At 47.4% G+C, this 57,671-nt stretch carries 58 protein-coding genes and 1 other annotated feature (3 of these 59 only partly in view); of the genes, 19 read left to right on the top strand and 39 right to left on the bottom strand.

Translation table 11 applies throughout. The features are described 5' to 3' along the window. A protein-coding gene (locus KNQ04_RS05955) for a cytochrome c biogenesis CcdA family protein (RefSeq protein ID WP_214848036.1) crosses the window boundary here: on the bottom strand, positions 1–511 show its 5' portion. Its footprint begins 188 nt before the window's first position; 511 of the gene's 699 nt are visible here — the first part of the coding sequence; the start codon lies at positions 509–511; its stop codon lies beyond the left edge, outside the window. Positions 512–722: 211 nt separating this feature from the next. Between KNQ04_RS05955 and KNQ04_RS05950 the strand changes: the two genes are divergently transcribed. Both KNQ04_RS05950 and KNQ04_RS05945 read left to right on the top strand, forming a co-directional pair. After that, positions 723–917 (top strand): aspartyl-phosphate phosphatase Spo0E family protein, encoded by a 195-nt coding sequence (locus tag KNQ04_RS05950; protein ID WP_214848035.1) that lies wholly within the window; start codon positions 723–725, stop codon positions 915–917. A gap of 320 nt (positions 918–1,237) precedes the next feature. After that, positions 1,238–2,137, top strand: a complete 900-nt coding sequence (locus KNQ04_RS05945) for an SH3 domain-containing protein (RefSeq protein WP_214848034.1) — start codon at positions 1,238–1,240, stop codon at positions 2,135–2,137. Positions 2,138–2,198: 61 nt separating this feature from the next. Here the strand turns inward: KNQ04_RS05945 and KNQ04_RS05940 are convergent, their stop codons facing one another. From KNQ04_RS05940 to KNQ04_RS05910, 7 genes are all read right to left on the bottom strand, one after another. Then, on the bottom strand, positions 2,199–3,965 hold the full coding sequence (locus tag KNQ04_RS05940; RefSeq protein ID WP_214848033.1) for an ABC transporter ATP-binding protein: 1,767 nt from the start codon (positions 3,963–3,965) through the stop codon (positions 2,199–2,201). Beyond that, complete coding sequence (locus KNQ04_RS05935) at positions 3,955–5,712, bottom strand: ABC transporter transmembrane domain-containing protein (RefSeq protein ID WP_214848032.1); 1,758 nt, start codon at positions 5,710–5,712, stop codon at positions 3,955–3,957. The genes KNQ04_RS05940 and KNQ04_RS05935 overlap by 11 nt, the downstream gene beginning before the upstream one ends. Positions 5,713–5,834: 122 nt before the next feature. After that, positions 5,835–6,065 (bottom strand): YneF family protein, encoded by a 231-nt coding sequence (locus tag KNQ04_RS05930; RefSeq protein ID WP_012370001.1) that lies wholly within the window; start codon positions 6,063–6,065, stop codon positions 5,835–5,837. A gap of 108 nt (positions 6,066–6,173) precedes the next feature. Beyond that, a complete protein-coding gene (gene tkt / locus KNQ04_RS05925; protein WP_214848030.1) occupies positions 6,174–8,162 on the bottom strand; it encodes a transketolase in 1,989 nt (662 codons plus the stop codon). 207 nt (positions 8,163–8,369) lie between these two features. Further along, on the bottom strand, positions 8,370–8,606 hold the full coding sequence (locus KNQ04_RS05920; protein WP_214848028.1) for a DUF896 domain-containing protein: 237 nt from the start codon (positions 8,604–8,606) through the stop codon (positions 8,370–8,372). A gap of 113 nt (positions 8,607–8,719) precedes the next feature. Continuing rightward, positions 8,720–9,373, bottom strand: coding sequence for a YneB family resolvase-like protein (locus KNQ04_RS05915; protein ID WP_214848026.1), 654 nt, complete (start codon positions 9,371–9,373; stop codon positions 8,720–8,722). 46 nt (positions 9,374–9,419) lie between these two features. Further along, positions 9,420–9,707, bottom strand: coding sequence for a hypothetical protein (locus KNQ04_RS05910; protein ID WP_214848024.1), 288 nt, complete (start codon positions 9,705–9,707; stop codon positions 9,420–9,422). Positions 9,708–9,913: 206 nt separating this feature from the next. Here KNQ04_RS05910 and lexA point away from each other — a divergent pair, with 206 nt between their 5' ends. The 4 genes from lexA to glpK all read left to right on the top strand — a co-directional run bounded on the left by lexA (position 9,914) and on the right by glpK (position 13,895). Beyond that, a complete protein-coding gene (gene lexA / locus KNQ04_RS05905; RefSeq protein WP_214848022.1) occupies positions 9,914–10,528 on the top strand; it encodes a transcriptional repressor LexA in 615 nt (204 codons plus the stop codon). 30 nt (positions 10,529–10,558) lie between these two features. Beyond that, positions 10,559–11,032 carry a metal-binding protein gene (locus KNQ04_RS05900; RefSeq protein ID WP_214848020.1) on the top strand — a complete coding sequence of 158 codons (474 nt, stop codon included), beginning with the start codon at positions 10,559–10,561 and terminating at the stop codon, positions 11,030–11,032. 610 nt (positions 11,033–11,642) lie between these two features. Then, the gene (locus tag KNQ04_RS05895; protein ID WP_214848018.1) at positions 11,643–12,344 is read left to right on the top strand and encodes an MIP/aquaporin family protein; all 702 of its coding nucleotides are present in this window, start codon (positions 11,643–11,645) and stop codon (positions 12,342–12,344) included. 27 nt (positions 12,345–12,371) lie between these two features. Further along, positions 12,372–13,895 carry a glycerol kinase GlpK gene (gene glpK / locus KNQ04_RS05890; protein ID WP_214848017.1) on the top strand — a complete coding sequence of 508 codons (1,524 nt, stop codon included), beginning with the start codon at positions 12,372–12,374 and terminating at the stop codon, positions 13,893–13,895. 211 nt (positions 13,896–14,106) lie between these two features. Here the strand turns inward: glpK and dhaM are convergent, their stop codons facing one another. Genes dhaM through dhaK form a run of 3 tightly spaced genes read right to left on the bottom strand, consistent with a single transcriptional unit; the run spans position 14,107 to position 16,054 of the window. Continuing rightward, complete coding sequence (gene dhaM / locus KNQ04_RS05885) at positions 14,107–14,472, bottom strand: dihydroxyacetone kinase phosphoryl donor subunit DhaM (RefSeq protein ID WP_214848016.1); 366 nt, start codon at positions 14,470–14,472, stop codon at positions 14,107–14,109. Next, a complete protein-coding gene (gene dhaL, locus KNQ04_RS05880; RefSeq protein WP_214848015.1) occupies positions 14,465–15,067 on the bottom strand; it encodes a dihydroxyacetone kinase subunit DhaL in 603 nt (200 codons plus the stop codon). The genes dhaM and dhaL overlap by 8 nt, the downstream gene beginning before the upstream one ends. Positions 15,068–15,085: 18 nt before the next feature. Next, entirely contained in the window at positions 15,086–16,054 is a 969-nt protein-coding gene (gene dhaK, locus KNQ04_RS05875) for a dihydroxyacetone kinase subunit DhaK (protein WP_214848014.1), read from the bottom strand. A gap of 166 nt (positions 16,055–16,220) precedes the next feature. On the opposite strand from dhaK, the gene KNQ04_RS05870 reads away from it, so the two are divergent. The 3 genes from KNQ04_RS05870 to KNQ04_RS05860 all read left to right on the top strand — a co-directional run bounded on the left by KNQ04_RS05870 (position 16,221) and on the right by KNQ04_RS05860 (position 17,491). Continuing rightward, positions 16,221–16,922 carry an AzlC family ABC transporter permease gene (locus KNQ04_RS05870; protein WP_214848013.1) on the top strand — a complete coding sequence of 234 codons (702 nt, stop codon included), beginning with the start codon at positions 16,221–16,223 and terminating at the stop codon, positions 16,920–16,922. After that, a complete protein-coding gene (locus tag KNQ04_RS05865; protein WP_214848011.1) occupies positions 16,901–17,227 on the top strand; it encodes an AzlD domain-containing protein in 327 nt (108 codons plus the stop codon). Before KNQ04_RS05870 ends, KNQ04_RS05865 begins: the two co-directional genes overlap by 22 nt. 87 nt (positions 17,228–17,314) lie before the next feature. Next, entirely contained in the window at positions 17,315–17,491 is a 177-nt protein-coding gene (locus tag KNQ04_RS05860; RefSeq protein WP_214848009.1) for a hypothetical protein, read from the top strand. Positions 17,492–17,540: 49 nt separating this feature from the next. Here KNQ04_RS05860 and KNQ04_RS05855 read toward each other — a convergent pair whose 3' ends face one another. From KNQ04_RS05855 to hflX, 7 genes are all read right to left on the bottom strand, one after another. Beyond that, on the bottom strand, positions 17,541–17,816 hold the full coding sequence (locus tag KNQ04_RS05855) for a GNAT family N-acetyltransferase (protein ID WP_214848007.1): 276 nt from the start codon (positions 17,814–17,816) through the stop codon (positions 17,541–17,543). Further along, complete coding sequence (locus KNQ04_RS05850; RefSeq protein ID WP_214848004.1) at positions 17,791–18,027, bottom strand: (4Fe-4S)-binding protein; 237 nt, start codon at positions 18,025–18,027, stop codon at positions 17,791–17,793. The genes KNQ04_RS05855 and KNQ04_RS05850 overlap by 26 nt, the downstream gene beginning before the upstream one ends. A 99-nt stretch (positions 18,028–18,126) precedes the next feature. Continuing rightward, entirely contained in the window at positions 18,127–18,936 is an 810-nt protein-coding gene (locus KNQ04_RS05845; RefSeq protein WP_214848002.1) for a DUF7225 domain-containing protein, read from the bottom strand. A 99-nt stretch (positions 18,937–19,035) separates the two neighbouring features. After that, on the bottom strand, positions 19,036–20,379 hold the full coding sequence (gene glnA / locus KNQ04_RS05840; protein ID WP_214848000.1) for a type I glutamate--ammonia ligase: 1,344 nt from the start codon (positions 20,377–20,379) through the stop codon (positions 19,036–19,038). Positions 20,380–20,428: 49 nt separating this feature from the next. Continuing rightward, positions 20,429–20,827 (bottom strand): MerR family transcriptional regulator, encoded by a 399-nt coding sequence (locus KNQ04_RS05835; RefSeq protein WP_214847999.1) that lies wholly within the window; start codon positions 20,825–20,827, stop codon positions 20,429–20,431. 140 nt (positions 20,828–20,967) lie between these two features. Then, positions 20,968–22,245 (bottom strand): methionine gamma-lyase family protein, encoded by a 1,278-nt coding sequence (locus tag KNQ04_RS05830; protein WP_214847997.1) that lies wholly within the window; start codon positions 22,243–22,245, stop codon positions 20,968–20,970. A gap of 2 nt (positions 22,246–22,247) precedes the next feature. Further along, the gene (hflX, locus tag KNQ04_RS05825) at positions 22,248–23,489 is read right to left on the bottom strand and encodes a GTPase HflX (RefSeq protein WP_214847995.1); all 1,242 of its coding nucleotides are present in this window, start codon (positions 23,487–23,489) and stop codon (positions 22,248–22,250) included. Positions 23,490–23,623: 134 nt separating this feature from the next. Here hflX and KNQ04_RS05820 point away from each other — a divergent pair, with 134 nt between their 5' ends. Beyond that, on the top strand, positions 23,624–24,598 hold the full coding sequence (locus tag KNQ04_RS05820) for a tyrosine-type recombinase/integrase (RefSeq protein ID WP_214847993.1): 975 nt from the start codon (positions 23,624–23,626) through the stop codon (positions 24,596–24,598). 94 nt (positions 24,599–24,692) lie between these two features. Here the strand turns inward: KNQ04_RS05820 and hfq are convergent, their stop codons facing one another. The 4 genes from hfq to KNQ04_RS05800 all read right to left on the bottom strand — a co-directional run bounded on the left by hfq (position 24,693) and on the right by KNQ04_RS05800 (position 28,300). Next, on the bottom strand, positions 24,693–24,941 hold the full coding sequence (hfq, locus tag KNQ04_RS05815; RefSeq protein ID WP_029333264.1) for an RNA chaperone Hfq: 249 nt from the start codon (positions 24,939–24,941) through the stop codon (positions 24,693–24,695). 22 nt (positions 24,942–24,963) lie between these two features. Then, entirely contained in the window at positions 24,964–25,914 is a 951-nt protein-coding gene (gene miaA / locus KNQ04_RS05810; protein ID WP_214847991.1) for a tRNA (adenosine(37)-N6)-dimethylallyltransferase MiaA, read from the bottom strand. A 474-nt stretch (positions 25,915–26,388) separates the two neighbouring features. Next, on the bottom strand, positions 26,389–27,387 hold the full coding sequence (locus tag KNQ04_RS05805; RefSeq protein ID WP_214847989.1) for an ABC transporter permease: 999 nt from the start codon (positions 27,385–27,387) through the stop codon (positions 26,389–26,391). Continuing rightward, on the bottom strand, positions 27,380–28,300 hold the full coding sequence (locus tag KNQ04_RS05800) for an ABC transporter ATP-binding protein (protein ID WP_214847987.1): 921 nt from the start codon (positions 28,298–28,300) through the stop codon (positions 27,380–27,382). The genes KNQ04_RS05805 and KNQ04_RS05800 overlap by 8 nt, the downstream gene beginning before the upstream one ends. A gap of 126 nt (positions 28,301–28,426) precedes the next feature. Here KNQ04_RS05800 and KNQ04_RS05795 point away from each other — a divergent pair, with 126 nt between their 5' ends. After that, entirely contained in the window at positions 28,427–29,191 is a 765-nt protein-coding gene (locus tag KNQ04_RS05795) for an SGNH/GDSL hydrolase family protein (protein WP_214847985.1), read from the top strand. Between the two features lie 43 nt (positions 29,192–29,234). On the opposite strand, the gene KNQ04_RS05790 is transcribed toward KNQ04_RS05795, so the two are convergent. Further along, entirely contained in the window at positions 29,235–29,591 is a 357-nt protein-coding gene (locus KNQ04_RS05790) for a DoxX family protein (protein WP_214847983.1), read from the bottom strand. Positions 29,592–29,785: 194 nt separating this feature from the next. Here KNQ04_RS05790 and KNQ04_RS05785 point away from each other — a divergent pair, with 194 nt between their 5' ends. Both KNQ04_RS05785 and KNQ04_RS05780 read left to right on the top strand, forming a co-directional pair. Further along, a complete protein-coding gene (locus KNQ04_RS05785) occupies positions 29,786–30,916 on the top strand; it encodes a S1C family serine protease (protein ID WP_214847981.1) in 1,131 nt (376 codons plus the stop codon). Positions 30,917–30,993: 77 nt separating this feature from the next. Continuing rightward, positions 30,994–32,241: a lysine N(6)-hydroxylase/L-ornithine N(5)-oxygenase family protein gene (locus tag KNQ04_RS05780; RefSeq protein ID WP_214847980.1), complete on the top strand. Its 1,248-nt coding sequence runs from the start codon at positions 30,994–30,996 to the stop codon at positions 32,239–32,241. Between the two features lie 730 nt (positions 32,242–32,971). Here the strand turns inward: KNQ04_RS05780 and KNQ04_RS05775 are convergent. Further along, complete coding sequence (locus tag KNQ04_RS05775) at positions 32,972–33,832, bottom strand: DUF4003 family protein (protein WP_214847979.1); 861 nt, start codon at positions 33,830–33,832, stop codon at positions 32,972–32,974. A 156-nt stretch (positions 33,833–33,988) separates the two neighbouring features. Further along, positions 33,989–35,701 (bottom strand): ABC transporter ATP-binding protein, encoded by a 1,713-nt coding sequence (locus KNQ04_RS05770; protein WP_214847978.1) that lies wholly within the window; start codon positions 35,699–35,701, stop codon positions 33,989–33,991. A 205-nt stretch (positions 35,702–35,906) separates the two neighbouring features. Between KNQ04_RS05770 and KNQ04_RS05765 the strand changes: the two genes are divergently transcribed. After that, positions 35,907–37,340 (top strand): C40 family peptidase, encoded by a 1,434-nt coding sequence (locus KNQ04_RS05765; RefSeq protein ID WP_214847977.1) that lies wholly within the window; start codon positions 35,907–35,909, stop codon positions 37,338–37,340. A 202-nt stretch (positions 37,341–37,542) separates the two neighbouring features. Here the strand turns inward: KNQ04_RS05765 and KNQ04_RS05760 are convergent, their stop codons facing one another. Continuing rightward, the gene (locus tag KNQ04_RS05760) at positions 37,543–38,730 is read right to left on the bottom strand and encodes a helix-turn-helix domain-containing protein (protein WP_214847976.1); all 1,188 of its coding nucleotides are present in this window, start codon (positions 38,728–38,730) and stop codon (positions 37,543–37,545) included. A 121-nt stretch (positions 38,731–38,851) separates the two neighbouring features. Between KNQ04_RS05760 and KNQ04_RS05755 the strand changes: the two genes are divergently transcribed. Then, positions 38,852–40,123, top strand: coding sequence for an MFS transporter (locus tag KNQ04_RS05755; RefSeq protein ID WP_214847975.1), 1,272 nt, complete (start codon positions 38,852–38,854; stop codon positions 40,121–40,123). Positions 40,124–40,142: 19 nt separating this feature from the next. Here the strand turns inward: KNQ04_RS05755 and KNQ04_RS05750 are convergent, their stop codons facing one another. Continuing rightward, positions 40,143–41,153, bottom strand: coding sequence for an LLM class flavin-dependent oxidoreductase (locus tag KNQ04_RS05750; protein ID WP_214847974.1), 1,011 nt, complete (start codon positions 41,151–41,153; stop codon positions 40,143–40,145). A gap of 168 nt (positions 41,154–41,321) precedes the next feature. Here KNQ04_RS05750 and KNQ04_RS05745 point away from each other — a divergent pair, with 168 nt between their 5' ends. The 3 genes from KNQ04_RS05745 (at position 41,322) to KNQ04_RS05735 (ending at position 43,166) form a co-directional block, all read left to right on the top strand. Beyond that, positions 41,322–41,798, top strand: a complete 477-nt coding sequence (locus KNQ04_RS05745; RefSeq protein WP_214847973.1) for a pyridoxamine 5'-phosphate oxidase family protein — start codon at positions 41,322–41,324, stop codon at positions 41,796–41,798. A gap of 115 nt (positions 41,799–41,913) precedes the next feature. Further along, positions 41,914–42,885, top strand: coding sequence for a cation diffusion facilitator family transporter (locus KNQ04_RS05740; RefSeq protein WP_214847971.1), 972 nt, complete (start codon positions 41,914–41,916; stop codon positions 42,883–42,885). After that, positions 42,882–43,166, top strand: a complete 285-nt coding sequence (locus tag KNQ04_RS05735) for an MGMT family protein (protein ID WP_214847970.1) — start codon at positions 42,882–42,884, stop codon at positions 43,164–43,166. The genes KNQ04_RS05740 and KNQ04_RS05735 overlap by 4 nt, the downstream gene beginning before the upstream one ends. Positions 43,167–43,599: 433 nt before the next feature. On the opposite strand, the gene KNQ04_RS05730 is transcribed toward KNQ04_RS05735, so the two are convergent. From KNQ04_RS05730 to KNQ04_RS05685, 10 genes are all read right to left on the bottom strand, one after another. Beyond that, positions 43,600–44,112, bottom strand: coding sequence for a pyrophosphohydrolase domain-containing protein (locus KNQ04_RS05730; RefSeq protein WP_353048375.1), 513 nt, complete (start codon positions 44,110–44,112; stop codon positions 43,600–43,602). A gap of 83 nt (positions 44,113–44,195) precedes the next feature. After that, entirely contained in the window at positions 44,196–45,845 is a 1,650-nt protein-coding gene (locus tag KNQ04_RS05725) for an aromatic amino acid hydroxylase (RefSeq protein WP_214847969.1), read from the bottom strand. Between the two features lie 55 nt (positions 45,846–45,900). Further along, positions 45,901–46,104, bottom strand: a binding site (T-box leader). Positions 46,105–46,167: 63 nt separating this feature from the next. Further along, positions 46,168–47,313, bottom strand: a complete 1,146-nt coding sequence (locus KNQ04_RS05720; RefSeq protein ID WP_214847968.1) for an FUSC family protein — start codon at positions 47,311–47,313, stop codon at positions 46,168–46,170. 195 nt (positions 47,314–47,508) lie between these two features. After that, positions 47,509–47,832 (bottom strand): hypothetical protein, encoded by a 324-nt coding sequence (locus KNQ04_RS05715; RefSeq protein ID WP_214847967.1) that lies wholly within the window; start codon positions 47,830–47,832, stop codon positions 47,509–47,511. A 447-nt stretch (positions 47,833–48,279) separates the two neighbouring features. Then, on the bottom strand, positions 48,280–50,214 hold the full coding sequence (locus KNQ04_RS05710) for a PTS fructose transporter subunit IIABC (RefSeq protein ID WP_214847966.1): 1,935 nt from the start codon (positions 50,212–50,214) through the stop codon (positions 48,280–48,282). Positions 50,215–50,230: 16 nt separating this feature from the next. Beyond that, on the bottom strand, positions 50,231–51,151 hold the full coding sequence (gene pfkB, locus KNQ04_RS05705) for a 1-phosphofructokinase (RefSeq protein ID WP_214847965.1): 921 nt from the start codon (positions 51,149–51,151) through the stop codon (positions 50,231–50,233). After that, positions 51,148–51,894, bottom strand: a complete 747-nt coding sequence (locus tag KNQ04_RS05700) for a DeoR/GlpR family DNA-binding transcription regulator (RefSeq protein WP_214847963.1) — start codon at positions 51,892–51,894, stop codon at positions 51,148–51,150. Before KNQ04_RS05700 ends, pfkB begins: the two co-directional genes overlap by 4 nt. Positions 51,895–52,141: 247 nt before the next feature. After that, complete coding sequence (locus KNQ04_RS05695; protein WP_214847961.1) at positions 52,142–52,969, bottom strand: fumarylacetoacetate hydrolase family protein; 828 nt, start codon at positions 52,967–52,969, stop codon at positions 52,142–52,144. A gap of 87 nt (positions 52,970–53,056) precedes the next feature. Next, a complete protein-coding gene (locus KNQ04_RS05690; RefSeq protein WP_214847960.1) occupies positions 53,057–54,502 on the bottom strand; it encodes a SulP family inorganic anion transporter in 1,446 nt (481 codons plus the stop codon). Between the two features lie 66 nt (positions 54,503–54,568). Then, complete coding sequence (locus KNQ04_RS05685) at positions 54,569–55,477, bottom strand: TetR/AcrR family transcriptional regulator (RefSeq protein WP_214847958.1); 909 nt, start codon at positions 55,475–55,477, stop codon at positions 54,569–54,571. 173 nt (positions 55,478–55,650) lie between these two features. Between KNQ04_RS05685 and KNQ04_RS05680 the strand changes: the two genes are divergently transcribed. After that, entirely contained in the window at positions 55,651–57,123 is a 1,473-nt protein-coding gene (locus KNQ04_RS05680) for a DHA2 family efflux MFS transporter permease subunit (RefSeq protein WP_214847956.1), read from the top strand. A gap of 93 nt (positions 57,124–57,216) precedes the next feature. Here the strand turns inward: KNQ04_RS05680 and nrdG are convergent, their stop codons facing one another. After that, positions 57,217–57,671, bottom strand: the 3' portion of a protein-coding gene (gene nrdG, locus KNQ04_RS05675) for an anaerobic ribonucleoside-triphosphate reductase activating protein (RefSeq protein ID WP_214847954.1). 16 nt of this gene lie beyond the right edge of the window; only the last 455 of its 471 coding nucleotides appear in the window; its start codon lies beyond the right edge, outside the window; its stop codon occupies positions 57,217–57,219. After that, on the bottom strand, positions 57,659–57,671 hold the 3' end of the coding sequence (locus tag KNQ04_RS05670) for an anaerobic ribonucleoside triphosphate reductase (protein ID WP_214847952.1). It continues 1,823 nt past the right edge of the window; 13 of the gene's 1,836 nt are visible here — the last part of the coding sequence; its start codon lies off the right edge, out of view — the gene reads right to left on this strand; it ends in the stop codon at positions 57,659–57,661. Before KNQ04_RS05670 ends, nrdG begins: the two co-directional genes overlap by 29 nt.

Raw genomic sequence — 57,671 nt, 5'->3', positions numbered from 1 at the left:
CAAGGACATAAAATAACATGTAGAGCATTCCCTGACTTGGATTCGTTGCTGCAAGACCAATGACCCCAGCAAGAATCGGACCCGTACATGGTGTCCATCCGGCTGCAAATCCGATACCGACGAGGACCGTACCGATGTACCCGCCCTTACGTTCACCAAGATCGAGTTTCTTTTCACGCATTAAGAATGTCGGTTGCCATAAGCCGACCAACACGATGCCGAAGACGAAAATGACGAGCGCCCCGACCATTCGTAATGTATCGCGATACGTGATGAAGACATCTGCGAAGAGTGACGTCGACAAACCCAGTACCGCGAAGACGAGTGCGAACCCGACTAAAAAAGCGAGCGTGTGAAACAACGAACGCCTTTCCCGGACACCCTTTTCTTTTAAATCCGTTACAGATACACCGGTAATGTACGAAAGAAATACCGGATACAACGGCAGCGTACAGGGAGACACGAATGACAGTAACCCTGCCCCAAATGCTAACCACAACGAGAGCTCCATTTCAGCAGCTCCTTTCTATAAGAAGAAGTTCTTCTCTATTTTGCCAAACTCCGCATCATTTAGCACCTATTATCTCACAAAAGATAAGAAAGATTCGTGACTTCTTAAATTACAAAAAAATTACATTTACTTTATCTCACTAAAATATCGTTGCACTCCCCATATCCACTTGCTAGAATATGGATACGACACCAATGTAAGGGAGAATGCTATGACAAGCCAACAATTACTGACGTTAGCAATTGAAGCCAAGCGAAGTGAACTGTATCATCAAGCAGATCGGTCTAGTTTCACCTCCCCACGTGTTTTAAAGCTTAGTCATGAACTGGACCTTCTATTAGTAGAATATACACGTTCCGTTCAAAACTATTCCGCTCCGCATACAAATGAACCATTATTATCTTAATGCGTTTCATGATTTTTCATAGATTAACGCCGCTCTCTAAAAATGAGGAGAGCGGCTTTTTTTAGTTTTTTTCTAAAAAAAGCATGACTTTTGGACAGATAATCCTTAAAACGCATATTCCATATATAGGTATAAAGACTTAAATGACGAAAAAACGTGTGCTTTATGACCTATCAATGACAGAAAGACGCTTTTTGCAATCTGTTTGTCACACTGACCTCTTTTGTAACTTTAATGACACTGACCTGTAAACGCACTACCCCGTTTCGCCGTGTAGAGTAGGAACAGTAAACACAGCACATGTCAGGAGGACATCAATAATGAAAAAAGCAGTTTTCGCTGCAGGACTTGCAGCAACGGCTCTATCAGTAGGATTCGCCCAAGAGACAGAGGCTGCCTCAGAGACGGTAACAGTAAACACAGCAGTATTAAATGTACGCACAGCACCTACAACGGCATCAGCAGACGTAGGTAACGTATATAAAGGTCAAAAATTAAATGTCGAAGGACGTTCTGGTGCTTGGATTAAAACAAGCATCAATGGTCAAAAACGTTATGTTCACGGCGCTTATACAACAGCCGGTTCTTCATTCGACTTTAAAAAAGCTACAGTTACTACGGCAGTACTAAACGTTCGGACGCAACCAACAACTAACTCTAAAGATGTTGGTAACCTTTATAAAGGTCAAACTGTTAACGTGGAAAACAAAGTCGGTCCTTGGATCAAAACAACAATCGATGGTAAAACACGTTACGTTCACAGTGCCTATACAACATTAGCAGGCTCTACTGCAAAAGCAGCTCCAGCAGCAAAAGCACCAGTTGCGAAGCCAGCTCCTAAAGCAGCAGCTAAACCAGCGTCTCAACCAGCAGCAGCTACAAAACAAACGACTTCAGCGAAGTCTGGTACAAAAGTGACGATGAACGTCAGTGCTTACACGACTGACCCATCAAGCAACGGTAGCCAACTTTACAACGGTCGTGCATTAACTGCTAGCGGTTATGACGTAACGAACACGATCACGTACAACGGTATGCGTATCGTAGCAGCTTCTTCACAATACCCGATCGGCACACGGATGCACATCTCTGGTATTGGCGAAGCAATCGTTCTTGACCGTGGTGGCGCAATTCAAGGTAACAAACTTGACCTTCTCGTTGGTTCACAACAAGAAGCAATCAACTGGGGACGCCAAAACGTCACAGTAACTGTCTACTAATTAAAAAAGTAACAGCAAAACCTGCCGGGCGAGATCGCCTGGCAGGCCTTTTTGTGTGCTTTCATGAAATCGAAGTCACGTGACCCGACTGTAATTGATACATTTTTTTATAGAGTCCGTCTTTCGCGATCAACGTTTGATGATTTCCTTGTTCAACAACTTCCCCTTGATGGAGCACAAGAATCAAGTCCGCATCCTGAATCGTCGATAGTCGGTGGGCAATCGCAATCGTCGTCCGCCCTTCCCGCATCCGTTTCAGCGCCGTCTGCACCTTCTCTTCCGTTTCTGTATCGATTGAACTTGTTGCTTCATCCAAAATTAAGATTTTTGGATCACGTGCCATCGTCCGCGCGAACGAAATCAGTTGCCGTTCGCCGGCTGAGAACGTCGCTCCTCGCTCAGCGACGGGACTATCATAGCCATCATCGAGTTGGTGGATGAAACTATCTGCCTGAACAAAACGAGCTGCTTCTTCGACCGTCCGGAACGGAATACTGTCGTCAAACAACCGAATGTTATCGGCGACACTTCCCGTAAACAGGAACGAGTCCTGCAAGACAAGTCCGACGTGACGCCGTAGTTCGTCTTCCGGAAGCTGTTCGAGCGGCTTTCCGTCAATCAGGATTCGTCCCGACTGATAGGCATAAAATCGCATCAAGATGTTGATAATCGAACTTTTCCCACTCCCGGTCTGACCGACGAGCGCGATCGTCTGTCCTTTTTTCGCTTCGAACGAAATTCCTTTTAAGACGTCCGTTTCGCCATCATAACTGAACCGGACATCCTCAAAGACGATATGTCCATCCGTTACGTTTGCTGTACCTGGAAGACCTTTTGTCGGTTCCGGCTCATCCGTATCGAGGACCTTAAAGACACGGTCCGCTGAGACGATTGCCTGTTGAAACTCAGACAGTCGTTGCATGATTTGCTGGACCGGCTGAAAAATCCGTTCAAGATAACTGATGAAGGCATACACAACACCGACCTGAACCGTCTCTGTAAAGGACAGGAGACCAAAGTACGTCACGAGTGTCGCAATCGAAATCGCTAACAACAGTTCGATGATCGGACGAAGTAACCAGCTATCGAGCTTTAAGTTTTTATACCGTCCATTTTGGTGGGCGACGTTTGTCTCTTCGAACTCTGCCATCAATCGTTTTTCTTGGCGGAATTGTTGAATGATTGCCATCCCGTTGATTGATTCATTTAACTGGGCATTGATTTTTGATAACAGGTCGCGGACTTCCGCATAATACTTCGTCGAATACCGGCGATAAATCCAGATAACGAAATAAAAGACCGGGAGTAACGCAAGGGCAATCGTCGCAAGCGTCGGGTCCAAGAAGTAAAGGAAAATATAGGTTCCGATCAATTGGACACCACTCTGGACGAACGTTGAGAGGACACCGATGTAGAGTTCCTTAATCGCCTCCGTATCATTCGTGATGCGCGAGACTAACACCCCAGCTGGCGTTCGGTCGAAATAGGCAAGACGTAAGTGCATCACGTGACGAAATACATCAATCCGAAGACGTTGGATGACTTTTAAGGCGATTTTTTGGAATTCAAAGGCTTGCAAGTAATCCACTAAAATGCCCGTCGTATGCAAGATTAAGTAGACACTAAACAATAAGGCGACTTCCCGGACCGGGTAGTTCCCTGTCGTGACATAGTTATCGATGAAGATTTTAACTAAATAAGGACCACCGAGCTTCGCTCCCGTCGTGACCAATAAGAGAAGGAACGCTACAAACACTTGTTTCTTAAAGGGACCGACAAATCGAAGCAGACGTTTCAAGACGTCCTTTTCATTGATATCATGATTCAAACGGTCCACCCCCTTGTTCGACTAATGATTCGAGTTGTTGATGGTCATACGTTTCTTTATACCACCCATTACGTGTTAACAGCTGTTCATGTGTCCCCCGTTCGATGATCCGCCCGGCATCGAGAACGATGATTTCATCTGTATGCGATACGGCAGACAAGCGATGCGCGACAATGATTTGCGACTGTTCGTTATCCGCCGTCCGGAAATGATTGATGATGGCCTCTTCTGTCTTCGCATCGACGGCAGATAACGCGTCATCTAACACTAAGATCGGACAATCGGCAAGCAAGGCACGGGCGATTGAAATCCGTTGTTTTTGTCCCCCGGATAACGTCACCCCACGTTCTCCAACCATCGTCGCATAACCTTCTTTAAAACCAAGAATATCGTCATGGACGGCAGCAATTCGGGCTGCTTCCATAATTTGCTCCATTGAAGCCTCTGGTTTCGCGAAAGCAATATTGTCAGCAATCGTCGCCGAGAACAAGAAATGATCTTGCGGGACGACGGCAATCTGTTGACGGACCGTATCACGAAGAAGCTGTTTAATATCTTGCCCGCCCATCCGGATGGCACCTTGTTTAACATCATATTCGCGGGTCAATAACCGGACGAACGTCGACTTCCCTGCACCCGTTCGCCCGACAATCCCGAGTGTTTTCCCGGGCTCGAGCGTGACATTAATCTGTTCGAGAACCGGTTGTGTCTCGTAGATGAAACGATCAATCGCGATATCGAGACGTGGTGAATCGACTGTCGTCACGGCCTCTTTTGCGTCTTTAATTTCTGGTTCAACCGCAAGCATCCGTTCAATCCGGTCATACGAAGCACGGCCTCGTTCGACGATGTTGAATAACCAACCGAATGCGAGCATCGGCCACGTCAAGAGACCTAAGTATGTAGTGAAGGCGACGATATCCCCGATTCGGATTTCCCCTTGTTGCAATAGATAGGCCCCGTACCCGACGGCGATGATATACGATAGACCAACGAGTCCGAAAATCGTCGGATCGAACAAAGCGTCAATTTTTGCGACACGGCGGTTTTTTTGGACGACATCGTCGGATAACGATGTAAAGGTCGTCACGTCCGACTCGACCTCGCCCGTTGCTTTCAGGACACGGACACCGCTGACACTTTCAGCGACTTTATCATTTAAGTCGGAAAATGCTTCTTGTGCATCATGAAAACGTGAGTGCAACATCTTGCCGTAACGCGACGTCAAGTAGACCATCAACGGCATCGGCAAAAGTGAAACGAGTGTCAGCTTCCAACTGATTGTCGTCACCATCGTGATGATGACAAAACTTCCCATCGTCACGGAATCGACAAGCGTCAAAATCCCCGCTCCTGCCGTCATCGAAACTGCTTGGACATCATTCGTCGCATGCGCCATCAAGTCCCCACTCCGATATTTTTTATAGAAGGATTGATCCAAGTCTGAAAAATGACCATAAAGCTGGCTGCGTAACAAGCGTCCAAGGCGGATGGACGCGCCAAAGATATAAAACCGCCAAAAGTAACGAATGACATAAGTGGATAGCCCAATCAACACCAATGTTCCGGCGAGCGTCCATAATTTTTGTTTCATTAAACTCCCGTCACTTAATCCATTGACGGTCGTCCCGATGACTTTCGGTGGAATCAACTCAAGCCCTGCGACAAAAATCAAACAAATGATTCCGATACTGTATGCTTTCCATTCGAGTCGAAAGAACCAACCCAATTTCTTGAAGACTCCCATTCAAGTCTCCCCCCTTTTTCAAATCAATTGAGTATTTAAAATAGTCTCACATTTTAGATTAGCCATCTTTCCAGTAAATAGCAAACAAAAAGGAGACCACGAGGGCCTCCTTCTTAAAATGCTTATTTTTTTGGTGATTTCATCGAACCACTCATTGAACGCATCACTTGGTTGACTTTCTTTTGTGATGGCTTTTGACCCATTTGCATCATCAATGTCTTAATCATATCTTCGTTGATTGGCGGGTTTTGCTCCAAATAGTTCATCATGTATCGACGAGCGATATAGAAACCAAGGGCGACACCTGCTACCAAGCAAAGAAGGGCAATTAAAATCCAAATCCATGTAGCCAAGTTGCTTCCTCCTCTAACTTAAAACGTCGCTTTTTACTATACTATAATTCTAACCGTTTGCATAGATGATGCATGAAAAAGGTGCGCCTGAACGCGCACCTGTTCCACTTATCCGAGTTGCTTGACTGTTTCTAAGATATTTTCGACAGACATGCCGTACTCTTTTAATAGAAGGTCTCCTGGAGCCGATGCGCCGAAACGATCGATTCCGATGACTTGTCCTTCTGTTCCCACGTACTTGTACCAACCGAGTGATGCACCGGCTTCGATTGCAAGACGTTTCGTGATTCGTTTTGGTAAGACCGATTCTTTATACTCAGCCGTTTGTGCTTCGAACAACTCCCATGATGGAAGTGAAACGACCGCAACCTTTTCACCGAGTTGTTTTTGTGCTTCGACGAGCAAGTGAACTTCTGAACCTGTTCCCATCAAGATTGTATCTGCCGTGCTTGCGTCACCTGCGATGACGTAACCACCTTTTTCAGCACCTTCGACCGTCGTGCCTTCCAGTTCAGGTAGACCTTGACGTGTCATGACGAGTAACGTCGGTTTGTTTTTCGATTGAACGGCTGTTTTCCAAGCGGCAATCGTTTCTTTTCCGTCTGCCGGACGATAGACCGTCAAGTTCGGCATCGCACGGAAGCTCATCAAGTGTTCAACCGGCTCGTGTGTTGGACCATCTTCACCGACTGCAATCGAATCATGTGTCAAGACGAAGATTGATTGGATTCCCATCAATGCTGCAAGACGGACTGCCGGGCGCAAGTAATCCGAGAAGACGAAGAATGTCGCACCGTAAGGAATGACGCCACCGTGAAGTGCCATACCGTTGACAGCTGCTGCCATCGCGAACTCACGGACACCAAACCAGATGTTACGACCGCTTGGATCGATATCGAAGTCAGCTTCCCCTTTAAGCATCGTGTTGTTCGAACCTGCTAAGTCAGCTGATCCACCAAACAATGTCGGAACGTTTTTCGCAAGGGCGTTTAAGACTTCGCCACTCGTCTGACGTGTTGCTTTTTTCGATGTTAAATCGTATGTCGGAAGATCTGCTTCCCAGTTGCTTGGCAATTCATTCGCCATCGCACGGACGAGCTCTTCATGGAGTTCCGGATATTCCGCTTGATACTCCTTCATCATGTCGCTCCAAGCGGCTTCTTGATCGGCCCCACGTTTTTCGATCCGCTCTTCAAAGATTTCTTTGACTTCTGCAGGGACGTAGAACTCTTCGTGATCCCAGATGTAGCTTGCTTTCGTCAATTTGATTTCTGCTTCACCAAGTGGTGCACCGTGCGACGCCGATTTACCTGATTTGTTTGGTGAACCGAATCCGATGACTGTTTTAACTTCAATCATTGTCGGTTTCGTTGTTTCCGCTTTCGCTGCGTCAAGTGCTTTTGAAATCGAATCGATATCCGTTCCATCTTCGACACGAATGACTTGCCAGTTATATGCTTCAAAACGTTGTTGCACGTTTTCAGAGAATGACTTGTCCAAGTCACCATCTAAAGAGATATCATTTGAATCATAAAGGACGACGAGTTTACCAAGACCTAAATGACCTGCGAGTGAAGCGGCTTCTGCAGAAACACCTTCCATTAAGTCCCCGTCTCCACAAATTCCGTATGTGAAGTGGTCAACAACGTTTAAGTCACCACGGTTGTATTTTGCTTCTAAATGACGTTCTGCCATCGCCATACCGACTGCCATCGCGATGCCTTGTCCGAGTGGACCAGTCGTCGCATCAACACCAGCTGTATGACGGTATTCCGGGTGACCCGGTGTTTTTGATCCCCATTGGCGGAATGATTTTAAATCTTCCATTGATAGGTCGTAGCCTGATAGGTGGAGGAGCGAGTAGAGAAGCATCGAACCATGTCCTGCTGAAAGTACAAAACGGTCACGGTTGAACCATTCTGGATTTTTAGGGTTGTGGTTCATATGATCCGCCCACAATGTGAACGCCATCGGTGCGGCACCCATCGGCATTCCCGGGTGACCCGAGTTCGCTTTTTGTACGGCATCAATCGATAATGTACGAATCGTATTAATTGCTAATTGTTCTACTGTTGTCATGTTCGTCAAAACAATCATCCTCTCTCTTTTTCACAAATTCTATATCATTTTAGCACAGACAGAAATGTGATACAACTTTTCTAAATAGTATGTCACATTAAAATGAATGCGCTCTCTATTGCTCTTTTCAAGCGACTTTCATGATGCACATTACGGGTTTCTACATAATAAAAGCCACCTCGCTCATGGATTGAGCGACGCAGATTCAATGTGGTATTAATTCGCTTACTGTTTGTTGCGTTCTTCCTCTTGCGCTTGCTTTAACTTTTCAGGCGTAACGTCCGTTCCTTCTTCATCAACAATTTTGATGCCCATCATTTGATTTTTGAATGAGCCACGAAATGCTTCTAAATAAGCTGTCCGTAATTCTTTTTGTTCTTTCGTTTCAGCTTCAGATAACGGCTCGATTTTTGATTTATTGGCAAGTTCATTAATTCGGTCGAGTTGCTCTTGTGATAACATAATATCCCTCTTTCTGTTTGACTCTGGATAGAGTATTTCAATCGTAACCTTACTTTAAAAGACCCTAAAAAAAAAAGCAAGTTTGCCGCGTCAAAATGACACAACACTTGCTTTCATTCATACGACTGGACGACTTCTTTATATTCAAGGTAACGACGGTTGACGGTCGCCTTCGAAATATCATGCCCCATGCCTCGTAACGTCACAGCAATATCGGCAAAAGTCAGCCCAAGATCCCGCAGCCGGACAATTTCTTCAATCGGCACTTCTTTTCGACTCCGCCCGGCGTTTTCGCCTTGGCGGTTGAGATTTTTTTCAGGACGAAAACCATTGTCGACGGCCCGTCGCATGCCTCGGGCAATTTTTGCGTTATGAAGCTTGCGTTGATATTCCTCGACGAGTGAAACGATTTCTAGGACCATCGCTTCTGCATCTGCTAGTTTATATTCCCCGTCCGACTCCATCGTCATCAGTTGGACGTCATGCTTTTTGAAGGTGTGTAAAATCGCAATTTTTGCGTTCCCCCGTCCAATCCGCGTGTCATCCGTCACAAGTACTGCATCGACGAGATGGCGTGTGACGTAATCGAGAACGGATAACATCCCTTCCCGTTCAACGTCATAACCGCTTTCCTTCTCGGCGATGATGTCTACGACTTCAAAACCTTTTGTTACAGCGAGTCCCGACAATTCTGCTCTTTGCCGCTCTAGTGAGCTGTCTTGTGCTTCTTTTTCCGTCGAGACGCGACAGTAGATTACAACTTTCATCGTACCTCACACCCCTGTTCGTTCATTCAACAACTTTTACATTTTGTCATTGTTGTGCGATTGGTACAACGATTTTGTTTTTCGAAATGACGTGTTGTGTTTCTAACTCATTGTTCTTGATCAGCCAGTCGATGTATTCTTGGTTCGTCATCGAACCGTCATTGTATACTTCCTCCACTTGCTCGACGGTCACGTTTTTATCGACCGTGACGGATGCCGTGAGTAATTGGTGGACCTTCTCGTCAGGTCGCGGCGTCAAAAGAAATAGGATAAAAGCAAAGCTGAGCGTATAAAACAGAATTGAAAAGGCATGAGTACGGATAGAATGAATCATCATGAATCCCTCCAAATAAATTATTAGAATAGATGTTCTCGGAACAATTGTTCGCATAATCTATATTAAACACAGAACCAGTGTTCGGTCAATACAAAAACATCGAACAATTGTTTGTACGCTCATTTGTTCTATGTTATAGTCAATTTAGAAACATATATTCCTAAATTTTAAAAAAACCAATCCGGAAAGAGGTGGCAATTCGTATGCGGAAAATGTCTAAGCGTCAACAAGAAATCCTTGACTACATCGTCGCAGAAGTGAAGTTAAAAGGTTATCCACCTTCAGTTCGCGAAATCGGTGAGGCTGTCGGTCTTGCTTCAAGCTCAACGGTACACGGTCATTTGGATCGTCTCGAAAAACGTGGACTGATTCGCCGTGACCCAACGAAACCACGCGCGATTGAGATATTGCTTGATAAACCTGAAGAAATCAATGAAGCGATCGTTCATGTTCCCGTCATCGGGAAAGTAACAGCCGGATTCCCAATCACGGCGATCGAAAATATAGAAGAACACTTCCCACTTCCTGCACACTATGTAGGGAACGAAACCGTCTTCATGTTAACGATTGATGGCGAATCGATGATTAACGCAGGAATTCTTGATGGTGATCGCGTGATCGTGCGTCAACAAAACACAGCTGAAAATGGTGAGATTGTCGTCGCAATGACCGAAGATAGCGAAGCGACAGTCAAACGGTTCTTCTTAGAAGATCAACAGGTACGTCTTCAACCAGAAAATGACTCGATGGACCCGATGTATTTCGACAATGTCTCGATTCTTGGCAAGGTCATCGGCGTCTACCGGACGATTCACTAAGAGAGGGACCAGCATCGCTGGTCTTTTTTTATGCCTTCCGGAAATGTACATGACACGGTCAACACCGTCGCACTTACGGGATATGTTGCTTATTCGGTCGCAACACACCAAGCAGACTGGCTCCCGACAGCAATCGGGATAGCCGTCGGGACGTTATGGCTCTCGCCTGACCTCGATTTAAAATCAGAACCCTACTATCGTTTTGGCCCGCTACGTGTTTTATGGATGCCGTACGTTAAAATCATGCCCCACCGGTCCATCTGGTCGCATGGTTTGATTATCGGAGACGTCATTCGACTACTCTACAGTGCAGCGTTGTTGATTCCCTTGTTATTTTTTGCGTTTTATAGCGAAATCATTCAAGCGAGTACGGTCGATCTTTTGATCGACGCGATGCCGGCTTTTATTATCGGTGTCATCATTGCGAGCACGATCCATATCGTCCTTGACCACACGAGTAGTTGGTTCCGCCCTAAAAAGAAACGTAAGAAACGCCGCTTCTGACTTTTTCCATTGAAAAATGGAAAAAGTCACAGGCTGTAGACAAAGTACCATCGAGAGATCAAGCGTCTTTTTTCGTTGCTTTCCTCGGGCGAGGCGCAAGCCGTTGCTCCTTGATCCTCACGGACAACGAGCAGGGTCTTGCCTGCCTCTAAAAGTGCGTTAAAAACGCACTTTTCCCCGCAGGAGTCAACGAAACGTGACGCTTTTTAGGTAACACTATGACGGAAAGCTAGTCATGAAGACGGTTTAAAGCGCAATCCGTCTCGAATCGCTTAGAACCGCGAAAAGCAATCGGTCGCGACCCTGCAGCTTTGCTGTAGCGGCGTGACCGATTGCCGCTTTGAAGACGAGGCGAGACAGGGAAGCGCGACCGGATTGTCTCTCGTTATCGCATGTTCACGCTTCATAAGAGTTTGTCTACACGTTGTGACTTTTCCATTGAAAAATGGAAAAAGTCATTTTTTATATCCATTTTAAATTTTTTCAAACCTAAATTTTGAAAATTTCTATTCTTATATTTCAATTATATGTATTGAAAACGTTCTCAATTCAGAGTACGTTTAACTAGAAAGGCCATTTATTCGCTTTAATCCAAAGGGAGGGTTTTTGCATGAGTAATTTTATTAGTGAGATGATGGGAACAATGATTCTCATCCTACTCGGGGATGGCGTCGTCGCCGGCGTTGTCTTGAAGAAGACCAAATCTGAAAATGGTGGATGGATTGTCATCACACTTGCGTGGGGTCTCGCCGTTATGACCGGTGTATACGTCGCCGCTTCAAGTGGTGCCCACCTGAACCCGGCGGTCACTTTGTCGCTCGCGCTCAATTCTGACTTACCGTGGGCCGATGTACCAATCTATATCGCTGCTCAACTTGTCGGAGCATTCATTGGCGCAGTACTCGTTTGGCTTCATTACATGAAACATTTTGAAGCGACAGAAGATCAAGCTGCAAAACTTGGTGTATTCGCGACAGGTCCTGCAATCCGCCATACCGGATCGAATCTTGTTTCCGAGATCATCGGGACGTTCGTTCTTGTCTTTGGTATTTTGGCACTCGGTGCGAACCAGTTCGCAGACGGTCTCAACCCGTTAATCGTTGGTCTACTCGTCGTCGTGATTGGTCTCTCGCTCGGGGGTACGACCGGTTATGCAATCAACCCAGCCCGTGACCTTGCTCCACGTATCGCGCACGCCATCTTACCGATTCCGGGTAAAGGTTCATCTGACTGGGGCTATTCATGGATTCCAGTTGTCGGACCAATCATTGGAGGCGCAATCGCCGTCTTCATCTATCAACTACTGTTTTAATCTCAACTACTCAAGGGGGACTCACAGATGGAAAACAAGTATATTTTAGCACTCGACCAAGGAACGACAAGCTCACGTGCCATCATCTTCGATCACGATGGTCAAATCGTTAACTCGGCTCAACGCGAATTTAAACAATACTTCCCACAACCAGGCTGGGTCGAACATGATGCGAATGAGATTTGGGGTTCGATTTTAGCAGTCATGGCCGATGCACTTGGTACAGCTGACATCAAACCAAGTCAAATCGCGAGTATCGGAATCACGAACCAACGGGAGACGACGGTCGTCTGGAACAAGGAAACGGGAAAACCGGTTTATCACGCCCTTGTCTGGCAATCGCGTCAAACATCTGACATCTGCGATGAGTTAAAAGAACAAGGACTCAACCAAAAATTCCGTGATAAAACAGGATTACTGATTGATGCATACTTCTCAGGAACAAAAGTAAAATGGATTCTTGACAACGTCGACGGCGCACGCGAACAAGCAGAAAACGGGGAACTGCTCTTCGGTACAATCGATACGTGGCTCGTTTGGAAATTATCTGGCGGAAAAACACATATCACGGATTATACGAATGCTTCACGGACACTCATGTATAACATCTACGAACAGCAATGGGATGACGAGTTACTTGAAATCCTGACTGTTCCTAAATCAATGTTGCCGGAAGTTCGCCAGTCGAGCGAAGTATACGACAACACGGTTCCGTATCATTTCTTCGGTTTCGAAGTCCCAATCGCCGGAATCGCCGGTGACCAACAAGCTGCCTTGTTCGGTCAAACGTGCTTTGAACCGGGTGAAGGGAAAAACACGTACGGTACAGGTTGCTTCATGTTGATGAACACAGGTGAAAAAGCGGTTTCTTCAGACCACGGTCTCTTGACGACAATCGCTTGGGGTGTCGACGGTAAAGTGGAATACGCACTTGAAGGTTCAATCTTCGTTGCCGGTTCTGCGATCCAGTGGCTGCGTGACGGTCTCCGGATGCTGAAAAATGCGAAAGACTCGGAAGGGTATGCCTTGAAAGTCGATTCAACGGATGGTGTCTACGTCGTCCCTGCTTTCGTTGGTCTCGGCGCACCATACTGGGATAGCGATGTCCGCGGTGCCATCTTCGGGTTGACACGCGGTACGGAAAAAGAGCACTTCGTCCGTGCGACACTCGAGTCACTCGCTTACCAAACACGTGATGTCTTGACAGCGATGGAACAAGATTCCGGTATCGAACTTAAAACATTACGCGTCGATGGTGGTGCAGTTGCCAACGATTTCTTGATGCAATTCCAATCAGACATTCTCGGTGTTCCCGTCGATCGCCCGGAAATCAATGAAACGACGGCACTCGGTGCAGCCTACCTCGCCGGACTCGCTGTCGGCTATTGGAAAGACAAAGCAGAAATCAAAAAACAATGGAAACTCAATCGTCAATTCACACCTGAAATGAACGAAGACGATCGTGAAAAACGTTATGCAGGATGGCAAAAAGCTGTCGAAGCGACAATGGCATTCACACCGAACAAAAAAGAAGCCAACGCAAACGTCTAATCGAACAACGTTGACGATTGCACCACGATATTAAAAAGAAGCGATTTCGATGTCATTCGAAATCGCTTCTTTTTGTGTTCATGTTTCCTTCAGACTGCGACCAGAAAACACCTATTCATACTACATACGGAATACATCCTAAAAAAAACTCCCTTCCTAGCGCACAGGTGGCGACCTGGCCTAGAAGGGAGACGAATGTCATCCGAATCGTTTAGGCAAATTCCTTTTTTAATCCGTCAACGACTTCAGTCAGTGACTTCGATTGACCACTTAACACAGCCGCGAGGAACGCACCTTCGACGAGTGGTGATTCGACAAACTGGATTGTTCTGTCACCACTATACAGTTCAAGGGCCAACTCTGCATTCATTGTCGCAGAACCGATATCCGTCAAAACTAATCCATCATCATTTAGTTGGTCAAAGGATGCTTCGATTCGCGAAGCATCTGTCCCGATACTTCCATCCTCTAAACCGGCTGCTAGAAGGATTGGCGTATCCGGTGCCATTTCAGCGAGCAATTCCTTTAAGCCGGTCGCTAGTTTTTCACTGTGCGAAACGAGAATTAAATTAACCATGCAGCACCTCCACGATTTCTTGAAGTAAGAGTGCACTTGAGAGTGCTCCAGGGTCTTGCACACCGACTGTCGCCTCTCCGAAATACGAAGCACGCCCTTTCGTCGCGACCCGTTCTTTCGTATCACGGAGCGCTTGCTCGATTGCCGCTTTTAAATCGGCCTCTTGGCTTAACGCTTCATGGAACGGTGTCCAAATGTCGACCATCGTCTTTTGACCAAATTCAGACTTTCCGCGCATCTTGATTCCTTCCGTCGCTTCGATAAAGGCTTGTGCCAATTCTTGACCCTCAACCTCTTTTTTCCCTTTGAAGGCTCCAGCGAACTTGACGAACGCTGTTCCATATAACGGACCAGACGCCCCACCGACTGTCTTAATCAGTGTCATGCCGACCTGTTTCGACAAATCACCTAAATCTTCATACGCACCGTGTGTTTCCAGTTCTTTTTGGACGGCTTGAAAACCACGTGACATGTTGATTCCATGGTCACCATCACCGATTTCACGGTCAAGATCCGTTAACTCATCTTTATGTGCTTCGATTTGTGCCGCTGCTTTTACTAAACTTTCTCGAAACTGTTCTGTCGTTAACTTCATTACAATCCACCTCTTCTATTAAAATCCGATTGCATTCGTTTTCGCGTCAAGATAACCGACGAGTTCGTCGTCAACTGGTAAGAGTGTAATCGAGAAGCCGTGCATCTCAAGCGATGTCATGTAGTTTCCAACATACGGACGGACGATATCATACCCTTTTGCTTTTAATTGCTCTGCCACATATTTATACGTGATATAGAGTTCAGATACCGGCGTTCCACCCATACCATTGACCATCACCGCTACTTTTTTATCCGTCACTTCTGCTGTCAACCGGTCGAGCAGTTCCGTGACGATGGCTTCGACGGACGCAACCGGTTTACGATCAATCCCTTTTTCTCCATGTATCCCAATTCCGATTTCCATTTCATCCTCATGTAAATCGAAGCCTGGTTTTCCGCTTTCCGGCATATAACACGGTGAAAGCGCCATCCCGATTGAACGAACACTTCCGATGACTTTCTCAGCAAGTGCTTTGACTTCAGCGAGCGACTTACCTTCTGCTGCCGCTGCCCCCGCGATTTTATGGACAAAAACTGTTCCTGCGACACCACGCCGATCTTCCTCTTTTTTGATCGCAATGTCATCGTTGACGACGACCGTTTCCACTTCAATATCTTCAAGTTCCGCGAGTTCCTTCGCCATATCAAAGTTCATCACGTCACCGGAATAGTTTTTTACGACGAGAAGAACCCCTTTTCCGCCATCTGCTGCTTTAATCCCTTCAAGGACCATATCTGGTGTTGGCGATGTGAAGACTTCCCCACAGACCGCTGCCGCTAACATGCCGTCACCAATGAAACCGGCGTGGGCTGGTTCATGTCCACTTCCCCCACCGGAAACAAGCGCCACTTTTCCGTTCAGCTGTTCTTTTCGTTTTACGACATTCACGCCGTCGACTTTCGCATATAAATCCGGATGAGCTAAAACGAGACCTTCCACCATATCTGATACGAATCGGTTGGCATCTTGCATTAATTTATCCATCTTGAACGCTCCTTCGTCTAACGAATTTTTGCACTACCACTTAGTCTTTACCACCAATCAAGCGGACTTATGTCAAGAAAACATATGAAAATATTGACCACTTAGTGTCTATTTTCCAGCGCGGATGCTATGCTCAACGTACATGTCAAAAAGGAGGGAACGTTTCATGCCATCGTCTTTCCAAGCAGGCGTCAAAGCCTGTTTACCAACCGTTCTCGGTTATCTCGGCATCGGTTTTTCAGCCGGAATCGTCGGGCGGGCAGCCGGTCTTAGCCCCCTTGAAATCGGTGCTATGTCAATCCTCATCTATGCAGGGGCCGCCCAGTTCATCATCACGAGCCTGTTGCTATTGAACAGCCCGTTTTCCGCGATCATCCTGACGACGTTTATCGTCAATCTCAGGCACTTATTGATGAGTCTGACGCTTGCACCACATGTTGAGACCCGGCACATCCGTGACCGGATCGGCGTCGGGACATTACTGACCGATGAGTCATTTGCCGTTGCAATGAATGCTGCTCAAAAGAGCAAACTCTCTCCGTCATTCATGCATGGCTTGAACTTGACTGCATACCTTAGCTGGATTGTCGCAACTGTTCTCGGCGCACTCGTCGGCAGTTGGTTTCCTGATCCCGAGCGCTTCGGACTTGATTTTGCCTTGACTGCGATGTTCATCGGCTTATTGTACTTGCAGTTCGAAGGAGAACGTTCTCGTATTGCCGTAAACAGCTACCTCCTACTAATTGTCATGCTTTTGCTTTACATCACCATGCGCTACTTTTCTCCAGAAGTCGCTGTTCTTTGCGCGACGCTCGGTGGTGCAAGTATAGGAGTCGTGATCACACGATGGAAATCCGTACAGAATTAATTGGTCTCTTTTTAGCTTGTGGACTCGTCACTTGGATTCCACGCATTTTACCGTTTCTTGTCCTTCACGGACTGACATTACCACGTCTTGTCACGGAATGGCTCTCGTTCATTCCGGTCTGCCTCCTTGGCGCCCTCTTCTTTCAAAATCTACTCATCGCGCAAGACGACGCGTTTCCGACGATTTCGACGCTTCATGTCTTCGCAGCACTACCGACGATGGCTGTGGCAATTTTCAGCAAAAGTCTATCCTGGACGGTCATCACCGGTGTCCTGACGATGGCGTTTCTACGATTATATCTATAAGTACCTCATCCATCTTTAACATGTTTCGGTGAATCGCTCGTGCTATCCTTAAAATAGAAATATATGAATAGTGAAGGAGTTTTTAATATGCCGAATAAGCAGTTCTTGCTCTACTTGATATTGCTGTGCGCGATTTTTCTGATCGCGAGTCAAATGGATCTACCTTATATGCTAAAACAAGGACTGGTCGTGCTGTACGTCGTCGCTTATTTTGGCGCGATGGTTGTTTCTCACAAAATGAAAATCCGGGCTCAAAAACAATAACTCGAAAAAATCTCCTCCCATCACTTAAGACGGAAGGAGATTTTTGTGTTCACGCATTCGCTTGTACATCCCGATAGGAAGGTTGTTGTTCAAACTCTTTTTTCGCAAACGGACATAACGGTAACAGCTTGACGTCAACTTCTCGCGCCCAGTCGACGATGGCCGCGACGAGCTTTTCGCCAATTTGCTGGTTTCGGTGTTTCGGGTCGACATACGTATGGTCAATGATCCACATGCCGTTGTTCGTGTCGCTGTAAGTGATTTCCCCAATCACCGTACCGTCTTGATGCGCTTCAATTTTACGTTCTGCTCGTTTCAGTTCCATTTGCTTCCCTCCGTTCATAAGATAAGGCGCCACTCGGACAACCGTCGACGACCCGCATGACGTCTTCGACCGGTGCCCCGTCCGCTTCAATCCAAGGGCGTTTCTTGACATCAAAGACGCTCGGCAGATTCTTGACGCAGTGACCGGAATGAATGCACACTTCTGGATCAAAATAGACCGTGATTTCTTTGCCCTCATATGCTTTCTTCATATGAAACGCCTCCTTTTGTACACTTCTTATTCCCTAAAAGAGTACTCTAGACCCATCACGAAACAAAAAAAACTCAGGTTTCAAAAATATAATTTCGTATCAACCGATATCCCCATCATGTAATTTCTTCATCGTGGCTTTTAAAAGAGCGATACTTATTTCCAACCGATTATTATACATTCGACCATTAGGTAATTGTTCTTTCGGTGCATAAAACAATATTTTAAAATCACCATCAAAATATTGTACGACAAAAATGTCATCGAACTCACTTAAAGTATTGATATTCAATGAAACAAATCCACTCTGCTGTGCCGTCGTCTTTACACTAATACGTCTATTATTGCTCACCACATCAAATCCATGTTGATTCGTAACATGGGCCAATTGCCCTTTCGTATGTATTGCGCAAAAAAATTCTCCAATCCTCCCAATTAAGTGACGTAGTTCAGTAGGAGCACAACCAAGGACTGTCATTTCAAATTTTAAGATTTCCATGTATTCTTCGAATAATTTTATTAACTGGTCGTCCGCTATTTTCTTTTCATTTTCAAGTAATTCACTGCTTGAATTCGATGATAGAGAGGCTTGCCCATCTACCCAGGATCCTACTACTTGATCCGCTGCTAATATTTTAGAATAAGCATAAATAAATCCACTGTACGGAGCATTTTCACCAATATATTTATACATACCCCGATTTAAATAGATAAATAAATGGTTTTTAAAAGTAATCCCTTTATTTAAGCGGTTATAACAATAATCAGACAAAATAATGCTATTCGGATTCGTTCCATATTTTTCAAATAACTCTTTTTTCAATTCATCTGGAGATATCAGTTCATTTTTTCTTTTTATTAACGTTTGCTTAAGCTGTTCATAAATTGAAACCGATTTTGTTTTGTTCATTTTGCTCTCCTCACTTAAATCTGTATATGAAAAAAAAGAGCAAAAGAGAGAAACACGTCACCGCATTTTACTCTCTTTTGCCCAATCGTTTAATTCATTTTAGAACAAGACCATGTACTGATCGCGTTCCCATTCCGTAACTTGCGTCCGGAACATATCCCACTCGATTTCTTTAAGCTCAACGAAGTGTTCCGCGATGTGATCGCCAAGTGCGTGCATGACGACGTCATCCGCTTTGAGTACTTCGAGTGCGTGGCTGAGTGTTGATGGTAAGTCATCGATGCCGTTCGCAACACGTTCTGGTTTGTCCATGACGTAGATGTTACGGTCGATTGGTGCTGGTGCTTGCAAGTTGTTTTTGATTCCGTCAAGACCTGACGCAAGCAATGTCGCAAGTGCGAGGTACGGGTTAGCTGCCGGGTCAACCGAACGAACTTCGATACGCGTCGAGAGTCCACGTGCAGCAGGAACTCGGACGAGTGGTGAACGGTTACGGGCAGACCATGCGACGTAGCAAGGTGCTTCATAACCAGGAACAAGACGTTTGTACGAGTTGACTGTTGGGTTACAAACCGCTGTGAAGGCACGGGCGTGCTTCAAGATACCTGCCGTGAAGGCGCGGGCATCGTCAGATAGTTGCATCGTTCCATCTTCTTCGAAGAAGACGTTTTGGTCTCCTTTAAAGAGGGACATGTTCGCGTGCATTCCTGAACCGTTGACACCGAAGAGTGGTTTCGGCATGAATGTCGCGTGTAAGTTATGTTTCGCAGCAATTGTCTTAACGACGAGTTTAAATGTTTGGATGTTATCCGCAGTCGTGATCGCATCCGCGTATTTAAAGTCGATTTCGTGTTGACCTGGTGCGACTTCGTGGTGTGATGCTTCGATTTCAAAGCCCATGTTTTCAAGCTCGATGACGATTTCTTTACGGCAGTTTTCACCGAGATCGACTGGAGCGAGATCGAAGTATCCACCTTGGTCGTTTAATTCAAGTGTCGGGCGACCGTTCGCATCCTTCTTGAAGAGGAAGAATTCTGGTTCTGGTCCGACGTTGAATGAAGAGAAACCAAGCTCTTCCATTTCTTTAAGTACTCGTTTCAATTGACCACGTGGATCGCCTGAGAACGATGTGCCATCCGGATTGTGAATGTCACAAATGAGACGTGCGACTTTACCTGTTCCATCTTCTGTCCATGGGAAGACGACCCATGTATTTAAGTCTGGGAAGAGATACATATCTGATTCTTCGATCCGGACGAATCCTTCAATCGATGAACCATCGAACATCATCTTGTTATCAAGTGCTTTCTCCAATTGGCTGACTGGAATTTCAACGTTCTTGATTGTACCGAGGATATCCGTGAATTGTAGACGGATAAAGCGTACGTCCTCAGCTTTAGCGATTTTCATAATGTCTTCTCGTGTAATGTTGCGGCGTGTCATGTAACAGTTCCCCTCTCCGATTCTGTTTTTCATATATGGTAACAAGTGCTCACTTGAAGAAACGCCCGAGCTCACCTTGGATGAGCGACGTCTTTCCAGGTCGACCTGCTTCCTTCAATTCGTTTTTCAGGAGTTTATATAACTCTCCATCGGATAGTTCCGGACGTGTCTTGACGACCGTTTCCGCAACGCGTTCGCGTTTGACGAGATCATTGTCAAAAATCATCTTAATCCCTGCGATATTCAGTCCCTGATCCAAATATTCCTTGATCGACAGTAAACGATCCACATCGTTAAACGAATAGAGGCGACGTTTCGTCTCTGTCCGTTCCGGTTTGATCAGTCCCTGTTCTTCATAGTAACGGATCTGCCGGGCAGATAACGCGGTCAACTCTTGAACGACTCCGATCGGAAATAGTGGCTTGGACTGTCGTGATACGTCTGCCATGTCGTTCCTCCTTTTTCCTTACTCCATGAGAATAAACCTCTGTAAGGCAAGTTGTCAAGCGATGTCAGAAAAGTTAACACAACTTTTCTACAAGTCAGACAACCTGTCATGCAAAGGTCTTTTCACAGTTTGTAATTATTTTAAACCCGTTCTTTTGGGATTAATTGTTTTTCCATCAACTGATTGACGGCAGAGATGATGGCGATTTTGACATGGCTATATGTCAAACCACCTTGGACGTATGCCGTATACGGTGCACGGATCGGTCCGTCGGCCGACAGTTCGATTGACGACCCTTGGATGAACGTCCCCGCTGCCATGATGACATCATCCGCATATCCCGGCATATAATCCGGAATCGGTAAGGCATGGGCATTGACCGGTGACGCCGCTTGGATCGCCTGACAAAAGGCGATCATCGGTTCCGGGGCATGGAACGAGACTGATTGAATCAGGTCTGTCCGTTCTGCTGCGTAATGCGGAGCCGTATCGAACCCGAACTGCTCCATCATGCTCGACGTAAACATCGCCCCCATCAACGCCTGGCTGACCGTGTGTGGCGCCATGTAGAACCCTTGATACATGTCTTGGAGCGAGTAGAGCGACGGGCCCGCTTCTGCACCAATACCGGGAGTCGTCATCCGGAACGATGCCCGTTCAATCAAGTCCGTCCGGCCGACGAGGTAACCGCCTGTTTTCGCGAGACCACCACCCGGATTTTTAATCAGTGAGCCTGCCATCAAATCAGCCCCGACATGGGTCGGTTCCATCGTCTCGACGAACTCACCGTAACAGTTGTCGACAAAGACGATGACGTCCGGATGCACGGCTTTAATCGCCGCAATCGCCTGACCAATCTCTTCGACCGGTAAACTGCGCCGTGTCGCGTAGCCTTTCGACCGCTGAATCCCGATGACTTTCGTCTTGCTTGTGATCCGGCCAAGAACGGCATCGATATCAATCGTCTCCGCCTGTTTCATCTCGACGACGTCATAGGTGACACCGAGCTCTTTCAGGGAGCCGCGTCCGTCGCCGCGGATTCCGACGATTTCCTCTAACGTGTCGTACGGTTTGCCCGTGACATAAAGCAATTCATCGCCCGGCAAAAGTAAACCGAACAAGGCGATGCCGATTGCATGGGTCCCACTGATGATTTGGGCGCGACAAAGTCCGGCTTCTGCACCAAAGACGTCGGCATAAATCCGTTCGAGCGTATCGCGCCCTTCATCGTTATAGCCGTAACCCGTCGACGGCATGAAGTGGAAATCGCTGACTTTATGTTTCCGGAACGCGTTCAAGACGCGGAATTGATTGTATTCCGCGATCTCCTGCGCCCGTTTGATTCCGGGAGCGATCCGCATTTCCGCCGTCTCAACGAAGGGACGGATTGTTTCATAATGCGTTAATTCTGTAAACATGCTTACACCTCGTATTGTTTCAATGTCGAGTAGAGACGCGTGTCTTTACGCAAATACCCTTTGAGCGTGACCGATCCATCCTCTTCATATTGTTCTTTTAAGTTCATCATGACTTCTTTTGCCGGATTATAGTGGGCAAATGCCTCGACCGGAATCCGGATTTCGAGATATTCCAAAATCTCACTGATGGCTTGTTCGATCGCCAGCGTCAACCGTTCGATGTCTGCCGGATCGAGTGCTGAAATCAGCAACTTCCCACCTGTGAACAAGTCCGTCAATTGGTCTTTTTTATTGAAGACTTCGAGTTGCGGAATGTCACCTGCTCCGAGCTCATCGAGGACATCGTTCGTCGTCTGCATCTGATTGAGATAGTGTTCACTCGAAGCATCGACGACATGGATGATCAAATCGGCTTCGAGGACCTCTTCCAGTGTCGAGCGGAAGGCAGCAATCAATTTCGTCGGAAGGTCTTGAATGAATCCAACCGTATCCGTCAACAGAATTTGCCCACCTTCTGGTAAATCGAACTGACGTGTCAATGGATCAAGCGTCGCGAACAATTCATTTTTTTCATACGTGTCGGCGTGCGTCAAGCGATTGAAGATCGTCGACTTCCCGGCATTCGTGTACCCGACGAGTGCGATTTGGAACGTCTGATTTTCTTTACGGCGCTCCCGGTAACGTGCCCGGTGTGCGACCGATGTCTCGAGCTGTTTCTTGATTTCATCGACACGGCGACGGATGTGGCGACGGTCGGTCTCAAGTTTCGACTCACCCGGACCACGTGTCCCGATCCCACCGCCGAGACGTGACAGTTGTGTTCCTTGTCCACTGAGACGTGGTAACAAATAACTCATTTGCGCGAGCTCGACTTGCAGTTTCCCTTCCCGTGACTGGGCACGTCCGGCGAAGATATCGAGGATCAATTGCGTCCGGTCAATCAATTTGATTGATTCTGGGTCTTCAAGTGCAATCCGGATGTTCTTCATCTGACCAGGCGTGACTTCCGCATTGAAGATGATTAAATCCGGTTCGAGTTCTTCCGCTAGTGCGACCAATTCCTCGACCTTTCCTTTTCCGATAAACGTACGCCGATCGACTGCTTGCCGTTTTTGATCGAGTCGTCCGACGACGACCCCGTGCGCAGTCGTGACGAGTGCTTCAAGCTCCGCGACCGATTCTGCATAAATATGGTCTGGCACATCGGGGAGCTGACAACCGACGACAATAACGCGTTCTGACATAAAATCATTCCTTTCAAGATAAAGACATTCTGCGTCCCTAATCATACCACACGCCGCTACACGTCTGAACTTTTTTGGACAGGAAACATTCGTTCGGTTTATGATAAGAATACCAAGTTTTAAGGAGGCGGAACATGGCACGCGAACGACTGGATTACACGTTGCCCGAGTTCATCGAACGGTATCTCCTGTATTTGACGGTCAGCGGTCGACAAGACTCAACCGTCCGGCGGTACCGCTATGACTTAATCGAGGTCCACCGCTACATGACGGAAGTCGACCAACCGCTCGAGACGATTGATGATTTTAAAGCGATTTCGCTCGATTCCTGGAAGACATTCATTAATGAATACTTGATTGAGGAAAAACTTTATCAACAAGCGACGGTCGCCCGGATCGTCACCGTCATCAATCAATTGAACTACCAGATCCGTCAATCAAAAGCAAAACTGATCGAGTATGCCCAACCGACCCATGAGCTCGGTCCACACCATGTCGCTTCACAGGAAGAATATGACCAGTTGATCCGGACGAATCAGTCCGACCGCGGTTTGACCGATCACCAGCTCGTCGCCCGTCCCTACCTGATTGACCGCAACGAATTGATTTTACGATTGTTCTACCGGTACGGACTACGCGTTCACCACATCATCGGACTGAAGATGCAAGACCTCAATTTTGCCCAGCAAGAGATGCTCGTCCACGACCGGCTCGGGAACACGTATAAACTACAAATCGAACGCGAGGATCAGGACGTCATGCTCCGTTACTTGAAGACGATCCCGGAACCTGTCCGTCCACGGTATCATACGACTGATCCGTTTTTCGTCGCCTTCGACTTCGCCCGGATGACGTTCCGCTGGCTCTACAGTAAAAATGCGCCGAAACAACTTTCGATCGTCATGATCACGAAAATGATGCGGCAACTCAATGAACGGTCGGATAATAAACGGTTGATCACGCCGTCGATGCTCCGCAACAGCTTTATCCTAAAGACGTATTTCGACGAGATGACGACAAACGACCGCCTGACGAAAACCTGTCTGTATAAAGACGTCTCGTTACGGCGGTATGCGGAAGCCTTTGACGAATTAAACACGTTATTATGAGGCGTAGTCAAAAAAAGATGACACATCACGCGAACGTGACCTGTCATCTAAATGGATTACAATTCGTACAAGACGGCCCCCACGGCCGTCTTGTTTAACGCGATACTTCTTCCGTTTCTTCTTGTTCATATAACGTCACATTCCGTGCCGGCGCGAACGTCGAAATGGCATGTTTATAAATCAGCTGTTGTTTCCCCTCTGATTCTAAGATGACCGTGAAGTTATCAAATGATTTAATTAATCCCCGTAATTGATACCCGCTGATCAAGAAGACGGTTGTTGGAACCGCATCTTTTCGTAATTGATTTAAAAAATAGTCTTGGATGTTGTATGTCGCTTTCATAAGACCCCGTGCCCCCTCTTTTTTATCTGTTTCTGTCTTCAGGCCAGTCCGAGTTAACCGCTTTCAGAAACCCTACTGTTCTATCATAGATAATTTTGAAGTTTTGTTCAAATGAAATCGTTCCCATTTCCACCCACACGCCGTCAAATTGATGCCGAAACCACGTTAATTGCCGTTTTGCGAAGCGGCGGGTGTTGCGTTTGAGCTGTTCGACTGCCGGTTCGAGCGGGGCACCACTTAGGACCGGCATGATTTCCTTATAGCCGATTGCTTGCATCGCTTTCGTATCGGCGTAGCCCGCGTCAACGAGCTCACGGACTTCTTTGACAAGACCTTGTGCGATCATCAGGTCGACCCGTTCATTGATTCGGTCATATAAACGCTCCCGGTCATCCATGTGTAAAACGAATAACAGACTTTCATACAAGCTCGGTTCACTACCGGATGTTTGTGTCTGTCCACTCGTAGCGACTTCAATCGCCCGGACGACCCGTTGCACGTTGTTCGGATGGATTTCTTCCGCCCGCTTCGGATCGAGGTGACGCAAACGGGCATGGAGTGCATCTGCACCTTGCTCCGCTGCAAACTGTTCTAATTCTTGCCGTAATGCTTTATTTTCCGCTTGAGCCGTAAATTGATAATCATACAAAATCGCACGGATGTATAATCCGGTTCCACCGACGATGATCGGTATTTTCCCTCGGCCGGCAATGTCCGCAATCGCTTGCCGCGCAAGCGTCTGAAAACGGGCGACACTCATCTCATCGTTCGGCTCGACGAGATCGAGCATATGATGGGGCACACCTTCCATTTCTTCTTCTGTTACCTTTGCTGATCCGATGTCCATCCCACGATAGACTTGGACGGAGTCACCGGAGATGATTTCCCCATTCAATCGTTTTGCTAATTCTATACCAGTCTTCGTTTTTCCGACCGCAGTCGGACCGACGATGACGATGACAGGTTGCTTCACTTTGCATCACCATTCCTACACTCATCATTTTTGATGTCAGTGTACCATAACGGTTAGAGGCACCGAAATCGTTTTTAGAACGAAAAAAGCGAATTCCCTCATCCCTGAAGGAATTCGCTCCGTTGTTCGATTCTTGCAGTCCGTTAGACCCGACGAATGAAATCGTCATAAATCGCACTAAAGATACACCAGCCGCAAATTACTAGCCCCGTCAACATAATTCCCCAATCCGCCATCCTAGCCCCTCCTCTTTTACCTGTTATCTACCTTTTTACAAATTAAAGCTTCTGTAAACCCATTCGGGCATGTTTGACACCATTTAATGGAATCGCTATGATTAAGATACGATTGGTACGTAGCGCGGAAGCTGACCTGCATCGGCTTTCTATAAGAGGCACTGCCTCTCGATTCCAAGTAACGGGCTCACCTGTTGCGAAAACCCCCTGATCCGTAACCGGATCAGGGGGTTTTTTGTTAATACATATCTTTTTGTGTAAAGTTCCAGAAAGCAATCCCAAGTGTCGCAACTGTCCAACAACCAAGAACTGCCAACGAAAATGGTAAAGTCATCCCGTCAATCGGTGGTGCTTGACCGTCCAAATAATTGATTAATCCAAAGTTGACGTTGACGAGGTATTTAGAACTCGTCCAGCTCGAACCGAGTGTCGTCAACAATGTCCCGGAAATCAAGACTGCCATCATGATCCCAATGCCTGTCGCCGTATTCTTGACGAGCACGGAAATCATCATAGCAATCGTTCCGACGACTGCCGTGACGATCCAGGCAAGACCGACTGCCATCAACAAGTATTCCCACATCGGAATCGTATGGACGAACTCGGTCGAGAACGTTCCGCTCGGTGAGGCTTGGAATCCGGTCAGAATCGGTGCCGTCCAGCCGTCATACCCGAGGACGATGCCGGAAATCGCGTAACAGACGAACGCGGTTAACGCCATCAACATCGACGTGTAGAGTAAAATCGTGATCCATTTCGCCATCAAGATTTTCCAGCGCCGGACCGGCCGTGACAGGAGTGTTTTGATTGTCCCATCATTTTGCTCCCCGCTGACGATGTCCGCCATGATGACGATGATGAAGAGCGGTAAGATTAACGTTAATCCTTGCGAGAAGAAAATTCGGATGAACGTCGGGGCACCCGGATAGTTCGGGTTAATCTCATTATCGAGATAATATTGATTCTGTTTTAAATCGAATTCCAAAAATTGACGGAATTCATCTTGGATGCTACTCGAAGCGAGTCGGTTCTGTGTATCGACGATATCTTGTTGCAATTCGACCCGCCAATCGAGTGTCCCTTGTTTTTTTAATTGTTCTTGAATGTCCCGGTACTGCGCGTACGTAAACATCGAGACAAGTACGACGAGTATGATGGCGACGACAGCGAACCGTTTTTTTGAAGCGATTTTCGTCACTTCATTGCGGACGAGACCTAGCATGTTCGGATTACGCAATATGATCTCCTCCTGTCAGTGTGATGAAGAGATCTTCGAGCGTCTGAACTTTTCGTTCAATCGTCCAGACTTCGACACCGGCTTCGAACAATTGTTTATTTAGCATCGGTGTCTTACTTGAATCCATCAACGTATGGACGGTATTCGCGTCAACGACTTCCGATACTTGGACGTCTGGTGACGCCGCTAAAATTTCATTTGCCTTAAAGGCATCATCGACACGCCAATCAACACCGGGCGCTAGTGACTCGACCAGCTCCTTGACGGTCCCGACCTGGACGATTTTCCCGTAACTCATGATGGCGACCCGATCCGCCAACATCTCAATCTCCGCCAGGATATGGCTCGAAACGAGGACCGATAAGCCGGTCTCATCCACTAACTTCCGGATGAACTGACGTAAATCACGGATTCCCATCGGATCGAGTCCGTTTGTTGGTTCATCGAGTATCAAAACACTTGGACGACCGAGCAACGCTTGGGCAATCCCGAGACGTTGACGCATCCCGAGAGAATAGGTCCGGACTTGATCGTCGACACGTGCCGTCAAATCGACCAAGTCGATGACTTCTTGAATCCGTGCTTCATCGACATCTGGTAACATCCGGGCGAAGACACGCAAATTTTCGCGCCCGCTCAAATATTTATAAAGCTCCGGGTTCTCGACGATGGAACCGATTCGCTCCATCGCTTGGACAAATTGTTTGCGGACATCAAAGTCACAGACCGTGATTTTGCCCGACGTCGGTTTAATCAATCCGACAAGCATCCGAATCGTCGTTGTTTTCCCGGCCCCGTTCGGACCAAGAAAGCCAAAGACTTCACCGGGGAATATTTCGAACGAAATGTTATCAATGATCGTTTTCTTTCCAATCACTTTCGTGACGGACTCTAATTTTACAGTTGGATTCACGTCTCTCACCTCTTATGGTCTATTCTAGCGGAATAATGAATGATTTGACTTGTTTGAGCACTTCAAAACCGCACATTTTGTAAAGTTTTGCTACAATCATCGTAACAGTAAAAGGAGGAACGATTCATGAAACGATATGCTTGGCCATTATTTTTAAGCGTTTCGCTCATCTTGACCGCACTTTTCGGGTATGGATTCGCAAGCGCCTATAACGACGTCGTTAATCCACCAAAACGGGCTGTCTTGACCCCGACAAAAGAAGAACCGATCAAAAAAGGCGGGACGTACGTCGCTTTAGGCGATTCATTGACGCGTGGTGTTGGTGCGTCAAACGGAAATAGTTACGCCGCTCTCGTCGGTCAGGAACTCGTCAAAGAAAATACCGTTGAACGGTTCCAAAACCTTGCCGTCAGTGGTGCCCGGACGGAAGATTTGCTCAAGCAATTGAAACAAAAAGAAGTCCTCCGCTCCCTTCGGCAAGCTAAAGTCATTTCGGTGACGATCGGCGGAAATGATTTATTCAACCGGGGTGAAGGTGTCGCGAACTTCAACGCGAAAAAAACAGCTGCAACCATTACAACTGCTCAATCAAACTTAAACAAGACGTTCAAAATCCTGCGGGCTGAAAATCCCGATGCTGTCATCTTCTATGTCGGACTGTATAATCCTTTCCGAGCAAACGAAAATGGTGAGGCGTTTGACGCTATCGTCCAAAACTGGAATGCTGAATCGCGTCAACTCGGATTAAAATACGATATTGAAGTCATCGACACGTTTAATCTCGTCCGCGACGTCAAACGTGATCTCTCTAGTGATCAGTTCCACCCAAATGATTCGACATATGAACAAATTGCAAAAGCTGCCCTACTCGCTGTCAATAAACGTTTTTAATCTAAAGAAAGCCGCCGAATCGTTTCGACTCGGCGGCTTCATTTCATTTAATACGTTTCGCCAAGGCGATTAAGACCCATTGCAGCGGAAGGCGTGTCCAAAGCGCCCATGCCGGTAATTTCTTACCATTGATCGGTTGCGGATTGACGGCCATGTTGACGTTCGCCGGCAATACGGCGTACAAAAAGCCCGGTAATGTCTTACGTACGATATCGACACCCTTGCCTGTCAACAACATCAAACCGTACAACACTTCGATGATACCCGTCACTTGAACGAAAAACCGTTTGAACGGGATAAAGGATGGCATGATACTGACGAATCCTTTTTCGTTTCGGAAATGACCGACGCCAGCAAATAACAAACCTCCACCATAGATTAACCGTAACACATACTTCATGACTTCCATCTCCTCTATTCCTAAGTAAGAACCAAACTCAGTGTAACGGACGAACTCCGTTTGCTCAACTATCATAAACTGTTGTTCAATTATGGGGAATGATGAGGCATTTCGGTAAAACGTCCGCAATTTCAACTTCCGATTGATTATCTGATACATTAAAGACAGAAATGAAGACGAAAGGAATGATTCATATGGCAGGAAAAACAAAACAACTCTTACCGGGACTGACAGGAGGCATCATCGGTGCCGTCCTGACCGCAACCATCGCGTTTCCGATTTTGATGGATCAGGAGCAACAAATCGCAGACACCCCACTCTCGAACGGGATGCCGAAGCAAATCTCGACGACATCAAATGACCCGGTTACGAACGCTGTCGCCTCCGCCCAAAAATCAGTCGTCACCGTCACGAACTATCAAGCCGGGAACAGCATGACGCAAGCAGAAGCAGCGAGCGGCTCGGGTTCAGGTGTCATTTATAAAAAAACAGATGGAAAAGCATACATCATCACGAACCATCACGTCGTCGACGGAGCGTCAAAACTCGAAGTGACATTAAATGATGGGAAGACATTAAACGCGAAGTTACTCGGTAGCGACGCGACATATGATCTCGCAGTCCTTGAAGTTGACGCAAAAGATGTCCCATCAGTCATCACCGTCGGAAAGTCGGCTGATTTAAAAGCCGGTCAAACCGTTCTTGCGATCGGAAACCCACTTGGCGAGTTCCAAAATTCCGTCACGCGTGGGATAGTCAGTTCGAACGACCGGACGGTGCCTGTCGATACGAATAACGATGGGCAAGATGATTTCAATACGACCGTCATCCAGACCGATGCAGCCATCAACCCAGGGAACTCCGGTGGTGCCTTAATCAACGAACAAGGTCAGCTCGTCGGGATCAACTCGATGAAAATTGCGGAGACCGGCGTCGAAGGGGTTGGCTTTAGCATCCCGATCGATGATGCTTTACCAATCTTAAAACAACTTGAAACGACGGGCGAAGTCAAACATCCGACGCTCGGCGTTGCCTTGCAAGATGTCTCCGCCTTCCCGGCTGGTTATTTGCTCGATCAGGTGAAACTTCCGGAATCTCAAAAAACCGGAGTCGTCATCATGTCGGTCGAACCCAATAGTCCCGCTGCTTCGGCTAAATTAAAAACAGGTGATGTCATCACAAAAATTAACGGGACAACGATTAAAAGTTTCGTCGACATCAAGACTGCATTAATCAAGTCAGATGGCGAAATCACGTTAACCATCATCCGTGACGGTAAAACATCGACCGTTCAAACCACGACGACAACAACCGATCAATTGTAATCGACAACATCAAGACGTTTCAACTGCCTCCCATATCGGGTATTGTTTTAGAACAATATCAATGGGAGGCTTTTTTTATGTATGATTTGATCGGCATCGGGATTGGACCGATGAACTTAGGCTTGAGTGCGCTTGCCCATCCGACACCACTGCGGACATTATTTTTTGATGAAAGCGAACAGTTTTCCTGGCATCCGGGCATGATGATTAAAGACTCGATGATGCAAACCAGTTTTATCTCCGACTTAGTCACACTCGCGGATCCGACGTCTTCTTTTACTTATTTAAACTATTTACGTTCCATCAACCGTTTGCATACATTCTATTTTTATGAGCAACTGTTGATCTCGCGTCAAGAATATAATGCTTACTTGAAATGGGTCGCGTCGCAACTCGACGATTTGTCATTCTCGACGCGTGTGATCGATGTTCAGGATACGGGTGATAGTTATGAAGTGCTTGTCGAAAACGTCTTGACCGGTGAACGGGCGACGTATGAAACACGGAACGTCGTCATCGGCACGGGGGCGAAACCTTCGATTCCTGAGTCTTTTGACTCAAATGTCATCCATAACACACAATACGTGATGGAAAAAGAGCAATTGCTTACGAAACATAAAATTTCCATCGTCGGATCCGGTCAAAGCGCGGCAGAAATTTTCCTCGACTTGTTGACGAGCGACCGCTCACCAGACCTCAATCTCGAATGGATTTCACGTTCAACCATTTTTGAGACACTTGAAACCGGAAAACTCGGTGAAGAAATCTTTTCACCCAGCTACGTCGAATATTTCAATCAGTTGCCACTAAAAACACGCCAAGAAGCCGTCTCGAAATTTGCCCGTTCGCAAAACGGCATCAGTCCCGAGACACTACAATCGATTTATGAGCACCTGTACGATTTGACGAAAGAGCAAAAAGAACGTGTCCAGATTCGTGCCAACCTCGAGGTCGAAAAAATTACGTATGATTCGCAGTTCGAGATTGAAATGCGTCACACGGAACTGAATCAAGCTCGGACGTCAACAGCAGATGCCGTCATCGCGGCGACCGGTTTCTCGCCTGCCCTTCCATCGTTCATCAATCGCTTAAATATCGAATTCGAAGGCGAGCAGGCATGGAAAGTCGATGCGAATTATCGGATCGTCCGCTCCATCGAGTCACCACACCATTTGTATGCAACAACGAACTTAGAGCTTTCGCATGGTCCGGCAGCTGATAATCTCGGGATGTCCGTTTCACGGAACCAGCTGATTCTAAATGATGTCGCCGGGAAAGACCTTTATCCGGTTGAACAGCACGCGACCTTTACGACGTTCAACTAACATACGAACTGACTCGGCCGAGCCTTTTCTCGTGTATCTTAAATACGAATCAGGACGTCATGACCGAAAAGAATACGCACAGAAAACGCCGATGCTTCCACCTGAAAAATGGAAGCATCGGCGTTTTGATTTGTGTACGGGGCGGAACATCCATCCTCGACTTCTACACGCCGTAAAATGTGGTCAGCACATCTCAGCGTGTAGACGAACTCTTATGAAAAGTGAACATGCTAGATCGAGAAGCAATCCGTTCACGCTTTCCTGTCTCGCCTCGTCTTCAAAGCGGCGCGACCGATTGCTTCTCGCGATCTAAAGCGATTCAAGACGGATTGCGCTCTAAGCGCCTGCATGCTTAGACTCCCCTCACGGTATTACTTAAAAAGGGTCACGTTTCGTTGACTCCTACGGGAAAACATGCGTTTTTAACGCACGTTCAGAGGCAGGCAAGACCCTGCTCGTTGTCCGTGAGGATCAATGAGCAATGGCTTGCGCCTCGCCCGAGGAAAGCAACGAAAAAAGACGCTTTTATCTCCCGCTAGCACGTTGTCTACAGTCTGAAGTTTCTCTTTTTTTTAAACATTCCGCCTTGAATCGCTCAAAGCGAAAAGTAACCTTCCACAACCCTGCCGTGAAGTGCGACACCACGACGGCAACCCATGTCGACTCTTTAATTTCCAGAAGAGTTAGCCATTAGCTCGCCTCCACTTCGTCTTGTCCGTAACCCCTTTTTTCAGGCTTTTTTCGTCAATTCGAGCGTCTCGAGCACAAGTAATGTCGATTGCAAACGACTATGTCCCGCTTTCGCCAATAACAGATGAAATGCAAGCAACCAATTGACTTCGTCCGAGAACCGGTTCCGTGACCGCTCCCGATCGACGACCCGTGTGACATAGATCAGGTCGACGCGGTCGCTCGACTGTACAAGGGCAAGTAATGGAAAAAGACGTTTCCATATCCGGATTTCTCGTTTTTCCAACATCTCAATCCAGGTTTCGAGTCGTTGTTTTTGTTGCATTGGATTGCTTGACGCGGCAAGAATTTGTGCCGTAATCAACCGTTCACCCGACGGTTCCATCCATGTCCCGAGCCAGTTTTCATTTGTATCGACATCCTCGATAAAAGACGGACGTAATGCTGTTTGGTCCATCAAGGCGGCCGTAACGACATATTGTTTCGTTAAGTTGAGTCCAGGCCGATTCTCTTGAAACTGTTCCACGAGCGGTAAAGCGTCATTTCCGCGCTGGCGATTCATAAGTTCCCCTAATGCAAAAAACGGGCGGACCGCTTTGTCTTTGATGAAACGCCGTTTGACGTGTTTCTCCGCTTCAATTACTTGTCCGACCAAGCGTTCCGGTTCATCACTATATAATTGGATTTGCGAAATCAAGAGTGGTGTGTATCGACTTTGGAGTGCTGAAAATCGGGTCGTCTTTCGTTTGATGACGTGCCAGACACGGTCATAGGCCGCACGGTCAAAGACGACATCCTGAATCGTATACGACAAGGCAAAAAACCGCCGGAAATCGTGGGACGTCTCTTCACGGAGCATGGTATAGGTTTCATTATAGTTTTCACAAAATAATCCATACATCAAAGCGCCCTCCCTTCGATTCTATTTTCCCCTTTTCCCAACAAATCATTCCCCCACCTTTTATCATCCGGCAGAATCGAACAGACAATCAAATAAAAACCGGACCGTACCTCCCTTTCATACGAACGGGTGAATACGATCCGGATGAGATGTTCATCAGACTCGTTGTTTTTCAAGCAAACGTGAGAAATAACCGCCATTTCCGACTAATTCGTCATGTGTCCCGTCCTCGACGATTCCCTCTTTCGTGACGACCAAAATCCGGTCGGCATTTCGGATCGTCGCGAGCCGGTGGGCGATGATTAACGTCGTCCGATTTTTTGAGAGTTCTGCAAGCGATTCTTGAATGATGGCTTCCGTCTCCGTATCGAGAGCGGACGTCGCTTCATCTAAGATTAGCAATGGTGGATTTTTCAAAAACATCCGGGCGATGGCGAGGCGTTGTTTTTGCCCGCCCGATAACTTCAAGCCACGCTCTCCGATTTGGGTATCGTAGCCATCCGGCAAGTCGGCAATCATCGACCCAAGATGGGCCCGTTCTGCTGCTTCGACAATATCTGCTCGCGTCGCTGTCAAATCGCCATAGGCAATATTTTCAGCAACTGTCCCCGAAAACAAGAACACGTCTTGTTGGACGATTCCGATTTGCTGGCGGAGCGATGCTTTCGTCATCTGGCGGACATCGATTCCGTCAATCGTAATCGCGCCGTCCGTCACATCATAAAAACGTGGAATCAACGAACAAATCGTCGTTTTCCCGGCACCAGATGTTCCGACAAAAGCAATCGTCTGTCCCGGTTCAATCGATAGGTTGATGTTTTGTAAAATCAACCGCTCTGCTTCATAACCGAAACTGACCTCATCGAATCGGATTGCCCCGTGCAGGCGGTCGACGGCAATCGCGTCCGGTGCATCCTTCAACTCATCGTCATGATCAATCATTTCAAGGAAACGTTTAAATCCGGCCATGCCTTTCGGATAAAGCTCAAGTAGTGCCGTAATCTTATCAATCGGTTTCAGCAAAATGTTCATATAGAGGATGAAACCAACGAGTTCGCCGTAACTGAGGCGTCCGTTATAACTTAAATACGCACCGTAGACAAGAACGGCGAGCGTCATCAGCCGCGTCGTCAGGTAAATACCGGACAGACTCGTACTCATGACTTTATAGGCATTAATCTTTGATTGACGGAACGTTGCATTGTCTTGCTCGAACCGTGCGACTTCATGTGCTTCATTCGTAAACGACTGGACGACGCGAATCCCGGAGACGCTGTCCTCGACACGGGAATTGACTTCGGCGATGTTGCCGTACATCTTGTCCCACGAACGGTTCATCCGGATGTTGGCGAAACTGATCAACCAAATCAAGAAGGGAACAGCAATCACCGTGACAAGGGCGAGCGGCGCGTTGATCGTCAGCATGATTGAAAAGGCACCAAGTAACGTCATGACGGCGATGAAAGCATCTTCCGGTCCGTGGTGAGCCAGTTCACCGATATCGAACAAATCATTTGTGATCCGACTCATGATATGCCCCGTTTTCGTGTTATCAAAAAAGCGGAACGACTGCTTCTGAACATGGCCGAACAGCTGCCGGCGCATATCCGTCTCGATGTTGATTCCGAGCTTATGGCCGAAATAGTTGACGACGAACTGCATCAGCGTGCTGATGATGTAAAGTAACAGCAGACCGACACTGACGAGGATGATCCAGTTCAGCTCGCCCTTTGGTAACAAGGAATCGATGAACCACTGGACCGCCAGCGGAAACGCAAGCTCGAGTATACCGACGAACAAGGCGGACGAAAAGTCGAGCCAAAATAAGCGTTTATGCGGTATGTAATATTGATAAAACCGTTTTAACATGTGCAAGTTTCCCTCCTTCATATCCTTAGTGTACAAGAAAATCCCTTTTACTACCCACACGAACATGAACCGGTATTATTTTTTGAAAATCAGGAATAGTTTCTTTCACAAAAAATATATTTTAAAAAAAGGGAAATTAACATTTCATATGACAAAATGGTAACAACGATTATTTCTGAACTTATATGGAAGGGAGCCACGCAACTTGAAAAAGACACTTCTCGCTTTGACGACGATGGCGTTGATCAGTTCAACGACCGCGGTCGAAGCCGCATCGACCAAGTTAACCTTAACCGAAAATGTCAACATCCGAACTGCTGCCACTACTTCCGCCCCAGTCATCACAACATTAAAAAAGGGTACGACCGTGACGGCTGTCAAAAAAGCAGGATCGTGGTACGAAATTCGCTATCAATCGAAAAAGGCTTTCATCACTTCAAGTTATGTCAAAGCAGTAAAATCCAAAAAAGCAACGACTAAACCAACAACTACGACGACTTACATAACGAATACAGCTGGTGTCAACATTCGCGAACAAGCCAATACGACGTCAAAAAAAGTCGGCAAACTGGCCAAGAATGCCATCGTGTCTGTTAAGAAAAAGACAGGTGACTGGTACCAAATCATCTACAACAAAAAAACGGCTTACGTCCATGCCAGCTTAATCACGGCAAAGAAGACGAATGTGACGACAACGTCGAAACCACCGGTGACGAAACCTGTTTCAACCGCCGTCAAAGCGGTGGATACGTCGAAACAATATACCGTCAATGCGAGTGGCGGACTCAATGCACGTCTCGCCGCCTCGACATCGTCTCAAGTCTATAAAACGATTCCGAATAAAACGCTCTTGACGGTGACGGGAACGGTCGACGCCTGGTATCAAATCAAACTTGACGGAAAAGTTCTGTACGTCGCCGCAAGTTATGTTTCAGCATCTGCAAAAGAAACACCGCCTGCGACGAATGGCGTCTCGGTCAACACGGTCGACCAAACAAAAACCTATTCCGTCAATGCACCGACAGGATTGAATGTCCGGACGGCCCCGACGACGTCTTCTCAAATCTTCACCCAAGTCGCACACGGTTCGACCGTCCAAGTCATGGGTGAAACGACCGGTTCAACGGCCGGTTGGTACCAAATCAAAATCGGGACAGGTTACTACTATGTCGCGAAAAGCTATATCACGACCGGAACTGTTGCGACGACGACGCCTGTGACGCCGCCTCCCGTGTCGACTGTTCCCGCTTCAGGCGTCATGGAACGTGCGATTTCAATCGGTCAACAGTATCTCGGGACACCATACGTCTGGGGATCGAGCAGTCCGATCAACGGCGGTTTTGATTGCTCCGGCTTCATCAACTACACGTTGAATACGGCAGGTTATAAAGTCGGACGGACGAACGTCAACGGCTACTGGAACAACGATCTGTATCTCGGTCAAAAACTGTCGAAGTTACGTCAGCCGGCCCGGGGAGATATCATCTTCTTCGAGAATACGTATGCCGCGGGACCGACTCACATCGGAATCATGTTGAACAATGATCAATTCATCCATGCCAATACACCGTCACTCGGCATCAGTCGCCTGTCGGAGAAGTACTGGACACAAAAATTACTGGGCTTTAAAGCCCTCTGATGCAACAGGGTTGACTCAAAAAAGAAGTACTCTTTCACGCTTGCCTCAGGCGAGACATAAGACCCGGTTTCCTGCCCTTAGTGGACAGGAGAGCGGGTCTTTTTTGCCTCTGACAGCGTAAATTATTGCGCTTTTTTTCTGCAGAAGTCGCGTGAAGCAAGCGTAATCCTCGCTTCCTGCCGGGTCTTCCCGCCCTAAGTTTTTACGATAATCCCGCTAGGATTTGCTCGATTTCTTGTTTGAATCGTCCCGGTGACAGTTGTTTTGTCAATTCCTCCACTTCCGCCCGACGATCCAATCCGACTCCGGCCCGCATCGCTAATGCAAGCGCATATAACATCATCGCGTGATCGTACTCTCCGCCAACTTGCCATAAATGTGCGCCGCGCCAAATATTAGCGACACCGCTTTGCAGGTCAAACGGGAGTGTCTCTTTTGAGTCCTTCCATAAACACAGATAGACCTCGAAGTATCCGATGTAATGGATACACGCTTCAATGTTGACTTCAACGAGTCGTTCCCGCGCATACCGGACGCCTTCATAGTCCTCTCGGTGCACTGCAATCGTCCCTTTGGTCAACTCGACAAGAATCCGCTCGAATGCTGTCGCTTCCGTGAACAAAAAGAAATGCTCCAGTAATTCCAGCTCATGATTTGCCGCCTCAAAGTCTCCGTCTAAACTTAAGAACAACGCCAGCAACCGGTGATAGTTACTGACGTCACTGTAGACCCCTTTTTCACGCATATAATGGATGCCTTCCCGCAAAAATTCAATCGACCGGCTCCAGTTGTCTTCGTTCACACTGACACGAATCGCCTGTAACATCTGATAGTCAAGAAACGTTTCATGTGCAAGCGGGACGTCCTGATGAATCATCATCGCATCCACTTTCCGGTACGCCTCTTCATAACGGCGCAGGAAAAATAAGAAATAGATTTTCGAAATTTGTACATTGATCTGTTCATCCCGTAATTCAAGCCGCTTGTAGATTTCCTCCGCTAAATCAAAATAATGTAAGCCCTGTTCCGTGTTCGAAAAACGTAATGCACTTCCGTACATTTCATAAATTCGACCTTGCCAGTAAGAATCAATCGCCGGTTCCAAATAGGGTGCGAGCATGTTAGCAATCTGTTCTTCCGCATAATAGTCACCTGTCTGCGTATTGATTTTTTCAATCAGCTGCTTCATTTCGATCGCACGGGGATCAATCAACAACTCGTCGACCGAGACATGCAGGCGACGCGCGATTGATTGTAGCGCCGGTAAGGACGGCGTCGCCTTGCCGTTCTCAATCATACTGAGCATCGATTTCGTCATGATGCCGTCTGCGACATCCGACTGCGTCATTTTTTTTGCTTTTCGTAAACCTTTAATCCGTTCTCCAAGCATCGTTTTAACCTCAATCCATTAATAAAGTTCAATTTAATTTAACTTTTATATTTACAAACTTCTCCTGTTCCTCTAGTATAAAGGAAAGTTCAATTTAATTGAACAAAAAGGAGGAATCATGATGTCGAAAAATTTACAACGGCTCCTGTTTGGTAAGTTTTGTTCGTTGTTCGCAGCAAGTCTTTTTACGTTCGTCGCGGGTTTGACCGTATTACGGGAAACGTCATCCGGGCTGCAATTCGCACTCGTCTTACTAGCCGGCACACTGCCGCGGATTCTGTTGTCGCCCGTTGCCGGCGTGCTGTCCGACCGCTGGAACCGGAAAAAAATCATCGTCACGACCGAGGCGACAAGTGCCTTCATACTCGCCGGTTTTGCCGGGTACGCCGCCTTTTTCACGGTCCACACGATTCATTACATGATCGTCAGTGCCCTTTTGACGGTTCTTTCGACCTTTCTCTCCGTTACCTTGATGAGTTCCTTGCCCCGCTTGCTCGATGATGCTGAATTGCAACGTGGGAATTCCCTCATTTCGAGTATCAGTTCGCTATCGTCGATCGTTGCCCCGATGCTGGCCGGCTTTTTATTAGCCTTTGCACCGATCCACCTTTTCACGCTTTTACCGCTTTGCTTGTTTTCTCTCGCTGCGCTGTGGAACATGCGCCTGACGTTCCGTGTCATCCCCGCCGTAAATGAAGAAAGCCCGCCTTCGCTCTGGGCAGACTTTCAATCCGGTTACCGTTATTTATTCAAACAACGGGTCCTGACGACACTGATCTTGATGGCACTTGTCTTGAATTTCTTTTTCATCGCCTTAGAAGTCATCTATCCCATCATTTTGCTCGATCGTCTCAACGTTACACCATTTCAGTTCGGAACGATTGAAGCAGCTTTAGGTCTCGGTCTGTTACTCAGTTCGCTGCTGCTTGCTCTCCCCCGCTTTACGATCAAGCGTCCATTGATGACATTGTTCCAGTCGGTTGCTTTAGTCGGGTTTTTATTCCTTTCCCCTTTGTTCCCGTTACTCGGGATCGTTCCGTCGAACTGGACATTTGCTTATTTTCTCATCTTCTCCTTTACGGTCGGGTTCATCATCCTCCGGTCAAACATTCCGATTCAACTGCTCGTCCAACGGCAAACCGATCCGGCTTACTTGGGACGTGTCATCGGTGTCCTGGAATCACTCGCGATGGGGATTACGCCAATCGGGATGTTGTTATTCGGCCTGTTAAGTGATTACGTCTCGCTCAATCTGATTCTCGCAATCAGTTCGTCCGGCTTACTCGTGACGGTCGGAATCGGCTTTTTCCACTTGCGCCGTGACATCCGGGCAGAACGTCTTGCAACAGATCCGATTCCCGAACCTGAAAAAACGTCCACCTCAGCAAGCTGAGATGAACGTCCTGATTGATTTAAACCGTTGCCTTGACCGCGTCCATGATGAGACGGAGTGATTGTTGTTTCGCTTCTTTATCGGCAATCATCGAAGCAATCATGACTTCGTCCGTTCCATATGAATCGGCGAGGTCTTGTAATTGACGGGCGACGTCTTCTGGATTTCCGACGATCATCCGTTTCCGGTTTTCGGCAATCCGGAATTGATCCTGGAACGAATACTGGTATGACGCTGCTTCTTCCGGTGTCGGGGTACCTGTTGACGAGACACCTTTCTCAAGCAGGAGCAATGATAAATCAAGACTCGAAGCCAATCGTTCTGCTTCTTCCGTCGTTTCGGCACACGTCACGAAAATTGAGACGAGTGTCTGCGGTGTCGCGTTGAACGATGTCGCCATGAAGTTATGACGGTAATAGTCCATCACGTCTTGTCCGCCTTGTCCGTTGATGAAGTGGGCAAAGGCAAAACCGAATCCGCGTTGTGCTGCATTTAACGCACTGCCACCGCTTGAACCGAGCAACCAGGCTTCCGGTGTCGTGTCGACTTCCGGTGTTGCGACGAGTCCTGCGAAACGGTGATTTGCCGGCGCCCCGTCTGTTAGGTAATCAACGAGATCGTCAAGCTGCGCGCCATAGTCCGCGCCGCCGAACCGTGGCGACGAACCTTCCTGCAAGGCGCGTGTCGCAAGCGGCATGCCGCCCGGTGCCCGGCCAAGCCCAAGGTCAATCCGGTTCGGGGCAAGCCCTTCAAGGACACGGAAGTTTTCCGCAACTTTGTAAGGACTATAGTGCGGTAACATGACACCGCCTGAACCAAGACGGATTTGTTTCGTCACAGCTGCCATGTAGGCAATCAATACTTCCGGACTCGACCCGGCAAGTGTCTTCGCGAAGTGGTGTTCCGAGACCCACAGGCGTGTGTAGCCTAGCTCGTCTGCTGTTTTCGCAAGCTCGACTGTTTCTTGTAATGCCTCTGATGGGGTTTGCCCTTTTGAGACAGGAGATTGATCCAATATACTTAATTTCATCGTGTAAAACGCTCCTTTAAACTGAAATTCATACTTAGACTGTACGCCTCGGAAACGACCGATTGCAATAAAACTGCTTCTTGATTCATTGATGACGTTTTCAATTTCAGATTCAGGGAACATTCTTAAAGTGAGCATTAAAAAAAATGAACAGATGGGGTGTTGTATATGTCAACGAATCAAGAAGCAGTCGAAACGGTCAAAAAATTAATCGATAAAATCGAAACGGCGATGCTGACGACAGTATCAGATGAAGGTCTTGTCTCGCGTCCGATGCAAACACAGGATATCGAGTTCGATGGCGATCTCTGGTTCCTCACTTCAAAAGAAACAGGGAAATATAATGAAATCTTAAAAAATCCGAGCGTCAACGTCGCTTATGTCGACAAATCATATGTCTCAATCCGCGGTAAAGCGGAAATCGTCGAAGATGTCGCCCGCAAAAAAGAACTGTGGAGTCCCCGGTACGAAGCTTATCTCGGGACAAGCTACGAAGACCCGAAAGTTATTTTAATTAAAGTCAATACGGAAGCTGCGGAGTACTGGGAAACGGGAAACACGACTAAGTCAGTCAAACAAGTCCTGAAGAAGGTCACAGGAAATGATGACTCGAACGAAATCAACAAAACAGTTGATTTAACATAATAGCTCGTTAGCCAAACCGCTCCGCCTCGTGCGGAGCGGTTTTTTGTAGTCTCTCCTATCAATTTAGTGTAGACTACTACTATTACTGTTGTTTGTTAACAAAAGGAGCACACTCATGGGAGAATTCTTTACATTATTACGACGGGGAAACCGTTCCGCATTAACGGCTGGAATCGTCAACTCCATCATTGCCATCATCAAAATCATTGCCTACACTTTAACCGGAAACGTCGCGATGTTCGCCGAAATGATGCATTCACTTGGCGACGCTGCTAACCAGTTCTTCGTTTTCATCGGTTCTGCGCTCAGTAAAAAAGCACCGACAAAACGATTTCCGAACGGTTTCGGTCGACTCGTCAACCTCGTCCTGCTCGGCGCAATTTTATTCGTCGGGATCATGGCGTACGAAACGATTCATGAAGGGATTGCACACATCATCGACCCAACCGAGTCAACCGGCTTCTGGATCACCCTATCTGTCTTATTTGCCGGTGTCCTCCTTGAAAGTGGTGTCTTCCTTAAGGCGATGAAAGAAATTGCCCACGATGCAAAGCTGACTACAAAAGGACCGCGTTTGATTCTTGAAAGTTTTCGGTCATTAAAACAAGCGAAACCTGCGACACGACTCGTCTTCTTAGAAGATTTAGTCGCGACGGCTGGTGGCATCGTCGCGATGATTGCTGTCGTTATCTCACACGTGACGCCTTATCATCAAGCGGAAGGCATCGCCTCCGTCATCATCGGTCTGATGATGTTTTATGTTGTCGGTAATGTCTTCTTGCAAAACGCTGCCGGCGCACTCGGTGAAGCGGATGAAACGATGGCGGCTCGCCTCGGTGGGTTAATCATGCAAGATCCTGACGTCCGGGATATCAGCAAACTCGAAGTCATCAAAGAAGGCGACCACTTCCACGTCGAAGTCGAGATTGAAATCGATCCGGCGATGACCGTAGCGCAAGCGGACGATATCAAAGACCGACTCGAACTGCAACTCCGCATCCAACAAGACATCACGGATGTCACGATCGGCTTTGATGAGGACGATCAAGTCCAGCAATATGTCGTCTCGACAAACGAAGAACGATGACCCCTTTCACGCAGGATGTCGTGGCGCTCATTCGTGCGATTCCTGCAGGACGTGTCGCGACATATGGTCAAATCGCGCGTCTTGCCGGAAATCCCCGGGCGGCTCGTCAAGTCGTCCGGATTTTGCATAGTATGAGTCAGGCGGAACGTTTACCGTGGCATCGTGTCGTCAACGCCAAGGGTGAGATTTCGCAAGGGACCGAACAGCAACTGGCACTCGAAGCGGAAGGCATCGTCTTTCAATCGGACGGGAAACTCGTACTGTCGGATTATCAAATATAAGCCGATTTTAGCAGAGAGCGGATATTTGCTCACTTTAAAAAAAGAACCACTTCCCTAACTGAGAGGAAGTGGTTTCTGCTTGTATACAAAAAAGCTGCACGGTCGCAGAAGTCTGCTTTTCGCGGTTTAAAGCAATTCAAGACAGAGCGTGCTCCAAAGCGTCTGCATGATCCATATTTTTCGGCGGTACAGCCTAAAAAGCGTCAAGTTTCGTTGACTCCTACGGGAAAAAGTGCAAGTTCCTTGCGCTGTCAGAGGCATGCAAGACCCTGCTCATTGTCCGCTATGGGCAAGGAGCAACGGCTTGCGCCTCGCCCGAGGAAAGCAACGAAAAAAAGACGCTTTTACCTCCCGATATCACTTCTTCTATACACTAGAACCACTTCCCTAACTTAAGCGGAAGTGGTTCTTTTTGTTCGATCGTAGTCCATCCTTATGCTTTTTCATCCATCTGCCGTAACACTTCTGCCTCGAGTTGCGGTTCCGGTGGCAACCAGCCGTCCGGTTTCATAACTTTTTGGTCCGATTCCCGGAAGATCGGTTGACCATCCGGCCCGAGTTTCGCCATATTCGCGCGTTGGACGATTTCAAAGAGTGGTCCCGGCTCGAGTCCTGCTTCGACAAAGCTACCCATGATGAAGTACAGCGCGTCCGTCAAGGCATCCCCTTGACCGACAAGGCGTTCGACGGACGTCGTCGGGTATGTTTCCTTTAATGATTTTTCAACAGCCCGGTCAATCCCCGCTTTAAGGGAATCGATCGCCGCTAAAAATTCGGCTTCATCTCGTGACGATTGATGCAGAAACTCGACTGCTGCTTCTTCTGTCGTCCAGGTTGCCCGTTTGATGCCACGCTCGAGTTCGAGCGGGGTCGGTCGTTCCGCTCCCGGGTGATTAAATGTTTGATGGAACTGTTTGACGTCTTGAAAATAGTTTGGTTGTTTCACACTGTCCACTCCCCTATGTTTACGTTTCATCCGCGAATCGTATTCATTTTAACAGGTTTGGACAGATTTCTCGAACGTCCGCTTCATGCATGGACGAGGTCAAGCATCTTGATGCCACGCGTGATCAACTCGTTGCGTTCCGGCGACGTCTGCTTCAGGCGCTCGAGATCCTCGAGGAGACGGGGTTGGTCGACTTCGTCTGCCAGTTCAAGCAGTTCAAGCCGGAGTAACCAGGCGTCCGGTAATTGGACGAGTGTCTGATCAATCAATTGTGACAGGCGGGGCTGGCTCGCCTGACCTTCCCGGATGGACCGGACGGCTTCGAAAATCGGATCAGCTGCCGTCAATGGACGTTCAATCCGTTCAAATTCAACGGTTTCCGGAATCGGCTTTAAGGCTTCGACTTCTGTTCCGGGGAAAGTTGATGTAATCGCACCAATGACGAGGTCGAGTTGGTCGAATTGCTCCGTCACACCGTCTTTCGTTAATCGAACGTCTTTGATGACAGCGATGGCACGTTTGCCGTTCACTTGCTCAATTTTTGCGACATGCCCCATCAATTGTAACGTTCCTTCAACCCAGTCAAGTTGCTCGCCGACTTCGACTTGCTCAAGGACCGCGTTCAATTCTTCCCCGTGTAAGAGCGTAAATCCATTCGGGTGTTCCGTCTGGGATTGGCCGTCCAACACTTCGCCATTCGCAGCGAGTGCAGTCGGCCCACTAAATCGAACGAGATCAAGTGTCTCAAACGTTTCTTGTGCTGCCGGAACACCGACGAGCGAGAGACCGGATGCAAAGACGAGTGTCGACAGATTACCTGATTCGACAGCCTTGATGAGGCCGTGTCGCCCGCCACGGACGTAAGACATCGTCTGTGCAAACTCTTCTAAGGCGTCACGCAGTTGTTCAAATGATTCACAGACGAACAATTCTTTTTGCATGCTCGTGACGTCATGTTTTGTCGCGAGCGCCTTCGCAAGTGAAAACGGATGTTTCTTGACGGCGTCCGTCAAACAATGGCGGCTTTCCCCTACTGAAGAAAGAAGACCGGCTCCGTAGATTTGTGGGTTGTCAAGGTCGCCGATTAAACCAAACTCGACCGTCCACCAGAAGAGACGTGAAATTTCATTGGCTTCCGAAATCCCTTTAACATGGGTCCGTGTTTCCGCGAGTGCGATTTCCGCTTGCTCGATGTCTTCCGGTGTTGAAAATGGACTTTCTTTGACAATCGTTAATTTTTTAAGTGCCTTAAAAACATCATGTTCCGCTTTGTGATTGAAAGCATGGGCTCCGATTTCACCAAACCGGCGGACAAATTCCGCGTAAGTCGGATTCATCAAAATCGGCGCGTGTCCTGCCGCTTCATGCAAGATGTCCGGGGCCGGCGTGTAAAGAATGTTATCGACCTTTCGAATATCTGTTGCGATTGGAAGTAGACCGTGTCCTTGGAAGTCGAAGAAAGCGACCCCCGGAATCAAGCCGTCAACGGCTACCGTCCCCCATCCGCCGCGACTGAGGTTCGCCGTCATTTCACGAACGTCCGGAATGCGTTCCGGGCTGATTCCGGAAGCAGCAAGCCCTTCGAGGTACGCCGGATGTGCCGTATGTTGCAATGTATTTAAATTCAAGCGCATGACGTAGCGCCAGACCGCATGATCCGTCGGTGTGTAATCTTCGTAATGCTGTGGTGCGACGTGTGGTTGTAAGTGACTTGGAATGATTGGTGTAGACATATGAAGTTCCCCCTTAAATTATAGTAACAGCAAAAAGTCCCTGCCGGACATATCCGACAGGGACGACGAAAGCCGCGGTACCACCCTGATAATCCATGAAAGGCATGGATCACTTCATTACGGGATAACGGTTTTCTCCGCTTGCTTCGCAAGAGACTCAGAAACTGTAATTCGATTCAATCTGTGTACACGTTCGCAGCGCCACGTGCTCTCTGAAACAGGGAGATTGTTTCTACTTCGGTTTCGTCCTCGTCCACTTCTTTCGTTCTGTTATGCTGTTATGCTGTTAGCAACTAAAGTGCTATTAAGAAGGACTATACGCTTACTTTTGACTTTCGTCAATGGCTTTTTTACGTTTAAACCGATTAAATGTTTTGTCCCGGACCGATTTCTGTTCGATCGATAATGACGTTGCATGACGTTTTAGCGCACCGTGAAGCCGTTTTTCAAAAGCTTCGAGTTCTTGAATCCATTCATTCATCGCCACGACAATCGGTAAAATTTCCATGATTTCTTCCTCTTCGAGCTCATCACGGTCAAGGAAGGAATGTTTGACGAACGCAATATTTTCTTTCACTAAGTCTTCCATCGCGAGTGGTTCTTCCGTCAACAGTAAGTCATATGTCAACAAGACCTTTTCTTGCCGCTGGGCGATATGCATGACGTGATAAAATAATTCACTCCGCAAGTCGTCGGCGATGTTCGACAGGGCCCGTTCCCGCTCTCGGAAACGTTCCGCCGTCGCGACACTCCGCTCTAAGCACGACTGCATGTGTTGGAGGATGATGATGTTACGGAGCAATGGGACATGTTTTTGACGTGTCCCCCGTACTTCCTCCCGGTGCAGGTTAAATAATTGTTGTGTCTCGCGTAGGGACTTACTCATCTTATCGATTGCCGGGCGATACGGAGCAACCTTCCCCTCAAAAGCAATCGCCCGCGTGACGACAAGCAACTTTTCAAACAGCTTCGAGGCCTTTTGATAATAAACGTTTCCGTAACGCGGTGGGAAAATCAACGCGTTGACCCCAAGCGCACAACCGATTCCGAGCATCACGAGTAAGTAGCGAATCAAGACGATTTGCCAGAGCGGCTCCGTCGCTCCTTCGACGCTTTCTAAGATCACGATGATCATCAACACGACGTGGGGAATCGTTCGACCAAATCCGAATGCAAGTAGGATCGAAATCGCCGCCATGATGACGATTCCGATTGCAAGCGGATTCGCAGGATTGGCTCCAAGAATCCATAAGGCAAGTAACGTTAAGAAGGCACCAATTAAGTTCGCTTCCGCTTCTTCTAAAAACTGTTTCCACGTCTGATAGACTGAAGGCAACAAGGTCGTCGCTGCCGAAATTGCCGGCAGAATCGGACTGAGATGAAATAGATTACTGACAAGGAGTGCAAGAATGACTGCGAGTCCTGTTTTGATGGTACGTGGTCCAATTTGTAAGGATTGACCGCCCATAGTTGATCCCTCCTTCATAATGTAAGTATGCCCTCTATTCTTCCTTTAATAGCATGAAAACGCAAATAAAAAATCACCCACAACGGACTGAGGGTGATTTCATGTCTTTAACAGACAATCTTCCTTAAGAATTTAGAAAAGAACTAGCTCCGAACTTAGTCTAATGGAAAACAAGAAAAATCAAACTTAATTTTACTAATCCACCTTAGGTAAAGCAGTCGTCACGCCTACCTCGATTACCTTTCCATCATTCAAGCGAAAAACCATATATTCATCGTCTCTCAATCCTTCACCGTTAATTTTGGCGGCAATCTTATATCTTTTATCTTTCTCTCTATGTTTATCGTCATACGCAGATTTTACTGAAACAATATTTTCTTTGCCGTATTTATTGTTTATATAGTTTACAATTTTTTCTCTGACGTCTTCTTCATACTCTTTATCTACTCCCCTGTTCATAAAAAGAAACCCGCCTATCACTAAAAACAAAGTCAAACTACTAATCATGATTTTTTTCAAGACGTTTTCCCCCTTTCATTCTCTTCTCTATTTACTTTAAATGAATCTAGCTCATAAACAAACTACTATAACAGCAGTTTTGGTGTGATGCTTAACCACCTTTCGCTCCTTGAATCGCCTTTTGCGGCAATCGTAAAACGATTAAAGACGGAACGCGCTCTTAATCGACTGTCTGATTTGATTTTTCTAGCGGTATCGCCTAAACAGCTTCGCTTTTCCGTTGACTCCTACGGGAAAAGTGCGTAAACACGCACTGGCAAGAGGCAAGCAAGACCCTGCTCCTTGTCCGTTAGGATCAAGGGAGCAACGGCTTGCGCCTCGCCCGAGGAAAGCAACGGAAAAAGAAGAAGCTTTTATCGTCCAACACCACTATTTCTATACGTTAAATAGAAGGATTTCATAACAGAAAAAATCACCCCCAGCGGACTGAGGGTGATTTCCTTTCAATTATGATGCTTTTGTAGCTGTTCCTGACGTCATTTCTTTTTTCGCGACATCTTGGTCGACGAGTGGTTTTTTCCAGACAGAGAGGATTGCTGCTCCGACGAGTGAACCGATTAAGATTGCACCGGCGTAGCTAAGTGCTGCCATCAATGTGCCTGAAGGACCGTCAAGTAATGGGAAGACGAAGATTCCTCCGTGTGGTGCCGGGAGTAAGACACCGAAGACGATTGTCAGTGCACCAGCGATTGCTGAACCGATGACACTTGACGGAATGACACGAAGTGGATCAGCTGCAGCAAATGGAATCGCACCTTCTGTGACGAATGATGCACCCATTGCGTAAGCGGCGATACCTGCTTCACGCTCTTGCGGTGTAAATTTCTTACGTGCGAACAATGTTGATGAGAATGCGACGAGAAGTGGTGGAACCATTCCGCCTGCCATGACCGCAGCCATGACTTCCGTGTTTCCTGCTGTAAGTGCTGCTGTACCGAAGACGTATGCTGTTTTGTTGATTGGACCACCCATGTCGATTGCCATCATTGCTGCGACAAGCATACCGAGGAGGATGGCGTTACCGCCACTGAGTCCGTTGAGTGAATCTGTTAACCATGTCATGAAGGCTGCGACAGGTTCATTGATGACAAGTAACATGATCATACCGGTAATGAATGAACCGAACAACGGGTAGAGCAAGACCGGTTTAATTCCTTCAAGAGCTTTCGGAAGACCTTGGAAGAGCTTGATGAGACCAAGGACGACGTAACCAGCAAGGAAACCGGCAATCAAACCACCGAGGAAACCGGCGTTCCCTTGGCTTGCGAGGAAACCGGCAATCAAACCTGGTGCGAGACCTGGTTTATCGGCAATCGACATCGCGATGAATCCAGCGAGAATCGGAACGAGCAAACCAAATGCTGCTTTACCGATCGTCATCAATTGACCCGCGAATGCATTGTACGTCGGATCGTCTGGGTTCGATGAGTTGATGCCCCAGAAGAAGCTGATTGCGATCAAAAGTCCACCTGCGACGACGAGTGGCAACATCGCTGAAACCCCACTCATCAAGTGTTTGTAGAATCCACCACGTGCTGGTGTACCGCTGTTCCCGGATCCACTGCCTTTATAGACAGGCGCATCTTGTTTGACGGCGCGGTCAATCAATTCTTTTGGTTTACGAATTCCTTGTGCGACGGGTACTTCGACGACGTGTTTTCCGTCGAAACGATCCATTTCGACTGCTTTATCGGCAGCGACGATGATTGCTGTCGCATCTTTGATATCTTGATTCGTCAAACCGTTTTTGACACCTGTCGAGCCGTTCGTCTCGACCTTGATGCGGACACCCATTTCTTCTGCTTTTTGACGCAGGGCGTCTGCTGCCATATACGTGTGGGCAATCCCTGTCGGACAAGCTGTGACGGCGAGGATGTACGGTGCATTTTGATCGACCGTGTCCGGTGTCACATCAACGGGACCTTCTTCTTCCCGTTCTTTCGCTTCAATCGCTGCGATGACTTCATCTTCCGAACGAGCCGAGAGAATCGTGTCCCGGAAGTTGTTGTCCATCAAATAGACTGATAACTTCGAGAGTGTTTCAAGATGGGCATTGTCGGCATTTTCACCCGCAGCAATCATGAAGAATAAGCGGCTTGGTTGACCGTCTAACGCTTCATAGTCGATACCTGCCGAGCGTCCGAATGCGATGGCCGGTGATTTAACAGCAGCTGTCTTCGCATGGGGAATCGCGATTCCTTCTCCGAGACCTGTCGTACTTTGGGCCTCACGTGCCAAAATCGCTTCGCGGTAGGCGGAACGGTCGTTTAACTTACCGGCACGGTCGAGTACATCGACGAGCTCATCGATGACTGATGCTTTTGTATCAGAACGCAAATCCAGTTTAATCGTATCGCGTGTCAAGAGATCTGTAATTTTCATGAGTGAGTCACTCCTTTTATGATTGAATGAGTTCAACGACTTCGACATCGATCAGTAAACGATCAATGTCTGCTTTTGTACATAAACCAAACGAATAAGCGGACGCACTACCTGTCGTGACAGCGTACCGGAATGCTTCTTCCGGCGGTCGGCCGAGGGCGTGACTGGCGACGAACCCTGCGACGAGTGAATCACCCGCCCCGACCGAATTGACGAGTTTCCCTTCAGGCGTATTCGCCGTGTATGCGCCTTGTTTGTTGACAAGCAAGGCACCGTCTCCCGCGAATGATATGACGACATTTTCTGCACCACGTTCTACGAGTTGTTGGGCATAAGGGACAGCCATTTCTTTTGACGTGATGTCGACATCAAAGATTTCACCAAGTTCATGATGATTCGGTTTAATCATGAATGGACCGAGCGGTAAGACTTCAAGCATCGCCTCTTTTGTTGTATCGACGGCGAATTTGACACCGCGTTCATTTAATAAGAGCGCAATCTTCTTGTATAAGTCGTGAGGGAGGCTGCTTGGAATACTTCCCGCTAGGACGACGATGTCACCTGACTGCATCGTTTCGAATGTAGCCAGTAAAGACTCTAACTCTTCCGGCTGAATACTCGGACCGGCTGCATTAAGTTCCGATTCCTGATCGGCGCGAATTTTAACATTGATCCGGGTTTCATCAGCAATCGGTGTGAAAGCGGTCAAGACACCTTTCTTTTCCAGTTCACTGCGGATGAATTGTCCAGTGCTTCCACCTAAAAAACCTAGTGCTTCTGTCTCAACGTCATAGTTCTTTAAGACAAGTGAGACGTTGATTCCTTTTCCGCCTGCTACTTTTTCTGCTTGCTCGACACGATTGACTTGACCTGCCTCAAATACCGGTAGTGTGACATAATAATCAATCGACGGGTTGAGTGTCAGTGTATAAATCATTTCGCGTTCACCACCTCTGTATATTGACTGTATTTCGCTGTTTGTTCGTTCGATGCCGTCGTGATGATCGTTGCCGCCCGAAGTGGCGCGACCCGACTAAAACTAATTTCATCCAACTTTGTTTCGTCGACTAACACATACGATTTTTTCGCTAACTCAATCGCTGTCTTCTTTACGAGTGCCTCTTCCGGATCTGGTGTCGTAAATCCTTGTGTCGGATGAACACCGTTCATCCCAAGAAATGCGACATCAAAGTGGTAAATCAACATTCCTTCACGTGCATTGTAGCCGACCAGTGCTTGCGTCGAATGCTTGAGTTGCCCTCCGACGACGAACGTCGGGATTCGGTGATAGAGTAACGTATTCGCAAGAGGAAGACTGTTCGTCACGACCGTAATCGCCTTTTGTTCGAGATAAGGGACGATGGCAAGTGTCGTCGTTCCCGCATCGAGGTAGACATACATTCCGTCTTCGATTAAATCAGCTGCCGCCCGGGCAATTTGATTTTTCTCTTCGACGAAACGATCACTTTTCTCGATGTAGCTCGGTTCATCAATTTGCATATGATTTGCCGTCGCTCCGCCGTGAACACGACGTAAGTGACCGGCTTCTTCGAGTTGCGAGAGATCGCGACGGATGGTCGATTCACTTGCTCCCGTTTGCTCGACGATGGTTTGCATTTTGACGACTTCTTCTCGGGCGAGGAGCTCAAGAATCAGTTGATGGCGTTTTTTCGTTAACATTGGTTTCCCTCCGCATCTTTAATATAAAGCGTTTACATTTAAAAATCAACCAAAATCATTCATTTTTTTATTTATTTCTATAAAAAACGTTCATTTTACGACTTTATTCGACAATATCATCGTTTTCTCATCAATTATACACCAAAAACGGTCATCGTGTGACGGTTTACACAAAAAAACCGTTCAACGAGTGAACGGTTTTCAAAGATGAGTAAATCACCTTTTCAATTTTTAGCCCGGTTGTTCGTTATGCTTTTACTTCATTCCGAAGATGACCGATTCCCTCAATCGATACATCGACGATATCACCTGTTTGTAAGTACGTAGGCGGCTTCATTCCATGACCGACGCCTGCAGGTGTACCCGTCGCGATGATATCTCCAGCTTCGAGCGTCATCCCGCGAGAGACTTCCGTCAAAATTGTCACGATATCCCGAATCATCAATTTCGTCGAACCCGATTGACGGACCTGCCCATTGACACGCGTTTCGACCAGGACGTCACTCGGATCAAACGATTCCTTCGTGACGATGACTGGACCGAATGGACAAAAGCCATCAAGCGACTTCCCACGGAAAAACTGAACGTGTTCTTTTTGAAGATCACGTGCCGTCACATCATTGACGATGCTGTAACCAAAGACGTGATCAAGCGCATTCTCCGGAGTCAAATCGCGCCCTGTCGTCCCGATGATGATAGCGAGTTCGCCTTCATAATCCAGCTGGTCCGTTAAATCGGCATGGCGTTCAATCGAATCAAACGGTCCGACAATCGCACTGGGTGCCTTTGTGAACAGCACAAATTTCCCCGCCCCTGCCGTATCCATCTCTTTAATATGGTCGGCGTAATTTTTGCCGACGCAGATGACATTTCGCATTGGAACGTACGGTGCAAGTAAGCGGACATCTTCCGTAATCAATGGTGCGATATCTAAATCAAGATCCATCTCAAACCCCCGTGTGATGACCTCAAGCAGTGAGTCCGTATAGGCTTGTGCCGTCACGTCATACCGGTGTCCCGCCGACTCGACGCCAATCCGTTCGCGCCCTTCTTGTTCAAATCGAAACCATTTCATAGTAATTCCCCCTTTTTTCCTAGTATACCGTTCACCTGGTCACGGATACAAAAAAACCGTCAAGATTTTCATCCTGACGGTCCGTCTTCATATAATCCGGTGTGCTAACCGGTCAATTAATGCTTGTGATTCTTCATTTAATGCAACGAGTTCCACTTTCGTCCCAGCTGTCTGATACTTCAAGACAACCGTTTCAATTGCTTCCGTCGCTGAATCATCAAACAAATGGGCATTCGTAAAGTCGATGACGACACGATTCATCTGTGCGTCAGCGACGACGTCAAATTGTTCGGTAAAGGTCGTCGTCGAGGCGAAGAAGATCGGTCCATTGATTCGATACGTGACTTGATCGTTTTCAACACGGCGTGTCATGTTGATTCGCGAAATTTTCGACGCAAACAAAATCGCTGCCAGCAAGATGCCGACGAGTACCCCCATCGATAAATCATCCGTCAAGACCGTTACGACGACTGTCGCCAGCATGACCGCAGAGTCACTTTTCGGTGAGTTCTTCAACATTTTGAACGAGCCCCAGTCAAATGTCGCATACGATACGAAGAACATGACACCGACGAGTGCTCCCATCGGAATCGTCATTAATAAATCATTCATCGTGACCATCAACAGCATCAAAAACGCTCCCGCAGTAAACGTCGATAGACGCCCACGGCCGCCTGACGTGACATTGATGACCGATTGGCCGATCATCGCACAGCCCGGCATTCCGCCGAAGAAACCGGCAACAATGTTTGCGATTCCTTGTCCACGTGATTCCGTCGCCTTGTTTGATGTCGTATCTGTCATTTCATCGACGATTCGTGCCGTCAATAAGGACTCAATCAAACCAACGAAAGCGAGCGATAAAGCATACGGGAAAATGATTTGTAACGTCTCGAGTGAAAACGGGACGTTCGGTAAGAAGAAGCTTGGAAGCGACGCCGAAATTTGTCCCATATCCCCGATGACACGTGTATCAAGTGAAAAGACGACCGTCAAAATCGTCATGATCGTGATTGCGACGAGTGGCGCCGGAATGATTTTTGTAAAACGCGGGAAAATTAAGATGATGGCGAGCGACGCTGCGACCATCGCATACATGATCCAGTTTTGTCCTTCGAACTGCGGCAATTGCGCCGAAAAAATTAAAATGGCTAATGCATTGACGAAACCGACCATGACCGAACGCGGAATGAACCGCAGTAATTTTGCTACCCCTAAAAATCCGAGGATGATTTGAAAGACCCCCGCGAGAATACCGGCAGCAAGTAAATAATCGACCCCGTGATCTTTGACGAGTTGGACGACGACGAGTGCCATCGCACCTGTCGCGGCGGAAATCATTCCTGGTCGACCGCCGGCAATTGAAATAACGATCGCGATGATGACAGAAGCGTACAGTCCGACCATCGGGTTAACGCCTGCAATCAAGGAAAAGGCGATTGCTTCCGGAACGAGTGCCAACGCGACGACGATTCCGGACAGAATGTCTGTTTTTGGTTGCAACAGCCACTCTTTTCTCCATTGTGAAAACATCTAATTCCTCATTTCTGTTTTTAATCTATTTCCTATCATAGTACCTTTTTGGGAAACAGACAAGCCTCATGATGATTTTGTCCGGATCATCACGATTTCATCGACCATGGCTTTATACGTCGCCATGATGTCCTGTCCACAAAAGATCGGGTCCTCGTCTAATGTATCAAGCGCCCGGCGTAAGAGGTGAATTTTCGGTTTTTTCCGTTCAAGCAATTCTTCATACACAAAATCAAGCACTTCGTTATGGGCTTCCCTTGACGCATCCGAGATGGACGATAATCCAATCAACCGTTTCATGTGTTCATTCGTTTTTTCAAACAGTTCCTTCCGGATGACGACCTCATCCTGCGGACGATCGAGCCAAACGGATAGGAAGCGAGGCGGAATCAACTGCTCTTCCATTCGACTGACATCGTCGACGAGATGCGTCAATCGGTTAAAGACATACCGGACGACGCGCTCCGGTTGTGTATTTTTTTCTGATTGGCGGAAAAAATACATCGCATACTGGAGCATTCCCGTATAGAGAACCGCTAAATCGAGCAAATACGGGGCTTTTTCTTCACCGAACAAGTCCCGCATCCGGTGATACGTCCATTCGATTTCAAGTAAACGGTTCTTTTCCATAAATGCCTTCAGTTCTTTTTCATTCGAAGCGACAGCTTCTTCAAACAAGGTATAGAGTTTATATTTTTGCATCAGTTCGAGATAACAGTTTCCTTGCTGGATGAACGTTTCATAGTCCGAGACATCCCGTCCGACTAAAATTTCTTTACGGACCGTACGCATTTTTTCAAAGACGACATTAAAGACATCAATGAACAATTCATTTTTTGATGAAAAATAGTTATAAAATGTGCCTTTCGACACATTGCTGTGGTCTAAAATATCTTGAATCGATGTCGACTGGTACCCCTTTTCGACGAACAGACGGTAGGCAGCATCCAGTAGTTGTTTCTTCTTAGGGTTCATAGGTCAAGTCCTCTTCTTAAGATCTGTTGAGTAAAATCAATTTAACTCAATCTTTTTTATTTTAGTGTATAAAGCAAATAATTTGTAATGTTTCGCTTCAGGCGGTAAGATAGCTAAGTTGTAGAATTGAAGTATAACAAATTAGACGTATAGTATAAAAGGAGCATAACGAAATGCAATCAACCAAGCAATCATCTCGACTTTATCTTATTTTAGCTGTCCTCATGGCAGGCGCGTTCGTTGCCGTCCTCAACTCGACACTATTAAATATCGCCTTACCTTCCATTATGGTTTCGCTCGATATTCAAACAAGTACGGCCCAGTGGCTGACGACAGGTTATATGCTCGTCAACGGAATCATGATTCCGACGTCAGCCTTTCTCGTCCAAAAATTTTCAACCCGGCAGTTGTTTTTAACAGCGATGGGCTTGTTTACAATCGGAACCATCGTTGCCGGTCAAACCGAGCTCTTCCCGGTATTACTTAGTGCACGGATGCTACAGGCATCCGGTTCTGCCATCATGATGCCGCTATTGATGAACGTCTTAATCACTGGTTTCCCGATCGAGAAGCGCGGACAAGCGATGGGAATCTTCGGACTCGTCATCACATTCGCACCAGCAATCGGACCGACGCTATCCGGTTGGGTCCTTGAACATTACGAGTGGCCGATGTTGTTCCACATCGTCACACCGATTGCGGTGCTCGTCCTAGTCCTTGGCTTTTTCTTATTAAAAAAAGAAGTCGTGACCAGCAGTTTACGCATCGATCGCCTGTCCCTCGTGTTATCCAGCTTTGGATTCGGCGGCTTACTATACGGCTTTAGTTCTGCCGGTTCTGCCGGATGGGGATCATTTTCCGTCATCGGTGCATTAGCCGTCGGTTTCATCAGTCTTGTTTCATTCATTATACGACAATTACGTCTTGAGACACCGATGCTCGAGTTCCGAATTTTTAAATATCCGATGTTTGCCTTGTCACAAGGAATTTCAATGGTTCTCAACATGTCGATGTTCTCGGCGATGATCTTGATGCCGATTTATGTCCAGACGATTCGTGGAATTTCACCATTCCACTCCGGACTTTTGATGTTACCTGGTGCGCTCGTCATGGCGTTCATGTCTCCGATCACAGGTCGCTTGTTTGACCGGTTCGGTGCCCGTGTTCTTGCCATCATCGGATTGTCATTGACGGTCTTGACCACGTTCTTCTTTAGCCGTTTGACGGCAGATACAGCGTATTCGTTCCTCGTCATCATGTATACATTACGTTTCCTCGGCATCTCGATGGTGATGATGCCTGTCATGACGAACGGTCTCAATCATATTCCGCAACATTTGACACCGCACGGTACGGCACTCAACAATACGTTATCGCAAGTATCCGGTGCGATTGGTTCCGGGATCTTAATTTCCGTCATGACGTCACGGACAGCGAGTTATGCAACTGATCTGACTGCAAACGCAACAGCGACGGCAACTCCAAAAACGATCATGACACAAGCGATGGTCGAAGGAATTAATGATACGTTCTTTATTGCGACATTACTTGCCTTGTTCGCCTTGATTCTTTCATTCTTCATTAAAAAACGTCCTGCCGAGACATTGACAGTTGTTGAACCTGTCGCTGAAAAGAAATACGCGTAACAATCCACCGAAACGAATAGACAGAGAAAACGCCGCTTGCCCCGGATGAAACATGGGAGCATCGGCGTTTTTTGGTTGTCTGCAGTCCGTCCGCTACCTGTGCTTAATATACTCCTCAATCTGTTTGGCGGAGAGAATCCGTTGGTTCGTACTGCCACGGATGGCAAGGCTCGTATCATGGAGTTGCTCCATGTAGGGGCCGTCAATCAAACAATCCACCTTCTGTAAAATTCGGCAGGCACGCTCATCGTTGATCAAATGCTCAATCCGGTATCCGGTATACAAATAAATCTCATGGTCCGGTCGCAATACCAGGACGAGCTGTTCGAGGGCCTCGCGTTGCGCGAATGGTTCACCACCCGACAGCGTAATCCGTTTTGAACCGATTTCCTTGACCCATTTGATGACGTCACGAGTCGAGTAGTGTGTACCTGCTTCGGGCGACCACGACGATGGATTATGACAGCCACGGCAACGATGCGGACAACCGGCGAAAAAGATGACCGTCCGTAAGCCGGGACCATCGACGACTGAATCAGCGACGATTG

This window comes from Exiguobacterium sp. s193 (genome assembly GCF_018618755.1).
Classification (GTDB): Bacteria; Bacillota; Bacilli; order Exiguobacteriales; family Exiguobacteriaceae; genus Exiguobacterium_A.
This window is presented reverse-complemented; position numbering and strand designations above follow the sequence as displayed.

Excerpts from the sequence above, each read along its gene's own strand:
- KNQ04_RS05950 (WP_214848035.1), top strand. The coding sequence starts at position 723 with ATGACAAGCCAACAATTACTGACGTTAGCAATTGAAGCCAAGCGAAGT.
- KNQ04_RS05945 (WP_214848034.1), top strand. The coding sequence starts at position 1,238 with ATGAAAAAAGCAGTTTTCGCTGCAGGACTTGCAGCAACGGCTCTATCA.
- KNQ04_RS05935 (WP_214848032.1), bottom strand. The coding sequence starts at position 5,712 with ATGGGAGTCTTCAAGAAATTGGGTTGGTTCTTTCGACTCGAATGGAAA.
- tkt (WP_214848030.1), bottom strand. The coding sequence starts at position 8,162 with ATGATTGTTTTGACGAACATGACAACAGTAGAACAATTAGCAATTAAT.
- KNQ04_RS05920 (WP_214848028.1), bottom strand. The coding sequence starts at position 8,606 with ATGTTATCACAAGAGCAACTCGACCGAATTAATGAACTTGCCAATAAA.
- KNQ04_RS05915 (WP_214848026.1), bottom strand. The coding sequence starts at position 9,373 with ATGAAAGTTGTAATCTACTGTCGCGTCTCGACGGAAAAAGAAGCACAA.
- KNQ04_RS05910 (WP_214848024.1), bottom strand. The coding sequence starts at position 9,707 with ATGATTCATTCTATCCGTACTCATGCCTTTTCAATTCTGTTTTATACG.
- lexA (WP_214848022.1), top strand. The coding sequence starts at position 9,914 with ATGCGGAAAATGTCTAAGCGTCAACAAGAAATCCTTGACTACATCGTC.
- KNQ04_RS05900 (WP_214848020.1), top strand. The coding sequence starts at position 10,559 with ATGCCTTCCGGAAATGTACATGACACGGTCAACACCGTCGCACTTACG.
- KNQ04_RS05895 (WP_214848018.1), top strand. The coding sequence starts at position 11,643 with ATGAGTAATTTTATTAGTGAGATGATGGGAACAATGATTCTCATCCTA.
- glpK (WP_214848017.1), top strand. The coding sequence starts at position 12,372 with ATGGAAAACAAGTATATTTTAGCACTCGACCAAGGAACGACAAGCTCA.
- dhaM (WP_214848016.1), bottom strand. The coding sequence starts at position 14,472 with ATGGTTAATTTAATTCTCGTTTCGCACAGTGAAAAACTAGCGACCGGC.
- dhaL (WP_214848015.1), bottom strand. The coding sequence starts at position 15,067 with ATGAAGTTAACGACAGAACAGTTTCGAGAAAGTTTAGTAAAAGCAGCG.
- dhaK (WP_214848014.1), bottom strand. The coding sequence starts at position 16,054 with ATGGATAAATTAATGCAAGATGCCAACCGATTCGTATCAGATATGGTG.
- KNQ04_RS05870 (WP_214848013.1), top strand. The coding sequence starts at position 16,221 with ATGCCATCGTCTTTCCAAGCAGGCGTCAAAGCCTGTTTACCAACCGTT.
- KNQ04_RS05865 (WP_214848011.1), top strand. The coding sequence starts at position 16,901 with ATGGAAATCCGTACAGAATTAATTGGTCTCTTTTTAGCTTGTGGACTC.
- KNQ04_RS05860 (WP_214848009.1), top strand. The coding sequence starts at position 17,315 with ATGCCGAATAAGCAGTTCTTGCTCTACTTGATATTGCTGTGCGCGATT.
- KNQ04_RS05855 (WP_214848007.1), bottom strand. The coding sequence starts at position 17,816 with ATGGAACTGAAACGAGCAGAACGTAAAATTGAAGCGCATCAAGACGGT.
- KNQ04_RS05850 (WP_214848004.1), bottom strand. The coding sequence starts at position 18,027 with ATGAAGAAAGCATATGAGGGCAAAGAAATCACGGTCTATTTTGATCCA.
- KNQ04_RS05845 (WP_214848002.1), bottom strand. The coding sequence starts at position 18,936 with ATGAACAAAACAAAATCGGTTTCAATTTATGAACAGCTTAAGCAAACG.
- glnA (WP_214848000.1), bottom strand. The coding sequence starts at position 20,379 with ATGACACGCCGCAACATTACACGAGAAGACATTATGAAAATCGCTAAA.
- KNQ04_RS05835 (WP_214847999.1), bottom strand. The coding sequence starts at position 20,827 with ATGGCAGACGTATCACGACAGTCCAAGCCACTATTTCCGATCGGAGTC.
- KNQ04_RS05830 (WP_214847997.1), bottom strand. The coding sequence starts at position 22,245 with ATGTTTACAGAATTAACGCATTATGAAACAATCCGTCCCTTCGTTGAG.
- hflX (WP_214847995.1), bottom strand. The coding sequence starts at position 23,489 with ATGTCAGAACGCGTTATTGTCGTCGGTTGTCAGCTCCCCGATGTGCCA.
- KNQ04_RS05820 (WP_214847993.1), top strand. The coding sequence starts at position 23,624 with ATGGCACGCGAACGACTGGATTACACGTTGCCCGAGTTCATCGAACGG.
- hfq (WP_029333264.1), bottom strand. The coding sequence starts at position 24,941 with ATGAAAGCGACATACAACATCCAAGACTATTTTTTAAATCAATTACGA.
- KNQ04_RS05795 (WP_214847985.1), top strand. The coding sequence starts at position 28,427 with ATGAAACGATATGCTTGGCCATTATTTTTAAGCGTTTCGCTCATCTTG.
- KNQ04_RS05790 (WP_214847983.1), bottom strand. The coding sequence starts at position 29,591 with ATGAAGTATGTGTTACGGTTAATCTATGGTGGAGGTTTGTTATTTGCT.
- KNQ04_RS05785 (WP_214847981.1), top strand. The coding sequence starts at position 29,786 with ATGGCAGGAAAAACAAAACAACTCTTACCGGGACTGACAGGAGGCATC.
- KNQ04_RS05780 (WP_214847980.1), top strand. The coding sequence starts at position 30,994 with ATGTATGATTTGATCGGCATCGGGATTGGACCGATGAACTTAGGCTTG.
- KNQ04_RS05775 (WP_214847979.1), bottom strand. The coding sequence starts at position 33,832 with ATGTATGGATTATTTTGTGAAAACTATAATGAAACCTATACCATGCTC.
- KNQ04_RS05770 (WP_214847978.1), bottom strand. The coding sequence starts at position 35,701 with ATGTTAAAACGGTTTTATCAATATTACATACCGCATAAACGCTTATTT.
- KNQ04_RS05760 (WP_214847976.1), bottom strand. The coding sequence starts at position 38,730 with ATGCTTGGAGAACGGATTAAAGGTTTACGAAAAGCAAAAAAAATGACG.
- KNQ04_RS05755 (WP_214847975.1), top strand. The coding sequence starts at position 38,852 with ATGTCGAAAAATTTACAACGGCTCCTGTTTGGTAAGTTTTGTTCGTTG.
- KNQ04_RS05750 (WP_214847974.1), bottom strand. The coding sequence starts at position 41,153 with ATGAAATTAAGTATATTGGATCAATCTCCTGTCTCAAAAGGGCAAACC.
- KNQ04_RS05745 (WP_214847973.1), top strand. The coding sequence starts at position 41,322 with ATGTCAACGAATCAAGAAGCAGTCGAAACGGTCAAAAAATTAATCGAT.
- KNQ04_RS05740 (WP_214847971.1), top strand. The coding sequence starts at position 41,914 with ATGGGAGAATTCTTTACATTATTACGACGGGGAAACCGTTCCGCATTA.
- KNQ04_RS05735 (WP_214847970.1), top strand. The coding sequence starts at position 42,882 with ATGACCCCTTTCACGCAGGATGTCGTGGCGCTCATTCGTGCGATTCCT.
- KNQ04_RS05725 (WP_214847969.1), bottom strand. The coding sequence starts at position 45,845 with ATGTCTACACCAATCATTCCAAGTCACTTACAACCACACGTCGCACCA.
- KNQ04_RS05720 (WP_214847968.1), bottom strand. The coding sequence starts at position 47,313 with ATGGGCGGTCAATCCTTACAAATTGGACCACGTACCATCAAAACAGGA.
- KNQ04_RS05710 (WP_214847966.1), bottom strand. The coding sequence starts at position 50,214 with ATGAAAATTACAGATCTCTTGACACGCGATACGATTAAACTGGATTTG.
- pfkB (WP_214847965.1), bottom strand. The coding sequence starts at position 51,151 with ATGATTTATACACTGACACTCAACCCGTCGATTGATTATTATGTCACA.
- KNQ04_RS05700 (WP_214847963.1), bottom strand. The coding sequence starts at position 51,894 with ATGTTAACGAAAAAACGCCATCAACTGATTCTTGAGCTCCTCGCCCGA.
- KNQ04_RS05695 (WP_214847961.1), bottom strand. The coding sequence starts at position 52,969 with ATGAAATGGTTTCGATTTGAACAAGAAGGGCGCGAACGGATTGGCGTC.
- KNQ04_RS05690 (WP_214847960.1), bottom strand. The coding sequence starts at position 54,502 with ATGTTTTCACAATGGAGAAAAGAGTGGCTGTTGCAACCAAAAACAGAC.
- KNQ04_RS05685 (WP_214847958.1), bottom strand. The coding sequence starts at position 55,477 with ATGAACCCTAAGAAGAAACAACTACTGGATGCTGCCTACCGTCTGTTC.
- KNQ04_RS05680 (WP_214847956.1), top strand. The coding sequence starts at position 55,651 with ATGCAATCAACCAAGCAATCATCTCGACTTTATCTTATTTTAGCTGTC.